This window comes from Rossellomorea sp. NS-SX7 (assembly GCF_052828565.1).
In genome coordinates, this window is sequence record NZ_CM128249.1 from 2,763,849 (window position 1) to 2,821,519 (window position 57,671).

Annotated in this window: 54 protein-coding genes, 2 tRNA genes, 1 pseudogene and 1 other annotated feature (2 of these 58 cut by a window edge); of the genes and pseudogenes, 4 read left to right on the forward strand and 53 right to left on the reverse strand. The window is 41.3% G+C overall.

Annotated features, from left to right (window positions below):
- The 11 genes from pilM to ACUXV2_RS13940 form a co-directional block, all read right to left on the reverse strand.
- Nucleotides 1–565: the 5' portion of a type IV pilus biogenesis protein PilM gene (gene pilM / locus ACUXV2_RS13890; protein ID WP_446243778.1), read on the reverse strand. Its footprint begins 407 nt before the window's first position; 565 of the gene's 972 nt are visible here — the first part of the coding sequence; it begins with the start codon at nucleotides 563–565; its stop codon lies beyond the left edge, outside the window.
- 26 nt (nucleotides 566–591) lie between these two features.
- Entirely contained in the window at nucleotides 592–1,335 is a 744-nt protein-coding gene (locus ACUXV2_RS13895; protein ID WP_446243779.1) for a prepilin peptidase, read from the reverse strand.
- Between the two features lie 2 nt (nucleotides 1,336–1,337).
- Nucleotides 1,338–1,745 (reverse strand): type II secretion system protein, encoded by a 408-nt coding sequence (locus ACUXV2_RS13900; RefSeq protein ID WP_446243780.1) that lies wholly within the window; start codon nucleotides 1,743–1,745, stop codon nucleotides 1,338–1,340.
- Between the two features lie 117 nt (nucleotides 1,746–1,862).
- Nucleotides 1,863–3,074 carry a type II secretion system F family protein gene (locus ACUXV2_RS13905; RefSeq protein WP_446243781.1) on the reverse strand — a complete coding sequence of 404 codons (1,212 nt, stop codon included), beginning with the start codon at nucleotides 3,072–3,074 and terminating at the stop codon, nucleotides 1,863–1,865.
- Nucleotides 3,071–4,114 carry a type IV pilus twitching motility protein PilT gene (locus tag ACUXV2_RS13910; RefSeq protein WP_446243782.1) on the reverse strand — a complete coding sequence of 348 codons (1,044 nt, stop codon included), beginning with the start codon at nucleotides 4,112–4,114 and terminating at the stop codon, nucleotides 3,071–3,073. The genes ACUXV2_RS13905 and ACUXV2_RS13910 overlap by 4 nt, the downstream gene beginning before the upstream one ends.
- A gap of 14 nt (nucleotides 4,115–4,128) precedes the next feature.
- Nucleotides 4,129–5,787, reverse strand: a complete 1,659-nt coding sequence (locus ACUXV2_RS13915; protein ID WP_446243783.1) for a GspE/PulE family protein — start codon at nucleotides 5,785–5,787, stop codon at nucleotides 4,129–4,131.
- Nucleotides 5,788–5,815: 28 nt separating this feature from the next.
- The gene (locus ACUXV2_RS13920) at nucleotides 5,816–7,168 is read right to left on the reverse strand and encodes a VanW family protein (protein WP_446243784.1); all 1,353 of its coding nucleotides are present in this window, start codon (nucleotides 7,166–7,168) and stop codon (nucleotides 5,816–5,818) included.
- Nucleotides 7,169–7,195: 27 nt separating this feature from the next.
- Nucleotides 7,196–7,813 carry a hypothetical protein gene (locus tag ACUXV2_RS13925; protein ID WP_446243785.1) on the reverse strand — a complete coding sequence of 206 codons (618 nt, stop codon included), beginning with the start codon at nucleotides 7,811–7,813 and terminating at the stop codon, nucleotides 7,196–7,198.
- A 230-nt stretch (nucleotides 7,814–8,043) separates the two neighbouring features.
- Nucleotides 8,044–9,756 (reverse strand): diguanylate cyclase, encoded by a 1,713-nt coding sequence (locus ACUXV2_RS13930; RefSeq protein ID WP_446243786.1) that lies wholly within the window; start codon nucleotides 9,754–9,756, stop codon nucleotides 8,044–8,046.
- 88 nt (nucleotides 9,757–9,844) lie between these two features.
- Nucleotides 9,845–11,161, reverse strand: a complete 1,317-nt coding sequence (locus ACUXV2_RS13935; RefSeq protein ID WP_446243787.1) for a bifunctional folylpolyglutamate synthase/dihydrofolate synthase — start codon at nucleotides 11,159–11,161, stop codon at nucleotides 9,845–9,847.
- 103 nt (nucleotides 11,162–11,264) lie between these two features.
- A complete protein-coding gene (locus tag ACUXV2_RS13940; RefSeq protein WP_446243788.1) occupies nucleotides 11,265–13,916 on the reverse strand; it encodes a valine--tRNA ligase in 2,652 nt (883 codons plus the stop codon).
- Between the two features lie 70 nt (nucleotides 13,917–13,986).
- Nucleotides 13,987–14,214, reverse strand: a binding site (T-box leader).
- A gap of 171 nt (nucleotides 14,215–14,385) precedes the next feature.
- Between ACUXV2_RS13940 and ACUXV2_RS13945 the strand changes: the two genes are divergently transcribed.
- Complete coding sequence (locus tag ACUXV2_RS13945) at nucleotides 14,386–14,574, forward strand: hypothetical protein (protein WP_446243789.1); 189 nt, start codon at nucleotides 14,386–14,388, stop codon at nucleotides 14,572–14,574.
- A 43-nt stretch (nucleotides 14,575–14,617) separates the two neighbouring features.
- Here the strand turns inward: ACUXV2_RS13945 and ysxE are convergent, their stop codons facing one another.
- The 8 genes from ysxE to hemA form a co-directional block, all read right to left on the reverse strand.
- On the reverse strand, nucleotides 14,618–15,643 hold the full coding sequence (ysxE, locus tag ACUXV2_RS13950; RefSeq protein ID WP_446243790.1) for a spore coat protein YsxE: 1,026 nt from the start codon (nucleotides 15,641–15,643) through the stop codon (nucleotides 14,618–14,620).
- A 142-nt stretch (nucleotides 15,644–15,785) separates the two neighbouring features.
- On the reverse strand, nucleotides 15,786–16,982 hold the full coding sequence (gene spoVID / locus ACUXV2_RS13955; protein WP_446243791.1) for a stage VI sporulation protein D: 1,197 nt from the start codon (nucleotides 16,980–16,982) through the stop codon (nucleotides 15,786–15,788).
- Between the two features lie 445 nt (nucleotides 16,983–17,427).
- On the reverse strand, nucleotides 17,428–18,720 hold the full coding sequence (gene hemL, locus ACUXV2_RS13960; RefSeq protein WP_446243792.1) for a glutamate-1-semialdehyde 2,1-aminomutase: 1,293 nt from the start codon (nucleotides 18,718–18,720) through the stop codon (nucleotides 17,428–17,430).
- A 47-nt stretch (nucleotides 18,721–18,767) separates the two neighbouring features.
- A complete protein-coding gene (gene hemB, locus ACUXV2_RS13965; protein WP_446243793.1) occupies nucleotides 18,768–19,742 on the reverse strand; it encodes a porphobilinogen synthase in 975 nt (324 codons plus the stop codon).
- A gap of 27 nt (nucleotides 19,743–19,769) precedes the next feature.
- Complete coding sequence (locus ACUXV2_RS13970) at nucleotides 19,770–20,564, reverse strand: uroporphyrinogen-III synthase (protein WP_446243794.1); 795 nt, start codon at nucleotides 20,562–20,564, stop codon at nucleotides 19,770–19,772.
- Nucleotides 20,564–21,496 (reverse strand): hydroxymethylbilane synthase, encoded by a 933-nt coding sequence (gene hemC / locus ACUXV2_RS13975; protein ID WP_446243795.1) that lies wholly within the window; start codon nucleotides 21,494–21,496, stop codon nucleotides 20,564–20,566. The genes ACUXV2_RS13970 and hemC overlap by 1 nt, the downstream gene beginning before the upstream one ends.
- Before the next feature lie 17 nt (nucleotides 21,497–21,513).
- Entirely contained in the window at nucleotides 21,514–22,347 is an 834-nt protein-coding gene (locus ACUXV2_RS13980; RefSeq protein ID WP_446243796.1) for a cytochrome c biogenesis protein, read from the reverse strand.
- A gap of 15 nt (nucleotides 22,348–22,362) precedes the next feature.
- Nucleotides 22,363–23,715: a glutamyl-tRNA reductase gene (gene hemA / locus ACUXV2_RS13985; protein ID WP_446247078.1), complete on the reverse strand. Its 1,353-nt coding sequence runs from the start codon at nucleotides 23,713–23,715 to the stop codon at nucleotides 22,363–22,365.
- Between the two features lie 393 nt (nucleotides 23,716–24,108).
- Between hemA and ACUXV2_RS13990 the strand changes: the two genes are divergently transcribed.
- Complete coding sequence (locus ACUXV2_RS13990; protein ID WP_446243797.1) at nucleotides 24,109–24,594, forward strand: LiaI-LiaF-like domain-containing protein; 486 nt, start codon at nucleotides 24,109–24,111, stop codon at nucleotides 24,592–24,594.
- Nucleotides 24,595–24,647: 53 nt separating this feature from the next.
- Here ACUXV2_RS13990 and ACUXV2_RS13995 read toward each other — a convergent pair whose 3' ends face one another.
- From ACUXV2_RS13995 to ACUXV2_RS14125, 27 genes and pseudogenes are all read right to left on the reverse strand, one after another.
- The gene (locus ACUXV2_RS13995) at nucleotides 24,648–25,382 is read right to left on the reverse strand and encodes an amino acid ABC transporter ATP-binding protein (RefSeq protein WP_446243798.1); all 735 of its coding nucleotides are present in this window, start codon (nucleotides 25,380–25,382) and stop codon (nucleotides 24,648–24,650) included.
- A gap of 22 nt (nucleotides 25,383–25,404) precedes the next feature.
- Nucleotides 25,405–26,052, reverse strand: a complete 648-nt coding sequence (locus ACUXV2_RS14000) for an amino acid ABC transporter permease (RefSeq protein WP_446243799.1) — start codon at nucleotides 26,050–26,052, stop codon at nucleotides 25,405–25,407.
- Nucleotides 26,053–26,155: 103 nt separating this feature from the next.
- Nucleotides 26,156–26,932, reverse strand: a complete 777-nt coding sequence (locus ACUXV2_RS14005) for a transporter substrate-binding domain-containing protein (RefSeq protein ID WP_446243800.1) — start codon at nucleotides 26,930–26,932, stop codon at nucleotides 26,156–26,158.
- 292 nt (nucleotides 26,933–27,224) lie between these two features.
- Nucleotides 27,225–27,809, reverse strand: coding sequence for a ribosome biogenesis GTP-binding protein YihA/YsxC (gene yihA, locus ACUXV2_RS14010; protein WP_446243801.1), 585 nt, complete (start codon nucleotides 27,807–27,809; stop codon nucleotides 27,225–27,227).
- Nucleotides 27,806–30,130, reverse strand: a complete 2,325-nt coding sequence (lon, locus tag ACUXV2_RS14015; RefSeq protein ID WP_446243802.1) for an endopeptidase La — start codon at nucleotides 30,128–30,130, stop codon at nucleotides 27,806–27,808. The genes yihA and lon overlap by 4 nt, the downstream gene beginning before the upstream one ends.
- A 144-nt stretch (nucleotides 30,131–30,274) precedes the next feature.
- Nucleotides 30,275–31,939, reverse strand: a complete 1,665-nt coding sequence (gene lonB / locus ACUXV2_RS14020) for an ATP-dependent protease LonB (protein WP_446243803.1) — start codon at nucleotides 31,937–31,939, stop codon at nucleotides 30,275–30,277.
- Nucleotides 31,940–32,423: 484 nt separating this feature from the next.
- Nucleotides 32,424–33,695 carry an ATP-dependent protease ATP-binding subunit ClpX gene (gene clpX, locus ACUXV2_RS14025; RefSeq protein ID WP_446243804.1) on the reverse strand — a complete coding sequence of 424 codons (1,272 nt, stop codon included), beginning with the start codon at nucleotides 33,693–33,695 and terminating at the stop codon, nucleotides 32,424–32,426.
- Nucleotides 33,696–34,139: 444 nt separating this feature from the next.
- Entirely contained in the window at nucleotides 34,140–35,423 is a 1,284-nt protein-coding gene (gene tig / locus ACUXV2_RS14030) for a trigger factor (RefSeq protein WP_446243805.1), read from the reverse strand.
- 160 nt (nucleotides 35,424–35,583) lie between these two features.
- Nucleotides 35,584–36,594 (reverse strand): tetratricopeptide repeat protein, encoded by a 1,011-nt coding sequence (locus ACUXV2_RS14035; RefSeq protein WP_446243806.1) that lies wholly within the window; start codon nucleotides 36,592–36,594, stop codon nucleotides 35,584–35,586.
- A 137-nt stretch (nucleotides 36,595–36,731) separates the two neighbouring features.
- Nucleotides 36,732–36,808 (reverse strand) — tRNA-Arg (locus ACUXV2_RS14040).
- A gap of 177 nt (nucleotides 36,809–36,985) precedes the next feature.
- Nucleotides 36,986–37,062: transfer RNA gene (locus ACUXV2_RS14045), tRNA-Arg, on the reverse strand.
- Between the two features lie 210 nt (nucleotides 37,063–37,272).
- Nucleotides 37,273–37,776, reverse strand: coding sequence for a metallophosphoesterase family protein (locus tag ACUXV2_RS14050; protein WP_446247079.1), 504 nt, complete (start codon nucleotides 37,774–37,776; stop codon nucleotides 37,273–37,275).
- Between the two features lie 15 nt (nucleotides 37,777–37,791).
- On the reverse strand, nucleotides 37,792–38,388 hold the full coding sequence (locus tag ACUXV2_RS14055) for an XTP/dITP diphosphatase (RefSeq protein WP_446243807.1): 597 nt from the start codon (nucleotides 38,386–38,388) through the stop codon (nucleotides 37,792–37,794).
- Between the two features lie 15 nt (nucleotides 38,389–38,403).
- On the reverse strand, nucleotides 38,404–39,141 hold the full coding sequence (rph, locus tag ACUXV2_RS14060) for a ribonuclease PH (RefSeq protein WP_446243808.1): 738 nt from the start codon (nucleotides 39,139–39,141) through the stop codon (nucleotides 38,404–38,406).
- A gap of 121 nt (nucleotides 39,142–39,262) precedes the next feature.
- Nucleotides 39,263–40,336, reverse strand: a complete 1,074-nt coding sequence (locus ACUXV2_RS14065; protein ID WP_446243809.1) for a GerMN domain-containing protein — start codon at nucleotides 40,334–40,336, stop codon at nucleotides 39,263–39,265.
- Between the two features lie 128 nt (nucleotides 40,337–40,464).
- Nucleotides 40,465–41,265: a glutamate racemase gene (gene racE, locus ACUXV2_RS14070; protein ID WP_446243810.1), complete on the reverse strand. Its 801-nt coding sequence runs from the start codon at nucleotides 41,263–41,265 to the stop codon at nucleotides 40,465–40,467.
- A gap of 9 nt (nucleotides 41,266–41,274) precedes the next feature.
- Nucleotides 41,275–41,733 carry a MarR family winged helix-turn-helix transcriptional regulator gene (locus ACUXV2_RS14075; protein WP_446243811.1) on the reverse strand — a complete coding sequence of 153 codons (459 nt, stop codon included), beginning with the start codon at nucleotides 41,731–41,733 and terminating at the stop codon, nucleotides 41,275–41,277.
- Nucleotides 41,734–41,989: 256 nt separating this feature from the next.
- A pseudogene (locus tag ACUXV2_RS14080) lies at nucleotides 41,990–42,088 on the reverse strand (LuxR C-terminal-related transcriptional regulator); the annotation flags it as partial.
- Between the two features lie 6 nt (nucleotides 42,089–42,094).
- On the reverse strand, nucleotides 42,095–43,669 hold the full coding sequence (locus ACUXV2_RS14085; protein WP_446243812.1) for a recombinase family protein: 1,575 nt from the start codon (nucleotides 43,667–43,669) through the stop codon (nucleotides 42,095–42,097).
- A gap of 81 nt (nucleotides 43,670–43,750) precedes the next feature.
- On the reverse strand, nucleotides 43,751–43,873 hold the full coding sequence (locus ACUXV2_RS14090; RefSeq protein ID WP_446243813.1) for a hypothetical protein: 123 nt from the start codon (nucleotides 43,871–43,873) through the stop codon (nucleotides 43,751–43,753).
- Nucleotides 43,874–43,975: 102 nt separating this feature from the next.
- The gene (locus ACUXV2_RS14095; RefSeq protein ID WP_446243814.1) at nucleotides 43,976–44,170 is read right to left on the reverse strand and encodes a hypothetical protein; all 195 of its coding nucleotides are present in this window, start codon (nucleotides 44,168–44,170) and stop codon (nucleotides 43,976–43,978) included.
- Between the two features lie 56 nt (nucleotides 44,171–44,226).
- Nucleotides 44,227–44,457, reverse strand: coding sequence for a hypothetical protein (locus ACUXV2_RS14100; RefSeq protein ID WP_446243815.1), 231 nt, complete (start codon nucleotides 44,455–44,457; stop codon nucleotides 44,227–44,229).
- Nucleotides 44,458–44,515: 58 nt separating this feature from the next.
- On the reverse strand, nucleotides 44,516–45,463 hold the full coding sequence (locus ACUXV2_RS14105; protein WP_446243816.1) for a hypothetical protein: 948 nt from the start codon (nucleotides 45,461–45,463) through the stop codon (nucleotides 44,516–44,518).
- A gap of 517 nt (nucleotides 45,464–45,980) precedes the next feature.
- Nucleotides 45,981–46,268, reverse strand: a complete 288-nt coding sequence (locus tag ACUXV2_RS14110) for a helix-turn-helix domain-containing protein (protein WP_446243817.1) — start codon at nucleotides 46,266–46,268, stop codon at nucleotides 45,981–45,983.
- Nucleotides 46,269–46,273: 5 nt separating this feature from the next.
- Nucleotides 46,274–48,526: a DNA-directed RNA polymerase subunit alpha C-terminal domain-containing protein gene (locus tag ACUXV2_RS14115; protein WP_446243818.1), complete on the reverse strand. Its 2,253-nt coding sequence runs from the start codon at nucleotides 48,524–48,526 to the stop codon at nucleotides 46,274–46,276.
- Nucleotides 48,527–48,783: 257 nt separating this feature from the next.
- Nucleotides 48,784–49,167 carry a hypothetical protein gene (locus ACUXV2_RS14120; RefSeq protein ID WP_446243819.1) on the reverse strand — a complete coding sequence of 128 codons (384 nt, stop codon included), beginning with the start codon at nucleotides 49,165–49,167 and terminating at the stop codon, nucleotides 48,784–48,786.
- Entirely contained in the window at nucleotides 49,164–49,421 is a 258-nt protein-coding gene (locus tag ACUXV2_RS14125) for a helix-turn-helix domain-containing protein (protein ID WP_446243820.1), read from the reverse strand. The genes ACUXV2_RS14120 and ACUXV2_RS14125 overlap by 4 nt, the downstream gene beginning before the upstream one ends.
- A gap of 307 nt (nucleotides 49,422–49,728) precedes the next feature.
- Here ACUXV2_RS14125 and ACUXV2_RS14130 point away from each other — a divergent pair, with 307 nt between their 5' ends.
- Both ACUXV2_RS14130 and ACUXV2_RS14135 read left to right on the forward strand, forming a co-directional pair.
- Entirely contained in the window at nucleotides 49,729–50,541 is an 813-nt protein-coding gene (locus ACUXV2_RS14130; protein WP_446243821.1) for a hypothetical protein, read from the forward strand.
- Nucleotides 50,542–50,551: 10 nt separating this feature from the next.
- Nucleotides 50,552–51,001, forward strand: coding sequence for a hypothetical protein (locus ACUXV2_RS14135; RefSeq protein WP_446243822.1), 450 nt, complete (start codon nucleotides 50,552–50,554; stop codon nucleotides 50,999–51,001).
- Nucleotides 51,002–51,977: 976 nt separating this feature from the next.
- On the opposite strand, the gene ACUXV2_RS14140 is transcribed toward ACUXV2_RS14135, so the two are convergent.
- The 7 genes from ACUXV2_RS14140 to sdhB all read right to left on the reverse strand — a co-directional run.
- Nucleotides 51,978–52,412: a hypothetical protein gene (locus ACUXV2_RS14140; protein WP_446243823.1), complete on the reverse strand. Its 435-nt coding sequence runs from the start codon at nucleotides 52,410–52,412 to the stop codon at nucleotides 51,978–51,980.
- Nucleotides 52,413–52,600: 188 nt separating this feature from the next.
- Entirely contained in the window at nucleotides 52,601–53,776 is a 1,176-nt protein-coding gene (locus ACUXV2_RS14145) for a DNA-processing protein DprA (protein WP_446243824.1), read from the reverse strand.
- A gap of 20 nt (nucleotides 53,777–53,796) precedes the next feature.
- Nucleotides 53,797–55,002, reverse strand: coding sequence for a ComF family protein (locus ACUXV2_RS14150; protein ID WP_446243825.1), 1,206 nt, complete (start codon nucleotides 55,000–55,002; stop codon nucleotides 53,797–53,799).
- A gap of 12 nt (nucleotides 55,003–55,014) precedes the next feature.
- Nucleotides 55,015–55,524 carry an HAD family hydrolase gene (locus ACUXV2_RS14155; protein ID WP_446243826.1) on the reverse strand — a complete coding sequence of 170 codons (510 nt, stop codon included), beginning with the start codon at nucleotides 55,522–55,524 and terminating at the stop codon, nucleotides 55,015–55,017.
- A gap of 191 nt (nucleotides 55,525–55,715) precedes the next feature.
- Nucleotides 55,716–55,871, reverse strand: a complete 156-nt coding sequence (locus ACUXV2_RS14160; RefSeq protein WP_446243827.1) for a helix-turn-helix domain-containing protein — start codon at nucleotides 55,869–55,871, stop codon at nucleotides 55,716–55,718.
- A gap of 147 nt (nucleotides 55,872–56,018) precedes the next feature.
- Entirely contained in the window at nucleotides 56,019–56,489 is a 471-nt protein-coding gene (locus ACUXV2_RS14165) for an acyl-CoA thioesterase (protein ID WP_446243828.1), read from the reverse strand.
- 479 nt (nucleotides 56,490–56,968) lie between these two features.
- Nucleotides 56,969–57,671, reverse strand: partial view of a succinate dehydrogenase iron-sulfur subunit gene (gene sdhB / locus ACUXV2_RS14170; RefSeq protein ID WP_446243829.1) — the 3' portion only. It continues 65 nt past the right edge of the window; 703 of the gene's 768 nt are visible here — the last part of the coding sequence; its start codon lies beyond the right edge, outside the window — the gene reads right to left on this strand; its stop codon occupies nucleotides 56,969–56,971.

Consider the following 57,671-nt stretch of genomic DNA (forward strand, 5'->3'; position numbering starts at 1 on the left):
TCGTGTGTTCGTGCGGCAGCGCCTTTCCTTCATGAAGGACGGTACGATATAAGGCAAGAGGGGCGATATCGGCAGCTACAGGCTTCAGCTTCACTTCTTCAAGCAAGCGTTTATAGCTGTCGACGATTTCTTCCTGGGATGCAACCAATAGAACCTCTTGCTTCTCTCCTGAAGCTCCCAGTATCGAATAATCAAATACCGGGTCTTCAAACGGTAAATGGATGCTTGATCCTATTTCGAGGAAGAGATAGCCTTCCATTTCATCTTCCCTGATGTCAGACGGTATCGAGACTTTTCTCAGGACAACGAACGGATCCGGTACCACGAACCGGACAGGTTTGCGCTTGATTTTCCATTCGTCGATGCATTCTTCCAATATATACAGAAGGGTTTCTTCATCGACGATCCTTCCTCCTTTGATGACGCCGTCAGGGAGCTTACGTTCGTCCATTGAAGCCACCAGTGGCGGGGAAGACTGTTTCAGCTCGAGAAATCGGATGCAATGGTCAGTGAATACTATATTTGCTGTTTTATGAGAACTTGAGAGAAACGATAGAAAACCCATGGACCGGATCCTTTCTTTGCAATACTTTAATAGAATAATGATAGATAAACAGAAATAATCTCATCTCCAAATAGATAAGCTAGAATCGTCCCGGCAGCGATGAAGGGGCCAAAGGGAATCGGCTTTCCTTTTTCGATGAGCTTGAATGCAAGGGCTGTCAGTCCGATGACCGCTCCCAGGAATGTGGCGATCATGAAGGAAAGGATGGTTACTTTCACCCCGACTGCAAGACCGATGACGCCGTAAAGCTTGATATCTCCTCCGCCCATGCCGCCTTTACTGATGATGGCGATAAGCAGAAGCAGCCCGAAGCCGAGCGCTCCGCCTGCGAAGCTGTCCCACCATGGCGAAAGAGGAATGAAGATGCGCTCGATGATGATCAGCACCAGGAAAAAGAGAAGGACTTTATCCGGGATGACCATATATTTAAGGTCGGAAACCGTTATGATGACGAGCATGGAAATCAGGGTCCAGGCAACAAGGATCTCCCACTGCATACCCAGTTGCAAGTAGGCTAGTACAAATAGCCCAGCGTTCAAAGCTTCCATAAATGGATATAAAGGAGAAATGCGCCCTTTACACTGGCGACATTTCCCCTTTTGGATGAGATATGAAATTACAGGTATGAGCTCCAGGGCCGTCAATTGATGACGGCAGTATGGACAGCTGGACCTTGGTTTTACAATTGATTTCTTCAGTGGCACTCTCAGGCCGACTACGTTGTAGAAGGAGCCTAGGAGGAGTGCGTAGAGGATTATGATGAAAATCATTATTATTTCGCTGCGTTTGAAAGTTCTTTTTCAGTTAAATAGCCTGCATTACCTTCATTAGTAATAACTGCTTGGGCTTCATGATTTGCAATTCTATATTCATTATTTGTAAATGAAACAACAAACGACTCGTCTCCTACTTTTGATAAATATGAATTTAAACTACCTGAAGTACTACCAGTAGCAGGGTTTAACTCCCATGAAGTTTTAGAAGAATCCTCAGCCTGCGCTAATTTTGCCGCATTAATAATTTGAAGAGCGTCAGCAATTTTAGCATCATCTTTACTATTATTAATAATCCCACCAATACTCGGCACCGCAATCGCCGCAATAATCCCCAAAATCACAATAACAGCAAGCAACTCGACAAGCGTTAATCCCTTATCATTTTTCAAAAACTTTTTCAACATCTTTCTTCCTCCCATTCTGGTTCTTATGTAGTACTTTAGTACTCTATTAATCTACTACCATTATACAACAGGACATTCAAAAAAATAGTAAGAATGTGTAAAATTTTATCATATTTACTAGAAATTTTGAACATTGTTAAACATTTCAAACATCGGTATCATGATGGCCGTGACTATTGTCCCTACTAGGCCGGCAAGTACCACGATCATTAAAGGCTCGATCAGGGATTTCAGCTGGTCTGTCGTGTTTTCGACTTCTTTTTCATAGAAGTCCGCGACTTTGGACAGCATCCCGTCAAGAGATCCCGTTTCTTCCCCGATGGAGATCATATGTGAAACGAGCGGCGGGATCGCCCAATGATCTTTCATCGGTTCTGTAAGCGAGCCTCCGCTCTCAAGGGAATCCCGGGATTCTTTGATCACTCTTGCGATCACTTCATTTTCCACGACTTTCTCCAATATCATCATGGACTGAAGAATGGGGACAGAACTTGAGAATAACGAACTGAATGTCCTTGTCATCCTGGCAAGAAGCGCTTTCTGGATGAGGCTCCCGAAGATTGGTATCCGTAAAATGGCATAATCCAGATAATATTTCGTTTCCTTTTTGCGCCTTATCAAGGTGATTCCGACGACAGCCAAAATGACGAGCATCAATAGAAGATACCAATAGCGCTGCACCATTTCACTGGCGCCAAGCACAGCCCTGGTGATCATCGGCAGCTCGCTTCCCATATCTGCGAACATATCAACAAAGGTAGGGACGACGGCAAGCAGCAGGAAGATGACGACGCCGATGGCGATGACACCGACCACTGCAGGATATGAGAGTGCCGCGATGACTTTTTGCCGGGTCATATGCTGCTTTTCATAGTGGTCACCGAGGCGCTCGAGCGTTTCATCGAGGCTTCCAGTCGCTTCACCGGCTTTCAGCATATTGATGAACAGGGGTTCAAAGACCTTTCGGTGCTTGGCGAAAGCATCTGACAGCGGATGTCCTTCTTTCAGTTCCATCTCCACTTCTCCGAGTACCTTGGATAATGCCTTACTGCTTGTTTGAGCAGAGAGAATCCTCGTTGCATCGACGACGGTCACGCCTGCTTTCAACAGAGTGGAAAACTGCCTCAGGAAAACGACCATTTGCTGAAGCTTCACTGGATTCCCAAGCGTAATCTCCTTTGTGAGAAGGGTTTCCGGCATTTCTTCTGCAGATATGACCCGGATCCCCTGATTCTTCAGCTTCAGCATGGCTTCTTTTTTAGAAGGAGCGGTAATCACTCCCCGCTTCCTCCCGCTCCTGTCCCTTCCTTCATATTTAAACCGCGTCATACAGAACCGTTCTCCTGCATGTAAGGCTGGGCAGCTTCACGTGAAACAAGCCCCTTGTCCACGTATCGTTTGACAGACGATTGAAGAAGTTCCATCCCCATAGCCTTTGATGTCTGCATGACGCTTGGGATTTGGTGTATCTTCTCGGAACGGATCAGGTTCGCGACTGCTGAATTATTCAGGAGCACTTCGGTTGCAGCCACCCTCCCCTGCCGGTCTGAAGTCGGCAACAAACGCTGCGCGATGATCCCCTGAAGGACGGAAGCGAGTTGCACCCTGATTTGAGACTGCTGGACGGATGGAAAAACATCGATGATCCGTTCAATCGTGGACACCGCACTCGATGTATGCAGTGTACCGAGCACAAGATGACCGGTTTCAGCCGCCGTTATTGCGGTATGGATCGTTTCGAGATCACGCATCTCCCCTACAAGTATGACGTCGGGATCCTGTCTCAGTGCGCTGCGCAGCCCATATGCGAATGACTTCGTATCAAATCCCACTTCGCGCTGATCGATAATCGACGATCCGTGCTTATGTAAATACTCGATCGGGTCTTCCAGTGTGATGATATGTTTTCTCATCGTTTGGTTCATGTATTGGATCATCGAAGCCAAAGTAGTCGATTTCCCGCTTCCCGTCGGTCCTGTCACGAGCACAAGGCCTTGAGGCTTTTCGGCAATCCTAGTCAGTACGTCCGGAAGATTCAATTCTTCGAGCGTAGGTATTTTCGTCGGTACGACACGCAGTGCGATGCTAATGCATGAACGCTGATGGTATGCATTCACCCTGAAACGCGAGACCCCGGGAATTGCATACGAAAGGTCAAGCTCTCCATGTTCTTTAAATTCATCCCAAAGCTCTTCAGGGATGACGGCTTTCGCCATTTGCTCTGTATCCACAGGCTTCAAGACATCCTGCCCGTACCGTTTCAAATCTCCGTGGATGCGAAACACGGGAGATGATCCGACGGTGAGATGGATGTCGGACGCTTTTAATTCGAATGCTGCTCTTAATAAATGATTGATGCGTTCTTTCATCGTGATCACCTTCTTTACTCGATTGCAACCCGGAGAATTTCTTCTGTCGTGGTAATCCCTTGCTTCACCTTCAACAAACCATCATCCAGCAGAAAGATCGTTTTCGATCTGTATGCCGCTTCCCGCAAAGCTGACAGCGGTTCATTGTTCATGATGATTTTTTTCATTTCTTCATTGATGACGAGGACTTCATGAATCGCCAGCCTGCCTTTATATCCGGTCATATTACAGGCAGCACAGCCTTTTCCACGAGTGATTTTCTCGACCGAGAGCCCTCTGCGCTTGAAAATATCGAGTTCCCTCCTGGTCGGAGTCTCTTCAACGGAACAGTCACGGCATACCTTCCGCACCAGACGCTGTGCGACGATCCCGCTCAGGGAGGTCGCCACCAGGAACGGTTCGACCCCCATGTCGATGAGCCGGGTGACGGTCGTCAGTGAGTCATTCGTATGGATCGTACTCAAGACCAGATGACCAGTCAGGGATGCACGGATGGCCACTTCTACCGTTTCTTTATCCCGGATCTCCCCGACCATGATGATATTCGGATCCTGCCGCAGGATCGATCGCAGTCCTTTTGCAAATGTAAGCCCGACATTTGCATTCACCTGGATCTGATTGATCCCTTCGAGCTGATACTCGACTGGATCCTCAACGGTGATGATATTGACTTCTTCACTATTCAGCTTATTTAAAGCTGCATATAGAGTGGATGATTTCCCTGACCCCGTCGGCCCGGTAATCAAGACAATGCCTGTCGGACGTTCGATCAGGGACTGGAACCTTTTCATATTAAGCGTATTGAACCCGAGCTGGGTCAGGTCGTTTAGCGAAGAGCTCAAGTCAAGGATACGGAGAACCATTTTTTCACCATAGATGGTCGGCAATGTCGATACCCGCAGATCGATCGGGCGGAAATCGATATTCGTCTTGATCCTGCCATCCTGGGGAACCCTGTGTTCCGTGATATCGAGCTGGGACATGATCTTAATCCTTGCGGTCAACATGCTCTGCATATGTTTCGGGATCGCTCTTTCCGTCCGGAGGATGCCGTCGACCCGATACCGTATCAGCACCCTCGTTTCCTGCGGATCGATATGGATATCACTTGCCTTTTGGGTCATCGCATTCGAGAGGATCTGATTTACCAGTCTGGCAATCGGCGAATCCTGATCCATGATCGTTTCATCCTGCTCGATCTGCGGTTCGTTCCCTACTCCTTTTAACTCTTCAAAGCTTTCATCCATATCATAGAATTTATTGATCGACCTCAGAATATCATCTTTGGTCGCTATCGCTGTCTCAATGAAAAAACCTGTAGAAAGACGGAGATCTTCTATCACATAAAAATCCATCGGATCCGCCATCGCGACAAACAGCTTGTCTCCCTCTTTTTTCAAAGGGATGATGGAGTTCCGTTTCGCCATGTCTTTCGGGATCAGGTGAAAGAGCTTTTGGTCAAACGGATATCGGAATAAGCTAACATGCGGGATGCCCAGTTGAAACTCGAGCACCTCGATCAATTGCTGCTCCGTGATGTACCCCTTCTGAAGGATGGCATCACCGAGTTTTTGATCCTTACTCTTCTCTTTCAGTGCCTGCTGAAGCTTTTCCTCCGTCAGCAATCCTGCTTCCACTAATAAGTCACCTAATCGTTTCCGTTCTTGCGCCATCTCTTGTCACCCTCTTCTTTCATGACTATTACTTCATATTTGGATCCGGAGTATCCCCGCTTGAGGAAGGCCGGGTATCAGCACTCTCCTCCTGCTGCGGTTCCGTTTGATCAGCATCGTCTCCTGCATCGCTGTCACCCTCATCATTAACGGTCTGATTGGATTCCACTGCCTCACCATCATTCGAAGCCGGGGAACTGTCCGCAGCTTCTCCTTCTGATCCACTTTCCGCATTGCTTGCGATGTAGTCCTGTAGGCTGACGAGCTCCTCCCTGTGAACAGGCGGATAATAATCGCGGGAAACTAATTCCTCTTTCAACACAGCACCGGTGGAATCCAGCATGGTCTTCCATACCTCAATCTGGACACCTTCTTTTCCTTCAGCCCTGACTTTTGTCCGTCCCTGTTCGACATATGGTGTGTATTGCTTAATCACCCTCGGTTCGATTGTTTGCTTGTTCTCTAGAGAAATTTCGACCTCGTATGGGAGTTGGGGCCCTTCTAAAACAAAGGAAAGAATATCCCCGGTCATCTGAAAACGAAGCTTGTATGGCTGACTGTTCGGATTTGCGAATCTGAAGTCCTGATGAAGCTCTCTATCCACTCTTGCTTCGAATCCAAGCTCTGCATATTCCGGCAGAGATCGGCCCTGATTACGCTGAACGATGTCAAGGTCGGAGTGCAGAAGAAGTTTATATAAACCCGTTGAGATTAAACTCAGCTCTTCATCCGTCAGGTAGCTGATATGCTGGTCTTCCACAAATTCCAGGAGGGAAAAAGTGGAGATGGGTTCGATATCGAATTCTGTAAAAGAGGAAAGAAATTCTTCTAGCCCCGGTGTCAATTCAACGTCCCCTATCTCATTTTCAGCAAGTACCTGCATTTCTTCCGGGCTGTTCAGATAATCTTCAAGCGCGAATTCCCGCTCTTCCTCTTGGAGCATTGAGGCGCTCTTCGTTACAGCATCTATAAGACTCTCTATATGTATGCGATCAACATCAATCCCAAGGGAGGTCAGCAACTCCCGGAACAATCCTTCATCCACTTGCAGGAGAAGCGGGGATTCTCCCCCTTCTGACGCATTCTCAATGGTGGCATCAATATCAAATTGGAATACTTCCGAAGGGATGCGTTCCTCCATGCCCAAATAGGTAACCTTTAGAAGGTGACTCTCTTTCCAAACCCGTATTTCTTCTTGCAGTTTCGTTTCGTCGGTTTTTTCATTTGACATTTTTATACCCGCAATCATCGTTTCATTGGCGGATACATGTTCAGATTGAAAAAAATGATCATATAAATAGGTCCCTGCATGCGCAGAACCGAATAGGTATACTGTGCATAACACGAAAAAAACGGGTATGGTGTATGTTGATTTTTTCAATGAGGGACCTCCTCCCCGACTGTGATTTTATCTGTCTCTACCGGAAAATAATCGATTATATTCTTCTTCCTCATCATCCCCATGAAAAGATGAGGGGTCATCGACGGGATCCGGCAACCTGTCGTCGATTAACGGCAGTTCTTCTACTTCTGCCATCACATTATGATCAAGTACGTCCGGTCCTTCACCTTCATGGGCACCTTCAGTCTGTGTGTCTTCCCACTCCATAACTTTTATGTAGTCCTGATGTTCTTCTTCAATGAAGACTTCTTCTGACGCAGTTTCTGACACTGCTTCTTCATCTGCATCATAGACATGATGTTCTTTAATAGTTTCATAGATTTTGGGTTCATGACGCTGGGTGGCGGGAGAAAGAGATTCTGGTTGAGGTTCAGGGTGCAGTACAGTTGTCCTGTTCTGAATTCTTGACTCTATCAAATAGGCACTCATACCTGTTAATAGAACCAATATGGCAAACACACTAATAAACGGAAGAAACTCACTTCCTATTAAAGCAAGGATGGTTATACAAAAGGAGATCGAAGAAATCATCACCTTCTGTTTAAACGGCAGCTGTATTGGAATGAATTTCAGGAACGGCAGCAAGAGGAGATAGGCACCGGCAGCAAATAGTAAAGCGTTCATGACAAACCTCCGTGTTCAGACTAAAATCGATAGTTTCGTACAATTTTCGACTATTACTATTTTATTACAAAATCATTAAAATTGAAACAATGTGATTGCACCCTAAGGCAGAAAAATAGAAGCCGGTCACTGATTATACAAAAAGATGCTTTTGCTGATGTTTCTGGTGTGTACCACAAGAAAAGATAAGTGCTCATAAAAAACACCTTCCCCTGCAAAGGAAGGTGTCCCTATTTCACATATTCCGCCACACGATTCCGCCCGGCCTGCTTTGCACCTGTATACAGCGCCCTGTCGGCGTGGCGTATCAAAGCCATGGTATCATCTGCATCCTGAGGCGCAGTCGCAACTCCGATACTCGCAGTGATCCTGACCATTAATTTTCTGTTTGATGCTTGAAGCGTATCATGAAGCACAAATGGGCGATGCGCGATGCTCTTCCTCACACGTTCCGCAAGCGAAAGTGCTTCACTTCTTTCCGTATCCGGCAGAAGAATGACAAATTCCTCGCCGCCATATCTTGCGACAGTCCCATGCTTCCCAATCAGCTTGCATAACCGGTCAGCGAGCTCTATCAATATTTCATTGCCGCTCTGATGCCCGTAGTTATCGTTGATGACCTTGAAGTGATCGAGATCGAGCATTATCAGGGAAAGGGATGTTCTCTCCCCTTTTTCCAGTTCATTGAACTCGAGTGACAGCATATCTTCGAAGTATCGGTAATTATAAAGATTCGTGAGCGCACATCTTTCACTGTTTTGCTTCGTTTTTTCATGATGTCTTGCGTTTTGAATGGCGACCCCGAAATAGGAGCACAGGATTTCTACAATCATCAATTGAAATTTTTCATATGACCGTTTTTTTGAAGACGCCAAGAGAAGGATTCCCTCCACCTTCTGGCTTCTCACAATCGGTACGCACAGAACGCTTTCCACCCCGGCGGGCATATATGCGTCTGCGAGTGCGACCCATTCAGACCTGGAGTCATAAATGACCGACTTTCCTGACTCCCACACCATACCGCTGATTCCCTGGCCTTTTCTCAAAGTTGGGAACTTATGGACATTTTTCTGCTTGCTTTCGACCCTTCTCAAAAGAACCAGTTCATCACCTTTGCAGTCCAATATGTACGCGTATTCCACTGGCAGGGTTTCAATGATCTTTTCAAGGAAGATATCGAGTACTTCATCCACTTTCAGGCTCTCTGTCAGCTGATGTCCTATTTCCCCGGCTTTTTGAAGGGATTCATTGATTTTTTCAGAGGAATTATACATCTTCAATATCATCGATAAACTAATGAATGGAATACCAATCAGCAGCGAGGCGAATGGACCTATTTGGAAAGTGAGGAAATACAGTGAAAGAGACATCGGGAACATGATCATATTTGCAATAAAATCCCATATGAAATCTTTGCTGTAAAAACGTATATCATTCACGACTACATAACGCTGATAGGCTAATAGAAGGAATTGATTGATCATGATGGATGCCACTTGGTAACTCAAGGCGGCAGGAAGCATTTCCCCTATGCTTGTCGCACCCGTTTCACCGCCAAGCAGAAAATAGATCAAACCGCTTGAAAAAGAAACAAGAAAAAACATGAGGGAATTTAATGGCGCCCTGTGCCAATCTGTTTTAGCCATTCGAAGTCTTATCAGCAAGGGGATAATTGAAAACTGCATCAGAACGATTTCTACAAATAAACCGTATTTCAAGAATCCCACAAGGGTTACCCATTGAATAAAGAAGATGGTGGAGCCATTGATGACGATCGGCATTAGCGGGATGGCTGTGGCAAATACTACCAGCGTGAGCAGTTCCCATCCGTTTCCTTCCACATTTTGAGGAGGATAGAATTGATATGTATAATACAATCCGGCAGGCACGATTGCCAGCCATGCAAACAGGATCCATAGTTTCTTTTTTAGTGAAAGCTGCATATCTCTCCTCCTTCATCTGCCATCTATATTGAAAAATAGTTAAATAGTCACAAGTTTAAGAATATTTTATCAGAGTAAAAGAATAAAGTCACTTACTTTTTCTAGAATTTTCTAACTTTTGGATGAGTACTGGTTTTACCTCTGATAAAAAATAAAGTGACCCCGTGATAAATAACACGTCATCATCATCCATCGAGTTCAATTTTTCGTCTACATAAACCTGCCAGTCACCTGCTTTTACTTTATTGGGGTGATCGGATAAAGCGAATAACTCATCTGCCTCCGCCACTCTCGGAAAAGAAAACGTTGTGAAGCTAATGGCTGAAGCCGCTTCTTCAAGCAGCCCAATCATGTGTTTCAATTCTTTATCTTTCAATGCAGAGAAAAGAATCGTCACGTTTTTAGCCGTAAACCGTTCCTTGATGGTTGCCACAAGGGCTTTTATCCCTTCCGGATTGTGAGCACCATCCAGAATGACCGCCGGATTCTCACTTACCAATTCCATCCTCCCCGGCCAATATGCTTTTTTTAACCCAGCCGAAAGATGCATATCAGTAAACGTGATTTCATTCTGAGATCGAAGTAATTCCACCGTCTTTAATGCCAGTGCTGCATTTTGAATTTGATGCGATCCCAGCATGGAAATTTCATAGGTGCCGCTTTGTGAAGGTGACTCGAATTGAAATCTTTCTCCGTTATCCAACACTGTATCCCGATGTGTGTGAAAATCCTTTTCTGATTGATAGACCAGACTGCCTTTTACCGCTGCCGCGTCAGAAATCACCTTTCTTGCTTCAGGCTGTGAGACACCTGTTACCACAGGAACACCTTGTTTGATGATACCAGCCTTTTCGAAAGAGATTTCCTCAATGGTATCTCCAAGAAAATTCATATGGTCCATTCCGATACTTGTAATAATCGAAACAAGGGGAGTGATTACATTCGTGGAATCCAGTCTTCCTCCAAGCCCTACTTCAAATAAAACAAGATCAGGCCTGGCAGTCTCTGCAAAATACACCATGCTCATCGCCGTGATGACTTCAAACTCGGATGGTTCCCCCCACTCGCTGTCTTTCATCCCCTCTGCAATCGGTTTTATGAGAGAAACAAGTGAAATAAGGTCTTCATCAGGAATGGGATTCCCATTAACAGAGATCCGCTCAGTGAACCGTTCGAAATAAGGGGAAGTAAATGTACCTACCGTATAGCCAGCCTCCTGGAGGATATTGCGTAAGTATGTGACCGTCGATCCTTTCCCGTTTGTTCCGCCGATATGGACGGACTTTAATTTCTCATGGGGATTCCCAAGCTCCTCTAATAAATGATTCATTCTTTGGAGTCCCGGCTTTATTCCGAGTCTCAGTCTGGCATGGATCCACCCTACAGCTTCTTCATATGTAAACATTTGTTTCACTCCCATCAAAAAAAGGCCGGAGGGGAGCCTAGCTGCTTTAGGGGTGGTTCCCTGTACAATTAGACTCCTGCTCCTAAGCCTTCTCTAGTTGTTCTTATACCGTTTTGAGTTCCTGTATTCTTACTTTTACTGCTGCCTGCTTTTCAAGATAATCTTTTTCTTTGGCTTTTTCTTCGTCAACGACTTTTTGAGGAGCTTTGCTTACAAATTTTTCGTTATTCAGCTTACCTTGAACGCGCGCTACCTCTTTCGTCCATTTTTCAAGTTCTTTTTCAAGACGGGCGATTTCTTCCTCGATGTTGATGAGTCCTTGTAATGGAAGGAATAATTCCACTCCTGTCGCGACCGCAGTCATCGCTTTTTCCGGAGGTGTGATATCCGTTCCCATATCCAATTGTTCAGGATTACAGAAACGCTCGATGTATCCTTTATTCTTATCCAGGATGTTCAGGATCTTCTCATCCTTGGCTTTCAGGATCAGCTTGATCTGCTTGCTCATCGGTGTATTCACTTCTGCACGTACATTACGTACGGCACGGATGATTTCTACAAGAAGCTTCATTTCTTCGGAAGCATCGGCGTAGTTCAGGTCCTCGTTTACTTCCGGCCAAGCTGCCACTGTGATTGATTCGCCTTTATGCGGCAGGTTCTGCCATATTTCCTCGGTAATAAACGGCATGAACGGGTGCAGAAGTCGCATTGTGTTGTCTAGTACATAAGCGAGGATCGAGCGGGTTGTTTTCTTTGCCGCTTCATCTTCCCCGTATAAAGGAAGCTTCGCCATTTCGATATACCAGTCACAGAAGTCATCCCAGATGAAGTTGTAAAGGATTCTTCCGACTTCACCGAATTCATAGCGGTCTGCAAGTCGTGTCACATTATCGATCGTTTCGTTCAGACGGGTAAGGATCCATTTGTCGGCAACGGATTTTTCACCACTCAAATCAATTTCATCGTAGGTCATGCCATCCATATTCATCAGGGCAAAACGGGATGCATTCCAGATTTTATTGGCAAAGTTCCAAACAGACTCCACTTTCTCGAATGAGAACCGTAGATCCTGACCAGGTGAACTGCCTGTCGATAGGAAATAACGAAGTGAATCGGCACCGTACTTTTCGATGACATCCATCGGATCGACACCATTTCCAAGCGACTTACTCATTTTGCGGCCATCTTCAGCACGAACCAGGCCGTGGATCAGAACATCTTTGAATGGGCGCTCCCCTGTAAACTCAAGTCCTTGGAAAATCATACGGGATACCCAGAAACCGATGATATCGTAGCCTGTTACAAGCGTATTCGTCGGATAGTATCTCTTGAGGTCTTCCGCATCAAGATCCGGCCAGCCCATTGTGGAGAATGGCCACAGCGCTGAACTGAACCATGTATCGAGAACGTCTTCTTCCTGCTTCCAATTTTCACTGTCGGCTGGTGCTTCTTTGCCTACATAAACTTCACCGGTTTGTTTGTGGTACCATGCCGGGATTCTATGTCCCCACCATAATTGACGGGAAATACACCAATCTCGTGTATTTTCCATCCAACGCATATATGAAGTTTCGAAACGGTCAGGAACAAAGGTTACTTTTTCGTCTTCTTTTTCCTGCAGCTTGACAGCTTCCTGTGCGAGCGGATCCATCTTAACGAACCATTGTGTGGACAGATACGGTTCTACTACCGCTCCGCTTCGTTCAGAATGTCCAACCGAATGCATATGTTCTTCGATTTTGAACAGTACACCAGCCTCCTGAAGGTCTTTGACAATTTGCTTGCGGCACTCAAAGCGGTCCATCCCTTTGTATTTGTCTGCATTTTCATTCATGCTGCCGTCTTCATTCATCACCAGGATGCGTTCAAGATTGTGGCGGTTCCCGATTTCAAAATCATTCGGGTCGTGAGCAGGAGTGATTTTCACGGCACCTGAACCGAATTCCATGTCTACGTAATCGTCACCGACGATCGAGATTTCGCGCCCAACGATCGGAAGGATGACCGTTTTGCCAATCAGGTGCTTGTATCGGTCGTCTTCAGGATGTACAGCAACTGCCGTATCACCAAGCATCGTTTCCGGACGTGTTGTCGCGATTTCGATATGTCCGCTTCCATCAGCCAGAGGATACTTCATGTGATAGAAGGCACCCTGGACATCCTGGTGGATAACTTCGATGTCGGATAGGGCTGTCTTCGTCGCTGGATCCCAGTTGATGATATACTCACCACGGTAAATCAAGCCTTTGTTATATAGGTCGATGAATACTTTTTGAACTGCTTCAGATAAGCCTTCATCCAGCGTAAAACGTTCACGGCTGTAATCAAGCCCCAGCCCGATTTTTGACCATTGCTTGCGGATATGCTCAGCGTACTCTTCTTTCCATCTCCATGTCTCTTCAACGAATTTCTCTCTTCCCATGTCATGGCGTGAAATCCCTTGGCTGCGCAGCTTTTCGTCCACTTTTGCCTGTGTAGCGATACCGGCGTGATCCATACCCGGAAGCCAAAGCACGTCATAGCCTTGCATACGCTTCATTCTTGTCAGGATGTCTTGTAGTGTCGTATCCCAGGCGTGGCCAAGGTGAAGTTTTCCAGTTACGTTTGGAGGAGGGATGACGATTGAGTATGGTTCCTTTTCCTTTTCACTTTTCGCTTCAAAAAACTTTCCATCCAGCCACCATTTGTATCTTCCCTGCTCAATGGCATTCGGATCATACTTGGTCGGCATCGATAATTGATCTTGGGTTTCCATTGTATATCCTCCCTTAATGGTTGTATGTTTTTTTAGGTGATTGATAAAACACAAAAAATCCTTCGCCCTGTAAAAGGACGAAGGATTCGTTTCGCGGTACCACCTTTTTTCTCAGAAGCCGCGGGGACTCCTGAACTCTCAATGAACAATAACGGCTTTTAACCGGCTTCCACTACTGATTTCATAGAAGCAGCTCTTCAGGCGACCTTCCATCGTCTTCGCTTGGAAAATCTCTCAGCAATCGATTTTCCTCTCTGAAAGCGGGGGGCAATGTACTCTTCCTGTTCAACGCTTTTAAAATTATTTATGTACTCATTATAGTATAGGATTCACTGATCTTTCGTCAATCATTATCGCCCATTTTACTCAAAAATATTCTTCTGTATCTCTCTATGGTTTACCCAAGAACCAATTTTCATTCTTTTCATAGGATATAGTAGTGAATCTACCCAGAAAGTGAGTGAAACGTATGCGAAGGTACAATCCATACACCCTGCCTCCATGGCTGCGTAATGTTCGCTTGATATGTAAGCAATTCATCATCCCTTTTTCTGTGTTTCAAGCCATCCGGACCATTCTGCTCCCCACCACATTTGATGTTCTTCTCTTAACCCTTTTCATTGGCATCGCCCTTGCCATCTATTTTGATTGGATATAAGGACTGACGAAACATGGACTTTCGTTTTTCGTCAGTCCTTTCTTTATGCCTCAGCCTCTGCGGCTTCTTTTTTCTTGCGCTCGATTTCGTCGAGGCGCATGACTACGTACTCTGTGTTTTTCAGCAGCCAGTAATGACGCTGTAGCTTTCTTAGCGATTTACGTTCATTCCTTTTGCCTTTGGCAGTATGAAAATATTTCTCCACAACGGCGATCACGGAGCTGGGATAGGCTAAATAACACATAAACAGCAGCCTCTCCTCGTTGCGGGCAGTAAAATGCTGAAAGTATGTTTCAAGCCACTCCACACATTCATCATAATACTTTGGATATGTTTTCAACGTTCTCGACAGGAACGGCAGCAGATCATGAAAAGGAGATGCCACCTTCGAGTTTTCGAAGTTATTGAAATACCCCAGCCCCCTGTCATCGAATAAGAAATGCTCTGTAGACAGCTTTCCGTGGATGATGACCGTTCTGACCTTCGCAAGGTCCTTAGTACTCTCATACCATTCATCGAGCATTTTCCGTGAAAATTTCAGAGCCTGGGAAACATCTTGATAATACATACAAAAGTGGTATTGAAACGGTGACATATATACAGTCTTTTCACATTCTTCCACATATTCATCCAGAAACTGCTGTTCCTTTTCCCATCGAGAAGTGAGCTGCTCATAGTGCGACTCTCTTTCTTCCTTGTTTATTTTCACATCCTGTGAGGAGATCGTATGGAGCCTGGCAAGTTCACGGAACAGCTTCTGGTGTTTTTCGAAACGGTCTTCCTTCTCCAGGTTGTTCAGCCAAGGCATCACATAGTAGAGTTCACCCTCATGCCAGACAGCATATCGTCCATCCATTGTCGGATAGATGGGCACGATCCGGTTATAGCCCCGTTGAAACAGAGTTTGGACGTTACGGACGAAATCGACTCCGGTCTGGGCGGATATATGCTTTACGGCCAGTGTCCCTTTGTTTGAGTATACTTTGCTTACTTTCCCCGTGTCTTCCACAAAAAATGGCTCTACCCCATATGGCTGGAGGACAGGTTTTAGGCTATCGATGGTTTGCACGTTTTTTTGCACCTCCTTTTTTTCGACTCCGCTCACCTTTATCAGCAAAGTCCAAGTAAAAAAAGAACGGACTGCCGCCAATATGTTGGTGTCAGTCCTGATTCATCGTCTTTATTCAATCATTTTCTGCTTCATTTTTATATTATGCCTTGAAAACAGGCTCCTCATTTGGAATATAGAGAACCTGACCATTGTATACATCCTGATTCGCTTCCAAATGGTTGACCCGTAACAGCTGGGCAATCGTCAAATCGTATTTTTCTGCAATGTTATCGAGTGTTTCCCCTTCTTGAACAATGCATACTCTTAACTTTGCCGCCCGTTCATCTTCTTTGCGTGCAAAGAAGTCCGTCAGGGAAATCGATTCGTATTTCTTCTTCCCTTTGATTTTTTTCTTTTTATCAGCCGCTTCTTCACTTTCAGCTTCCAATTCCACTTCCATAGAGGAAGACTCTTCTTCCTGTTCTTCCTGAACCGGGGCCGGCTTTTGCACTTGTTCACTTGCCGGCTGCGTGACTTCCTGTTCCTGCGACGATTCGCTTAATTCATGCTCAGGAAGTTCAAACACATTTTCCTTCCTGAAGTAATTCTCTTCTTGCGCAGAATGTGAATCATATTGGATATGGACAGGAATCTCATCTTCTTCCCCTGCAGGTGGCGTTCTCCCTTCCAGCGAGAACGGCTGATACTCATCATCCTCTGAATCATCTGTATCTTCATTTTGATCATATTCATCATTCTCTTGATGGATTGTTTCATTCTCGTCTTCATCATCATAATCATAGTAATGAGGTCTTGCCTCTTCCTCTTCTTCCACAGGAGCATCAGCAACTGCAGCAGAACGGTGAAGCGGGGCATAGAGTTCTTCCTCACTATACTCCACCTCAAGCGGAGTATGAGTCTGCTGTTCACCGTAAATGCCTGTGATGGTCAAATCTGCATTCAGTTTGAGACAAGCATTTTCAGGCACGACATAGTCAAAGGATTCAACATATACATCAATGTCCCCTAAGTTGGCAATCCGGTTTTTAGGGATCGTTACATCGACAGGGAATCGGTGGACAAACTCATTTTCCCCTTTTTCCCTTCTTTCAACAGTCTGAACGAATTTACCGCTCGCTTCATACTCGTCTACACCTTCATCATCCCTGAGAGTGCTCGGCAGGTATTCACCCGATAAATCAAGCGTCCCTCTGATGAGTACATACTGTTCCTGTTCTTGTATCGTTATATGTGGATCTAAGGAGATAGATAGCAATTCTTCAACTTCCTGTCCTTTTTTGAACCAAATTGATTCTTCCAAAGAAAATCGCAGGCACGATTGTTGATCTTGTGACAAAGAAATTCCTCCTTTCGAGTTCCAAACCTAAGAAATATATGACAATGTCATTATCACTTTATGATTTGGATGGGAGAAATATGATAGAGATGCTGAAGTTTTGAAGTATTGGGTCTGTTTCTTTAATTAAAAGCCATCAAAGCTTGGAAGAGTATAGCTGTTATGATGTTATGAGATTTGGCGCTGTGCACTTATAAAGCAGCGGCTGGCGTAAGGAGACTTAAACGGGACCAGAGTCATTTATCGTCCGTTTTTTTATTTTATCGTCCATTTTTTAAATATATCTGCCAAAAAATTTTTTTATCAGCCATTTTATTTTTTTATCTGCCAAAATTTCGATTTATCTGCCATTCTTCAAAATTCGACAATTATCGCGAAACAGAACATCCTTCCTATCCACAAAAAAAAGCCGACCTTCACATAAAAGGTCAGCTTTCAACTTTCATTATTTCGTACTAATCTTCTCAAACGCTTTCTCCGCTGCTTCGATTGTCTTCTTGATATCTTCATCGCTGTGGGCAGTGGATAAGAAGAGTCCTTCGAATTGGGAAGGCGGTAAAAATACTCCTTCGTTTGCCATTTCGCGGTAGTAATCTGCGAACATCTCAAGGTCTGAGGATTTTGCCCCTTCGTAATTCTTCACTTCTTCATTTGTGAAGAACAATCCGACCATCGAGCCTGCTCGATTGATCGTATGAGGGATGCCGTGTTTTTCAGCCGCTTTATTCAGGCCTTCTTCAAGAAGATCCGCTTTGCGTCCGAATTCTTCATAGCTTTCAGGCGTCAATTGACTGAGTGTCTCGTAACCGGCCGTCATCGCCAGTGGATTTCCTGACAGGGTTCCCGCTTGGTAGATCGGACCGCTCGGAGCGATTCTCTCCATGATTTCGGCTTTTCCGCCATAAGCTCCAACAGGCAGTCCGCCGCCGATCACTTTTCCAAGGCAAGTAAGGTCAGGCGTCACATTGTAATAGCCTTGAGCACATCCATACCCCACGCGGAATCCAGTCATGACTTCATCAAAGATCAACAGTGAACCGTGCTGTTCCGTGATTTCACGAAGTCCTTCAAGGAAACCTGGCTGAGGAGGGACGACTCCCATATTTCCGGCAACCGGTTCAACGATCACTCCGGCAATATCGTCACCGAATTGTTCGAAGGCATAACGGATGCTTTCAAGATCGTTATAAGGTACGGTGATCGTATTTTGCGCTACTCCTTCAGGTACACCAGGGCTGTCAGGCAATCCCAGTGTTGCAACACCGGATCCTGCTTTGATCAAGAGTGAGTCGCCGTGGCCGTGATAGCAGCCTTCAAATTTAATGATTTTATTTCGACCTGTATAACCGCGTGCAAGACGAAGTGCACTCATGGTCGCTTCCGTCCCTGAAGAAACCATACGAACGATCTCTATACTTGGAACACGGTCAATGACCAATTGTGCCAGTTTATTTTCGATTTCAGTGGGTGCACCGAAGCTTGTCCCGCTTTCTGCCACTTTCTTGATTGATTCCACCACACGGTCATTGCTGTGACCCAGGATGAGCGGACCCCATGAAAGTACATAATCGATGTATTCATTGCCATCGATATCATAGATCTTGGAGCCTTTTCCCCTTTCCATGAAAATGGGATCCATCTTGACTGATTTAAATGCTCGGACCGGGCTGTTTACACCGCCAGGCATTAACTTCTTTGCTTCTTTGAACGCTTCTTGTGATTTCTCAAATGAACGCAAGTCCGTTCTCCTCCTTTAAAGATATTCGGGAATGTTGAACTGGTCTTTTAAGAAAGCCAGCCTGCAACGTCTTTAGCAAAATACGTGATGATCAAGTCTGCCCCTGCACGTTTCATGCTTGTCAGTTTTTCCATCACGATTTCCTGTTCATTGATCCAGCCATTTTCTGCAGCAGCTTTGACCATGCTGTATTCTCCACTTACATTATAGGCAACAACAGGTGCGTTGAAACGGTCCTTCACTTCTCTCATGATATCCATATAGGAAAGAGCCGGTTTCACGATCAGGAAGTCTGCTCCTTCTTCGATATCGGATTGTGCTTCGCGCAATGCTTCCAAGCGGTTTGCCGGATCCATCTGATACGTTCTTCTATCACCGAATTGAGGTGTGGAATGAGCTGCATCACGGAAAGGACCGTAGAAACTTGAAGAGTACTTCACTGCATATGACATGATCGGTACTTCCGTAAATCCTGCTTCATCCAAGCCGTGGCGGATCGCAGCGACAAAGCCGTCCATCATGTTCGAAGGTGCGATGATATCCGCTCCCGCTTCCGCTTGGCTGACGGCTGTCTTTGCAAGCAGGTCAAGAGTCGGGTCGTTCAAGATCTTACCTTCCTTTACAATGCCACAGTGCCCATGGCTTGTGTATTGACATAGACAAGTGTCTGCGATGACAACCATTTCAGGGTAGAGTTCTTTCACAAAGCGGGTCGCTCTTTGGACGATTCCATGCTCATGGTAAGCCTGTTTCCCAAGTTCATCTTTCTCAGCAGGCACACCGAATAGGATGATTGATTTAATTCCTAATGAGACGATTTCATCCAGCTCAGCTTTCAGATTATCCATGGAAATGTGGAACACTCCAGGCATGGAGGATACTGCATTTCGGATATTTTCTCCTTCTACAACGAATAAAGGATAAATCAAATCTTCTTTTCTAAGATGTGTCTCCCTTACCAGGGAACGCATATTTTCTGATTGTCTTAAACGACGGTGGCGATTAAATGTTAGATCTTTCATTATAAAACCTCCAGTGGATCGGTATGATCATGATTTATCTTTGTCTTCAGCCGCATACTGTATGATTTCTGCGACCATTTCATCTACAGTATACGTGTTTGGACAGATTTTTACATGTAATCCGTATTCTTCTGCCGTCTTTTTCGTGAGAGGGCCAATGCACGCTGCCGGAAGGTTCCGGATCTCTGCATGAAGGGAATACTTCTCGACCACCCTCATGAAATGATGGACGGTAGAGGAACTGGTGAACGTCAGGATATCTATATGTCCCCCTGAGATTGCATCCTTAAGCTTTCCGATGCTTTCACGCGGTAAAATCGTTTCGTATACAATCCATTCATCACAGTGGACTCCTGACGCAATCAGTTCGTTTGCAATGACATCTCTTGCCAGGTTTCCTTTTGGAACCAGCACTTTTCCGGTCGGATGAATCTCGGAAATGAACTGCCATACAAAGTCATCCCCTGTAAAATCATCAGGTACAAACGAAACGGATAGACTGTGGCTTTCACAGTACTTTTCTGTTTTCGTGCCCACTGCTGCGAACTTGGCAGGCAGCGAAGATGCTGTTATTTTGTGCTTTTCCAAGTGATCCAGAAAAAATGCAACACCATTTTTACTGGTAAATACAATCCATTCATAGTTATGTAATGATGATAACAGCGACTGTTCACGTGGATCATCATATGATTTGAAGTCGAGGAGGGGGATCACTTCAGAAACCCCTCCATATCCTTCAATAAGGGAGCTCAAATCCTTGGCTCCCTCTTTCCCCCTGGTGATAAGTACCTTTAATTGATTTAAAGGCTTTTCACCGTTCATTATTGATCTAGCTCCTCTTTCACTTTGTCGATGAGCGCTTTGGCACCAAGATCAGTCAAGCTTTCCGCCACTTTTTCACCGACAGTTTGAGGATCTGTTCCTGTCATGTATTCTTTATAAATCGTGTGTCCGTCCGGAGATGCCACAAGTCCTGTCAGCGCCACTTCACCATTATCTTTAAGTTCTGCATATCCGGCTATCGGCACCTGGCAGCCGCCCTCCATTTTATGAAGAAACGCTCTCTCCGCAGTCACCGTTTTTGTTGTTTCTTCATCAGAGAATCGATTCAGTAAGTCAAGGAGCTCTTCATCTTTTTCACGGCACTCAATTGACAGTGCCCCCTGCCCGACAGCAGGCAGGCAAAGATCAGGATCAAGGAATTCAGTTACGACATCACTTGTCCAGCCCATGCGTGAAAGACCTGCAGCCGCCAGGATGATGGCGTCATAGTCTTCATTTTGAAGCTTGGAAAGACGTGTGTCGATATTACCGCGGATCCATTTGATTTCAAGGTCGGGACGAACGGATAGAATCTGTGCCCCTCTTCGAAGACTGCTTGTGCCGATTACTGCACCGGAAGGAAGGTCCTTCAGTGCAACATGATTTTTACTGATGAACGCATCACGATGATCTTCACGTTCTGGTATACATCCGATTGTTAAACCTTCAGGCAATACAGCCGGCATATCTTTCATGCTGTGCACAGCCATATCGATTTTTTCATCCATCATGGCTTGTTCGATTTCTTTAACAAACAGGCCTTTTCCTCCTACCTTGGAAAGTGTGACATCCAGGATCTGATCCCCTTTCGTCACGATTTCTTTTACTTCAAAGTCATAAGAGGAATCGATTGCCTTCAACTGATCGATCACCCAATTTGTTTGTGTAAGTGCTAATTTACTGCGTCTTGATCCTACAATGATTTTTCTCATAATTACCTCCTGAAAGCTTATGAATACCAGAAATGAAAGGATGAAAGGCGGCTCCCCAAAAAGAAATTGATCAAGATGATCAAGAAGGCCGCTACATTGAGCATTGCCAATGATTTTCCAAATACGTTCTTCTTAATTCTCAGATATAAGTACGTGCTGTATAAAATTAATAGAATGAATGATCCTATAATTTTCGGGTCATACAAAATAAAGTTTGGTAATTTAATAAACGCCCACTGCATGCCCAAAATCAAACTGAGAAGAAGCATGGCGACCCCGATAGAGTTCAAGATATACGATATCTTCTCAAGTTTGGACAAATCACTGATCCTCCATAATCTCTGTCCCCACTTTTTCTCTTTCAGCAGCTTGAACTGCAGCAGATAGAGAAGTGAGAAAACAAAGGACAATGAAAAAGCGCCGTACGACAGGATGGCCATCGTGATATGGATCAGAAGGAGTTCTGAAACCAGCTGTTCCGCCATCGCGCGTGATTCCACCTGAACCGGTGCGAACGTATGGATTGCCATGATGATGAATCCCAGTACATTGGTAAAGAAGACAGTGAAGTCAACCCGAAGCAGCCGGTTGATCACCAATGACAGCGTAATCAATACCCAGGCATAAAAATAAAGCCCCTCAAAGATCGTGAGGACTGGGAACCTGCCTGTATTGATCATATAAAGAAATAAAAAAATTGTTTGAAGGACCCAAACAATTGCAAGTAACCAGAAGGCAAAAAGGTTTGCCTTCCGGTTTTTGTTTAAGAAATCTATAAAATAAAACAGAATACTGACAGCATACAGAACAATCATCAGTTCGTGCAGCCTAGTCATCGTTTGTTCAAACATAGACAATAACCTCACTTACGCATGAAAAGAAGGTTGTGGAGTGAAGCTCCCTTTGCTCTCACTCTTTTCATTGGCTGCTTTCAGTTGTGTCTGTTCCTGCACTTGTTTCTCGATGTTGAAGATCGAAACGAATAAATCCAATTTGTCATCGGCATCAGGCAGGGCAGCAAGTTCTTTCGCTTGTGAAATCGGGTCTTTCAGCAATTGATTAATGATGCTCTTCGTATGTTTGCTGAGCACCTTCCGTTCCCTGTCGGTCAAGTTCGGCATTTTACGCTCGATGCTCTCCATCGTTTCCGCCTGAATGGATAATGCTTTTTGTCTCAGAGCAGAAATGACAGGCACGACACCAAGCATATTCAACCAGTCTTTAAACGCCACAATCTCAGCTTCGATCATCAATTCAATCTGTTCAGCTGCTTTTTTGCGTTCAGCCAGGTTGGCTTGAACAATGCCTTCCAAGTCATCGATGTCATAGAGGAAGACACTTTCCAGTTCCCCGATGGAAGGATCCAGATCACGGGGTACGGCAATATCCACCATGAACAGCGGGCGCCCTTTTCTCATGCGCTCCACGTAAGACATCGTCTCTTTTGAAATGACGAAGTCCTTCGCTCCGGTGGAACTGATCAAAATGTCCGCATCGACCAATGCACAATTCAGCTCCTGGAGAGTCTTTGCCTTGCCTTCAAAACGTCCGGCAAGCGTCTGTGCTTTTTCAAAGGTACGGTTGATTACGGTTACCTTTGTAGCACCACTGCCGTGTAAGTTCTTGATTGCAAGCTCTCCCATTTTACCTGCCCCAAGAATCAGTACATGTTTGTTTTCAAGACTGCCAAATACCTTTTTGGCAAGCTCGACAGCCGCATAACTGACTGATACGGCGTTTGAACCGATTTCCGTCTCTGAATGACCTTTTTTGGCCACGGTCACAGCCTGCTTGAACAAATGATTGAATACCGTTCCAGTTGTGCCGGCTTCCTGTGCAGTCAAAAAGCTTGTACGAATCTGGCCAAGGATCTGCGTTTCACCAAGGACCATTGAATTCAAACCGCAAGACACTTTAAAAAGATGTTCGACCGCTCCTTCTTGTTCATAAATGAACAAATACGGGGTGAACTCCTCTTTATCTATATCAAACCATTGTGATAAGAAATCTTTTATATAATAACGACCTGTGTGAAGCTGATCGACTACTGCATATACTTCCGTTCTATTACAAGTGGAAACGATCACATTCTCCAGAATGCTTTTCTTTTCCTTTAATGCTCTCATAGCAAATGGCAGATCAGTTTCATTAAATGATAAACGCTCACGAATCTCAACAGGGGCCGTTTTATAATTTAAACCAACGACAATCGTATACATGCTATGCACTACACCCCCAATAAAATCATTACCCTTATTATAACATGTCCGTTAAGTATCCTTTGCCCGTAAATGTGAACAGAAATTGAAACCTGACCATGTAATGTTGTACCATATAAAAATCAACAACGATTGTTGAATTTTCAAAGGCTCAACATTGAAAGCCGTTTCATTTCTCTTAAAATTCGACATTTCCTACTAATGTAGGTTAACAAAACAAGCTGAAAGAATCAAGTAATGGAAAGGATTCACACTATTTTCGGCGTATATAGTATGAAAAAGCTTCTCTATTCCATTTTTCCTCATTCGGGGGAAAATAAACCTTAATCCTCACTCGTAAGATGAGGGAATGTGATTTACTTAAATTATTGCAAATTACTACTGGAGGAGATCATGAAACAGCAACGAATATTTCCTGGATTCATACTGATTGGCTTTGGACTTTATTTTTATCTGCAACAGAAAAACATCGTCTTATTTCAGGAATTCTTCACCTGGCCCACTCTGTTGATGATTGTCGGCATTGCCTTTTTAGGACAGGGCTATGGCGCCCGTGATTATGAAGCGATTCTACCAGGCACGATCCTAGTAGGATTCGGACTTCATTTTCATGTGGTCAATAAGCTCGAGATATGGCCGGATCACATGGGGACTTTCATCCTGATCATTTCCCTGGGCTTTCTGCTGAGATATCAAAAAACAAGAAATGGATTATTTCAGGGAATCCTATTCCTGACACTGTCCGTCATTCTATTATTCTATGATAAAGTGGTGGGGTATCTCGGTCTGATTGAAGGACAAGTAGGATCTGCCTGGGAGTTCTGGCCGATTGTCATCATTGTCATCGGCGTATACCTTTTATTTATCAGGAAAAAATAAACAAAGGCAGGTCCCTCACTGCTTTAAAGTGAGGAACCTGCCTTTACATTTGTTTATAATACAGATTCCAAAAATTCTTTCGTTCTTTGCTGTTTAGGATTCGAAAACATTTCTTTCGGGTATCCTTCTTCCACTATTTTTCCATCATGCATATAAACCACGCGGTCTGCCACTTCCCGAGCAAACCCCATTTCGTGCGTGACGACGACCATCGTCATTCCCTCAAGGGCAAGTTCCTTCATTGTAGACAGGACCTCCCCTACCAGCTCGGGATCGAGGGCCGAGGTAGGTTCATCAAATAGCATGATATCGGGCTTCATCGCAAGTGCCCTTGCGATGGCTACACGCTGCTTCTGCCCTCCCGAAAGCTTTGAAGGGTAGACATTTTCTTTTTCGGCAAGCCCCACTTTTTTCAATAATTCCTGTGCATTCTTTTTGGCTTCCGCTTTTGAAACACGTTTCACATGAATGGGAGCTTCCATTACATTCTCCAAAACGGTCATATGAGGAAATAAGTAGAAGTGCTGAAATACCATCCCCACTTTTTGACGTATTTTGTTTAGGTCATGTGTATCCTGATTGACTTCTTCCCCTTCAAACACCACTTTCCCGTTATCCTTCAGTTCAAGGAAGTTCAAACAGCGAAGCAGTGTACTTTTGCCGGATCCACTGGCACCGATCAAGCAGACCACTTCACTTTCACTCACACTCATATCGATATCCTTCAGTACATGCAAGTCCCCGAAGGATTTGTTCAGCTTTTCAACCTTGATCATATCCTGACTCATATTCATCCCTCCGAGAATCTATTTAATCACTTACTGACATACGCTTTTCAATAATGTTCACAATCGTTGAGAATACCAGGACAAGAACCAGGTAGTAGATTGCAACAATCAGCAGGTACGTCATATAGTCGAAATTATTTGATCCCAAAGTAGTCGCGACACTGAAGAGCTCAAACATGCCGATAAAGGAAGCAAGAGATGAATCCTTCAGTGCGATGATAAACTGATTTCCAAGTGGCGGCAGGGCCCTTCTGAAGGCCTGCGGCAAGATGATCCTTCTCATTGTCAGTCCATTGGACATCCCAAGGGAACGGCCAGCTTCCATTTGACCGCGGTCAATGGATTGAATGGCACCCCTGAAGATTTCCGCAATATAGGCACCGTTATGGAAGGCAAGACCTAACACGACGGACCAGAATCCTGAAATGTGCAGGGCGGTCAGTCCAAAATAGAAAATAAAGATCTGTACGATCAGCGGCGTACCACGGACGACAAAGATATATAAATCTGCCAAAAGCTCCAGCGGCTTCACCTTGGAAATCTTTAAAAAGGCAAAAAATAGTCCGATTACGATGGCGATCAGTACGGATACGATCGTCAACTGGAATGTCAACAGCATCCCTTTTAAAAAGATGTCATATGTATCTGCAAAGGTTTCGAGAAAATGCATGAATGTCCCTCCATTCAACTATTTGCTTATGTCCTGACCAAGCGCTTTCTATAAAAAAAGCGAATGTGCACACGAAGCACATTCGCTTTCCATCATGCTGCGCTTACTCTTCCGGGTCTGTTGTGATGTCTGTATTAAAGTACTTTTCACTGATTTTCTTCAGTGTTCCATCTTCTCTCAGCTTCTCAAGTGCTTTGTTGATATCTTCAAGCAGTGCTTCATTATCCTTGCTTACAGCGATTGCCTGTTTACTGCTCCCGATCAATTCGCGTGCTTCAAGCTTCAAGCCTGAAGAGATCGCTTCTTTACCTGTGGCAAAGTCAGTGATAACAGCGTCATGCTTTCCTTTATTCAATGCTTCAAGGGCAACGACATCACTGTCATATTGCTGGATGTTGTCTGTCACTTCCTTGGCAGTGTCTGCATAAGTAGATCCCTTGGAAACCGCGATTTCCATTCCTTCCAGATCAGAAAGCGTCTGTACAGAACTGTCTGGACGGACAAAGATCTGCGGTCCTGAATAGTAGTATGGAGTTGAAAAATTCACTTCTTTAAGTCGGTCTTCCGTGATTGTATGACTTGCTACCGCTGCATCAAAGCGTCCGGATTTGACACCTTCCACGATACCTGCAAACTTGAATTTCTTCTGTTCAGGCTCCAGTCCCAATTCCTTGGCAACTGCTTCAGCCACCTCAATATCAAACCCTGACATCGTCCCGTCGTCCTCGGTTACACTGAATGGCTTAAATTCTCCTGAAGCTGCATACACCAGCTTCCCTTCTTCAACAAGCTTTGCCCCGCTTTCGGTTGTCGCTTTCCCTCCACATGCAGAAAGGATAAGTACGAATGCCAATACTAATAAACCTGTCAATTTCTTCACTCTTTGAAGTCCCCCTTAAGTATGTATTGTGTATATCTTTCACAATTGTATCAACAAAAGAGAAAATTCTCAAAATTCAAATACCCTTATAATTATTTATAATGACGCATAATTAAAGGTGACATGAACTGAGCTTGGCTATAAACAAGTATGCGTCATATTCCTTTTATATCCTTGATAATACTCAAAGAGGATAGGCACTTATTCCCTGATAAGGGCGGGTATAAATAAAAGAACTGCTCCAATAGTTTGTTTTTCACTATTGAAGCAGTTCTTTTTTATTAGTTCATTCTTATTTATAAAATGATTTTATTGCATCCCAGGCTTTGTCTTTACCGAGTCCCGTTTCGGAGGAGAACATGATCAGTTCGTCACCTTGTTCCAGGTCGAAGGTTTCTTTTGTGACTTTGAGATGCTTTTGCCATTTGCTCTTCGGTATCTTGTCGGCTTTCGTTGCAATGATGATGCATGGGATGCCGTAGTGCTTAAGAAAGTCATACATCATTACGTCATCACTTGTGGGTGGATGGCGGAGGTCGACGATCAGGATGACGGCTCTCAGCTGATCACGGGAAGTGATGTATGTTTCAATCATTTTCCCCCATGCCTCACGTTCTTTCTTGGATACTTTCGCATATCCGTATCCAGGAACATCCACATAATAAAGCGTTTCTTCAATTTTATAAAAGTTAAGCGTCTGGGTTTTACCCGGCTTGGATGAAATCCTTGCCATGCTGTTCCGGCTGATCATTTTATTGATAAAGGATGATTTCCCCACATTCGAACGTCCCGCCAGTGCAAACTCAGGCAGGTCCCCTTCCGGATATTGCTCCGGACGGACCGCACTGATTACTAATTCAACTTGATTTACTTTCACTTCTTCTCACCTACTAATGCTTTCTCTAAGACTTCATCTATATGGGATACAAGAATGAAAGTTAAATCTTCCCTTACACTTGCAGGAATATCATCAATGTCCTTCTCGTTATCCTTCGGCAGGATAATCGTTTTGATTCCAGCTCGATGAGCGCTTAGTGATTTTTCTTTAAGACCTCCGATCGGAAGGACCCTTCCGCGGAGGGTAATTTCACCGGTCATCCCGACTTCTCTGTTTACATATTTACCTGTAAGTGCAGAAACAAGCGCAGTGGTGATCGTGATCCCTGCTGAAGGGCCGTCTTTAGGAACAGCTCCTTCAGGGACATGGATGTGAATATCCCATTTCTCGTGGAATTCTTCGTCAATTCCGAGATCCTTCGCTTTGGAACGCACATAACTGAAGGCTGTCTGGGCAGATTCCTTCATGACATCCCCAAGCTTACCTGTCAGGACAAGCTTACCTTTCCCTGGAGCAAGTGATACTTCTATTTGAAGAGTATCCCCTCCAACGGATGTGTAAGCAAGGCCGGTCGAAACCCCGACCTGATTTTCGACTTCCGCCTGTCCGTAGCGGAATTTTTTCTTACCTAAATATTCTTCGATATTGCTGCTTGTAATCACGACACGCTTTTTCTCGCCGGATACGATGATTTTTGCCGTTTTTCTGCATAGAGAGGCAAGCTGCCGCTCGAGACTGCGGACACCCGCTTCGCGCGTATAGTAACGTACGATATCGACTATCGCTTCATCCCTTACCTGCATTTGATTTTTGGTCAGTCCGTGTTCTTTGATCTGCTTGGTCAATAAATGATGCTTTGCAATATTCATTTTCTCAAGCTCGGTATAGCCGGCAATCGTGATGATTTCCATACGATCCCTCAGTGGCCCCGGGATCGTGGACAGATCATTCGCAGTCGCAATGAACATGACCTTTGATAGATCATAGGTTTCTTCAATGTAGTGGTCACTGAAATTGGAGTTCTGCTCAGGGTCAAGGACTTCTAGCATCGCTGAAGAAGGGTCGCCCCTGAAATCACTGGACATTTTGTCGATTTCATCGAGCAGGAAGACAGGATTGACTGTGCCTGCCTTTTTCATCCCCTGGATGATCCTCCCCGGCATCGCACCTACGTATGTACGGCGGTGACCCCTGATTTCAGATTCATCCCGGACTCCACCGAGTGAAATACGGACGAAGTTTCTCCCCAGTGACTCGGCAACTGAACGTGCCAGGCTCGTTTTCCCGACCCCGGGAGGTCCGGCAAGACAGAGAATCGGTCCTTTTAACGATTTGGTAAGCTGCTGCACAGCAAGATATTCCAATACTCTCTCTTTTACTTTCTCAAGCCCGTAATGATCGCGGTTTAAGATGGCTTCTGAACGTTTGATATCAAGCTGATCTTTTGTCTCTGTCGACCATGGCAATGAAACTAGCCATTCGATATAGTTTCTGATAACAGAGCTTTCCGCTGAGCTTGAAGGCACCTTTTCATAACGCGCCAGCTCTTTAAGGGCAGTTTTCTCCACTTCTTCAGGCATATCTGCCTGTTCGATCTTAGAGGTAAGATCTTCAATTTCTCCGGTTTTCCCTTCCTTATCCCCAAGCTCTTTTTGTATTGCCTTCATCTGCTCACGGAGATAATATTCTTTCTGGGTCCGTTCCATTGAACGTTTTACCCTCTGGCCAATTTTCTTTTCTAGGCTTAATACTTCTTTTTCATTATTAATGGTTTCAATCACCATTTGAAGACGTTTTTTGATATCAAGCGTTTCCAATACAGATTGTTTTTCCTTCATTTTCAAAGGCAGATGTGAAGCGACGATATCAGCAAGTCTTCCTGGTTCATCTATATCAGAGACGGTTGAGTATGTTTCTGCCGATACTTTTTTGGATAGCTTTATGTATTGCTCGAAATAATTCAAGAGTGTCCTCATCAATGCATCCGTTTCGGACTCTTTCTCGACAGGGTCATGAAGCTCTTCCACTTCTACTTCATAATACTCTTCCTCTCCCGTAAAAGAGACAATCGAGGCACGATTCAACCCTTCAACGAGGACCCGGATCGTTCCGTTAGGCAATTTAAGCATCTGCTTTACCTTGGTCAGTGTTCCCATTTCATAAAAATCTTCTTGTTCAGGCTCATCTATATTCATATCTTTTTGGGTGGTTAAGAAAATTAAATGGTTATCCATCATGGCTTTTTCCAAAGCCTGTACGGAGCGCTCACGCCCTACATCTAAATGCAAGACCATTGTCGGATATACGAGTAAGCCTCTTAATGGAAGGAGGGGAACCGTTATTTTATTTTGCTTTGCCAAATCTAACACCTCCAAAATTAGGCTCTTAGCCTTTGTACAATTCTAACTTATTTACTAGGTAGTGTCTATTAAATAGGTACGGCACAAGGCATTTCAGTATGCCCAAAGACAAACCGATTCGGATAGACCCGAATCGGCCATAGTCTATACGCTTTTCTTATTAGATTCATTTAACATTGCTGTCTCACTTGTGCTTAATTGATCTTTGATTAAAGCAAGATCCAGTACTTCCTTCAGATGTTTAACCGGAATGACTTCAATTCCTTCAATTTCATTCATCATGGACTGCTGATTTTCATGTGGAATGATCGCGACTTCGGCGCCTGCGAGTTTTGCCGCTTTCACTTTCGGATAAACCCCTCCGACTGGCTTAACAAATCCATGAATGCTGATCTCTCCGGTCAAAGCGAGATTATGTTTGACCGGTATACGATAAATGGCTGAGTAAATGCCGAGTGCCATCGCGATTCCAGCTGAAGGTCCATCCACAGGGATTCCCCCAGGAAAGTTGACGTGAATGTCATATTGATCGGCCGGTACTCCCATCGAACGGAGGACAGTGATGACATTTTCAATCGATCCCTTTGCCATACTTTTACGGCGGATCGATTTACTTCGATCGCCGATACTTTCTTCCTCAACGATACCCGTTACATTGATTTGACCTTTGTCCTGTGCAGGAATCACGGTCACTTCGATTTCAAGCAGCGATCCTGTATTCGGACCCGTTACAGCCAGTCCGTTCACAACCCCGATTGTCGCTTCTTCATTGATTTTCTTTTCATAGCGAGGTGTTAACTGACTCGACTGGATGATCCATTCAAGCTCATGATCAAACATTTCGTTTCGATTTTCGTTGATCGCAACACCGGCTGCTATTTGAACCATATTGACTGCTTCACGTCCGTTACGGGAATACGATGCAAGAGTATCGAGGCCTTTATCACTGATTTTCATGTTGATCTTATCCACTGCCCGTGCTGCTACCTTCTTTACTTCATCCTGTTCAAGCTCCCTGAAAAACACTTCCATGCACCGTGATCGTATCGCAGGGGGAATTTCATTTGGCGTACGTGTAGTGGCTCCGATCAATCGGAAATCCGCCGGAAGGCCGTTCTTGAAAATATCATGTATGTGTGTAGGTATCTGATGATTCTCTTCATTATAATAAGCACTTTCGAGGAAAACTTTTCGATCTTCCAATACTTTTAACAGTTTATTCATTTGAATAGGGTGTAATTCTCCTATTTCATCAATAAACAATACACCGCCATGTGCATTTGTTACCGCTCCTTGCTTAGGCTGCGGTATCCCAGCCTGTCCCATGGCCCCTGCACCTTGATAAATGGGATCATGGACAGAACCGATTAACGGATCGGCAATCCCCCTTTCATCAAATCGAGCAGTTGTCGCATCCAATTCAACAAAGACAGCACTGGATTTGAATGGCGATTTGAGGTTCTTTTTGGCTTCTTCCAACACGAGTCGGGCAGCTGCCGTCTTTCCCACTCCCGGAGGTCCATAGATAATTACATGCTGTGGATTTGGGCTGCAAAGGGCTGCCTTTAATGCTTTTATTCCATCTTCCTGACCGATGATATCATCAAAACTTGATGGTCTTACCTTTTCTGCCAGAGGCTCAGTCAAGGAGATGGACCTCATTTTTCTCAATTCTTCCATTTCCTTTTTCGATTCACGGTCAATAGTCACTTTTTGATTACGCTGATTTTTAAGAAGGTTCCAGAAATACAATCCAATAATGATCCCGAAGAACAATTGGATAAATAAAGCGATGCTAGTAAAGCTCATTCGTCTCCCTCCAAGTAGATACAAGTTGTTACGGGTTAGTATCTCCTTGAGGTTGTGGGAATAAACAAAAAAATTAATCGCACGTCCCCTAATCAGGGGCCGTGGATTTCCGCTGCAGGTGCTCGCTTTCCGCGGGGTTAGCGGTGAGCCTCCTCGGCTGCGCCTGCGGGTAAGAAATGTGGAGGGGCTTTGCTCAGAGGCGGGTGGCATAAGGCGAATTGACTAAGAAGGCGGTTCTTTGCCTTCTTGGTCAATTTGACTTATGACATGTGCCTCTAAGCCCCGGAGATGGACAGGTCTCACCTGTCCCGCACATCCCGCAGGAGTCGAGCACCTTCCGCTTCAATCAACTCCGTACTGCTATTCATACATCCACCATAACTCACTAATTTTTTCTTTGTTATTCCTTATTTATTTAATAGGAAATTATAAATACACAAAACAAAGCCCGGAATGATTAATCATTCCGGGCTTTTAGAAGCTATTAAGCAGATGTTTTTTCTTCGTTTGGATCAATGATGGTGCCGTCTTCAAGAACCAGCTGTGGTGCTGCATCTTCAAGAATCGTTTCTTTCGTGATGATACATTTTTTAATATCGTCACGTGAAGGAAGATCGAACATCACATCAAGCATCATCGTTTCGATGATGGAACGAAGACCGCGGGCACCGGTTTTACGCTCGATTGCTTTCTTGGAAATTTCAAGAAGGGCATCATCTGTGAATTCCAACTCAACATCATCGAGTTCAAGCATTTTTTGATACTGTTTGACCAATGCATTTTTCGGTTTCGTCAGGATCTCAACCAACGCTTCTTCGTCAAGCGGCTCAAGACTTGAAATCACTGGAAGACGCCCGATGAATTCAGGGATCAGACCGAATTTCAATAAGTCTTCAGGTACCACTTTTGATAGAAGAGATTTATCTTCTTTTACTTCAGCACTCTTAGGATCGGAACCGAATCCAATGACCTTTTGGCCGAGGCGGCGTTTGATGATTTGTTCGATTCCATCAAATGCACCACCGCAAATGAACAGGACATTCGACGTATCGATTTGAATGAATTCTTGATGAGGATGCTTACGTCCGCCTTGCGGTGGAACGCTTGCCACCGTACCTTCAAGAATTTTCAACAGCGCCTGCTGTACACCTTCCCCGGATACATCTCTTGTGATGGAAGGATTTTCTGATTTTCTTGCCACTTTATCGATTTCATCGATATAGATGATGCCTTTTTCAGCTTTTTCCACATCATAATCGGCAGCCTGAATCAGCTTTAACAGGATATTCTCAACGTCTTCACCCACATAACCTGCTTCTGTCAAAGATGTCGCATCCGCGATGGCAAATGGCACATTAAGAATACGAGCAAGAGTTTGAGCAAGTAATGTTTTACCGCTTCCTGTAGGTCCGATCATAGCAATGTTACTTTTAGACAGTTCTACATCATCTACCTTGCTGCTTGAGTTGATTCGTTTGTAATGATTGTACACAGCAACGGCAAGTGACTTTTTAGCCTGATCCTGTCCGATGACGTATTCGTCGAGAATTTCACGGATTTCCTTCGGTTTTGGAACATCCTTGAACTCAACTTCTTCTTCTGTACCCAGCTCTTCCTCTACGATTTCCGTACAAAGCTCTATGCACTCATCACATATATAAACACCAGGTCCAGCTACTAATTTACGTACTTGATCTTGCGTTTTTCCGCAAAAAGAACATTTTAGTTGTCCTTTTTCATCATTAAATTTAAACAATGCATTTCACCCCTTCATTAATACTGCTTCAATCAATCATAAATTGATCATGGACGACCGAGTACTTGCTATCTTCTCACCACTAAGTTATGTATTGCATTTTAGCACAGTATATGTTTGTAAAAAAATTATACGATTCTTAAGAATCATCTTATTATGTATCGGACATTTTAGCAAATATTTTACTTGAATGTTTTTATGTATGTCATGATGAAAGAAGAGTTGCAAGTATGTTTCAGAAAATTTGTCCCTGCTATTAAGGTTTATCCATATTTGCAGGTTATTATTCTTTTGGTATGGTTGAAAAAATAATTTTGTCCTTTAACACCGCTTTTGATTTCCGTGCAGGACTTCGCTTTCCGCGTGCGGTTGGTGAGCTTCCTTGTCGTACTTCTTTTAATTGTACAAAACAAGGCGCGAATCGCGCCTTGTTCCTATTTTTTATTATGCTTCTTTGCTGTTATCAACAAGAAATTCTACTGCTTTACGAACTTTAAGGTCCGCTTTAAGTGTATCAAGTCCGCCAAGGGCTTGTTTGATGTTGTCAGCAGACATGTTGTACTGCTCAGCCATTTTATTTACTTCTTCTTCTGCTTCTGCATCAGTCACTTCAAGATTTTCAGCTGCAGCGATTGCTTCTAACGTAAGGTTAGTGCGAACACGCTTGCCTGCATCTTCTGTCATTTGACCGCGAAGATCTTCTTCTGTTTGACCAGAGAATTGGAAGTATAGGTCAAGGTTCATACCTTGCATTTGAAGACGTTGACCGAATTCTTGCATCATGCGGTCTACTTCAGCAGTAACCATAACTTCTGGGATTTCAACTTCAGCATTGTCAGAAGCTTTATTTACAAGAGTTTCGCGAACAGCTGTTTCAGCTTCGTTCTTTTTAGACTCTTGAAGGCGTTTTTCGATTTTTTCTTTTAGTTCAGCAAGCGTTTCAACTTCTTCGTCAGCGTCTTTTGCGAACTCATCGTCAAGAGCAGGAAGTTCTTTTGCTTTGATTTCGTGAACCTTCACTTTGAATGTAGCAGGCTTACCAGCAAGCTCAGCTGCATGGTATTCTTCAGGGAAGTTAACTTCTACTTCTTTCTCTTCTCCAGATGCAACCCCGATTAATTGCTCTTCGAAACCTGGGATGAATTGACCTGAACCTAATTCAAGTGAATAGTTCTCAGCTTGGCCGCCTTCGAATGCTTCACCGTCAACGAATCCTTCGAAATCCATTGTCACTGTGTCGCCTTCTTCAGCTTTTCCATCTTCTTTAACAGCAAGCTCAGCTTGTTTTTCTTGAAGTGAAGTAAGTTCCGCTTGAACATCTTCAGCTGTTACTTCAGTTTCCATTTTTTCTACTTCAAGACCTTTGTATTCGCCTAATTTCACTTCCGGTTTCACTTGTACCTTCGCAGTGAAGATTAAGTCTTTGCCTTTTTCCATTTGCTCAACATCGATTTCTGGACGATCGATTGGATCGATTCCAGTTTCTTCGATTGCTTTCGCATACGCTTCAGGTAAGATGAAATCTAATGCATCTTGGTAAAGTGATTCTACACCAAAACGTTTTTCGAACATACCGCGTGGCATTTTCCCTTTACGGAATCCTGGTACGTTTACTTGCTTTACAACTTTTTTGAATGCTGCGTCTAAACCTTCGTTTACTTTCGCAGCTTCTACTTCAATTGTAAGTACTCCTTGGTTACCTTCTTGCTTTTCCCATTTTGCAGACATACTGTTCCCTCCAACAATCTATATTTGATTCTAATTTTTACGCATAGTAGTAGATAGTCCCGTGTATGAATCTAGCACTATCATCGTAAATATATAAAAATCTATTCTATTGCAACCATTACATTATAACATACAGCCTCATTCTTTCAACAGAGAGCATTTAAATTATCGGTGAAGAAATTTCCTCTAGCTCATTCAGCTGCTCAAGCAGGCTCCGGCATTCCTCACACTCTTCGATCTTCTCCTTCAATTCTTCCTCTAAAATGGCATCGGCAAACATTCCGGCTGCATAGTATCCATAAACGATGGAGGTTTTCTGAGGACTCCCCTGCAGTTCAAATGGATACAGAAGGAAAGAATGCCTTTTAATCAATTCCAATGCATGCTGATATAATGTAGGATTACGCTGTGATAACAGGTCTTCAAGCTCTTCTGACACTCTCGTGAAAAAGTCCGTTTCAAATGCATCCTGAAGTGAAGATGGAGTGACTTGCCCTTCTCTATTCAGCTTATTGATTAAAACTTCCTTATCAAATCCATGTTCACGCAAAACATTCAATATCATGGACTGGAGAAAAGGATGTGATTCCCCTGACCCTAAATATGAAAGGAGCTCAGGCAGATAAGGCCGGATATTCTGATGAACCAACTGGGCCGCAATCAAGGTCTGTTCCTCCAGGCTCTTATCTTTCAGGATGGAGGTCTCCGGAACTTCAGTATTTTCTTTCGTCTCCATCTCAGGCTCTTTTCCATCCCTTACTTTCTCACTGAAGTGCAGGAGCTTCTTGAAATGCTCTTCTTTTTCAAACGGCACTTCTTTCTCCTCAAAAAGGGCGTGTATCGTATCAATAACCTCTTGATGCTGATGAAGCTGAATGAGGATCATCAGGTACATATCCACCACTTCGAAATAGTCCCCGATCCCCTCAAGAAGCATTTCTTTACAGATCACTTTCGCTTCATCATATTGTTTATTTTCATAAAGGGCCAATACCAATGCTGTATTGATATCGGGATTCTTCGGATCCATTTCATATGCCTGGGTCAAAAGGTCGGCCGATTGCTGAATATCACCATTCTCGAGGGCTTGAACCCCCTTTTCGAGTAGCCTCTCCTTCAAGCCGGGAAATTGCAGGACCTTTCCTTTTTCCTCGTTGTTCTTCTTTGTCATGTTTTGTACCCGCCTATACGTATAAAAGATGGTAATAGTGTAGCATGAGAGGTTGGAGAAAACAAAGATAAGGGGGAAGTCAATCTTAAACAGAAAAAAAGCCTGCCCATCGGCAGACTTAATGTATGTAGGTTGTATGGCGTCCCAGGAGAGATTCGAACTCCCGACCTACAGTTTAGGAAACTGTTGCTCTATCCTACTGAGCTACTGGGACATTATTTGGTTTACCGGTTTTGTTGTGTTCCTTTAAATAAAAAAAGGATTACAGAAATAAAATATTGCGAGGGTAGTCATGGGATAAAAAAGAGATACTCACACATCAATTTTATCTGTGTCAGTATCCCTTATCTGTTCAAACCCCTGTGAAAACAAGGAATTTATGTAATGTTAGTGGCGTCCCAGGAGAGATTCGAACTCCCGACCGACGGCTTAGAAGGCCGTTGCTCTATCCTGCTGAGCTACTGGGACTCATCTGTTTGTTACATCCGTTTTTCAAGGACAATATTTATTATATTCACATAGCATAAAGAAGTCAATACATTTTCGAAAAAAGTTTTCTAAAATACTTTTTCATTCAAAGTTAACTTCATTTACCAATTTATTATATCCTTTCTCTACATATTTGAAAAGTAAAAAGAACCCTCTGGTTAGAAGGTTCTTTCATACACAAACTTGTTTCTAAAGACTGAACTCCTGCTCTTCAACCACTTCATGATCATGCGTCAAAAACTGCACCTTGACCATTTCTTCCGAAGCTTCCACAATCGCATATGTCCGTTCCTGTCTCCCACGGGGCAGCAGGATGCTTCCAGGATTCAAAAACAGCGTTCCTCCTGCCATTTCCGCTCCCAGCGTATGAGAATGTCCGAAGAAGACAAATTTAGCACCGGCTTCTTCTGCCCTATAGCGAAGCTTCATCAAAGACATTTTGATGCCGTATAAATGTCCGTGAGTAATGAGGATGGTATCCCCATTTACATCTTCTAACAAATCATCCGGAAGCCGGGCATCCATGTCACAGTTCCCACGGACAGCTAAATAGTTTGATAATGCATCATCATCGGCACTCAGTTCTGAATCACCGCAGTGAACCATCGCATTTACTTCACCGTCATATTTCTCAGCCAGCTCTTTGATTTCCTTTTTCGAACCGTGGCTGTCGCTGACAACTAAAAGCTTCATCATTTTCTCACCCTTTTAAATTAAGTCTGTAATCAGTGCTCCTAATTTTTTCAGAGCGCTGCCTCGGTGACTGATGCTGCTCTTTTCATCCGGTGAGAGTTCCGCCATCGTTTTCCCCAGGGATGGCACGTAAAAGATCGGATCATAGCCGAATCCATTTGCCCCCCGTCGTTCCTGAAGGATCTGTCCTTCACAGGTCCCGTTTACTGTTCGTGTTTCCATGTTTGGACCTGCAATGGCCAGTACGCAGTGAAACCTTGCATTCCGGTCGCCATTAGGGACATCTTTCAGTTCCCCGAGCACCTTGTCCATATTGGCCTCATCGCTTTTTTCTTCCCCTGCATAACGCGCGGAATAGACTCCTGGTCTGCCATCCAAGGCATCAATCGCCAGACCGGAATCGTCAGCAATCACCAGTACACCCAATTCTTTTGCTACTGTTTCAGCTTTCAGTATGGCATTTTCCTCAAATGTCGTTCCTGTTTCCTCAACATCTTCGATATGAGGCAAGTCTAGTAATGTTTGTACCTCATATCCATAAGGAGCAAACATATTTTTAAATTCATTTGCTTTTCCTTTATTTTTTGTAGCGATTATTACACGTTTTGTCATAACTGTGTCATCCCTTTATTGAATTCTTTGCGCCAATTCGCCCAGCGCACTTTTTTGCATCTCGAATAGTTCCTGGATTCCGACTTGACCCAGCTCCAGCATTTCATGCAGCTGGTTCATCGTGAACGTAGCTTCTTCTCCTGTTCCCTGGAGCTCTACAAATTCCCCTTCACCGGTCATGATGATATTCATATCGACAAGGGCTTTGCTGTCTTCAATATAATTTAGGTCGAGCACGGATCCGTGTTCCTCAATGATTCCTACGCTGGTTGCAGCCAAATAACTTTTAAGAGGAAAACCGGAAATCTTTTTATTATCCTGCAATTTACCAAGTGCCAGGGCCATTGCCACAAAGGCTCCAGTGATGGACGCCGTTCTGGTACCTCCGTCCGCCTGAATGACATCACAATCGATCCAGATCGTACGCTCGCCAATCGCGTCCAAATCCACAACCGCTCTTAAAGCGCGTCCGATTAAACGTTGGATTTCCATCGTTCTTCCGGAAATCTTCCCTTTTGATGATTCACGGATATTCCTTGTTTCCGTTGCCCTCGGCAGCATGGAATACTCTGCCGTGATCCACCCTTTACCGCTGTTTCTCATAAAAGGAGGTACGCGTTCTTCGATACTTGCGTTACAAATCACTTTTGTATTCCCTACCGTGATCAGAACAGACCCTTCCGGATGCATCACATATCCTGTTTCGATCTTCACTTCTCGCAGTTGATTTTTTTCTCTTCCATCAGCTCTCATATTTTATCCTCCTGTAGTCCTCGTTTTCATTCATATGTATAGTCCATTTCAAAAAGAGAAGAGGCGGCATCAGCCAACCTCTTTTTCATGATTCTATAATAGTATATCAAAAAATGATCATTTAAAAACTAATTGCATTCACATTTTCAGGACGAGTGACTGGTTCTGTGACCGGTTCTCCATCTTTGCTTACTGCGGTCGCTTCACCATTGACGAGCACAGATACTCCTTTGATCCCTTTTTGTTCCGTCAAAGATAGAACAAGGGAGTTCAGCATATGTTCAGATACCATTTTCTCTTCCAGGCTTCCATACACCGCTTCATTAAAATTAAGAGTTACCGTTCCGTCTTTCAGGGATGGATCATCCAGGAGTTCTGCACCTGTAAAATCACTCGCCAGTGCCGAACCGTATCCAGGTCCTTCAATGAGTTCCTGCACGACCGCTTTCACTTCATCCGCTTCGTTCGAGCTTACCCGTTTGGTTACAGGTACATAGTACGTCCCGGAATCCGTCTGAGATACATAGTAGACCGTTACCGGTTTTGTACTGGTAGGGTCGGCTATTCCGCTTGCATCAAGATTTATCCCCATTTTTCTGGATAGTCCAGATTCGTCGATCGGTGTACCGTTAACAGGCATTTCCGTTAAAGGATAGCCGTTCACACGCAGCTCCACTTTTTCAACCGATTCAAATTGAGTCAGCGTCCAGGTGACGGATTGAAGGATTTTCTGTTCATCTTCAGGCTGATAGTTATTGAATTCAGGGGAGAAGTCAGCGATTGCTTTACCATCTTTGATGTTGACTGTGACCTGGGTATCTGCAGGCAGCACCGCTCTGAATCCATTTGGAAGGACATTCTGCACAGGGCCGTTAACCACCAGATACTCAAGAGCCTGTTTAGCGACACTTTCATTATTCGGAAGAGGCAGTGATTGGGAAACCACATAGCCATTTTTATCAATTAAGTATAGCTCTGTCATCACTGTTTTTTCCACAGCTTCATCGTTGCTTGCCGTCTCTTTACCTTCTTCTTTCTTTGCCGTATCTACTTTTTCACCTTCTTTTAAGTATGATACATCCTGCGGCGGATCGATCTTTTCTTTATCCCCAAAACTTAACAGTCCGCAACCTGAAAGATATACTGAAGATGCTAACACCGTTACAGCAATTGACACTTTCGCTTTTTTTGACATCGCGAAACCTCCTAAAAGACAGTTTGTACTACATGTATACGAGCCTTCGTATTGAAATAGACCGAAACTTTATAGAAAAGCAGACAAACTTTTTTAGGAGAAAATAAAAAACCATCCAGCCAAGACGTTCAGTCTTGAAGCCGGATGGTTTCTGCATGGATTCTCCCTATATTCAGCCAATCAGAGGCGATTTGTGAAAATAGGAATGAAGAACCTGTAGTGAAGAACCGATGCTCTGGCACTCTGATTCCGCGGTACAGGAGGTTGTAATAGTCTAAAATCGTGCTGATTTCCCTGGCGGTCTCATCGCCCGAGCTGATGACACTGACCTTATCCCCCATGAAAGCCTGTATTTTAGACTGCAGGAGCGGATAATGGGTGCAGCCAAGGATTAACGTATCAATGTCTGTTTCTTTCATGGAAGCCAGTGTTTCTTTCACGATCGAATCAGCCGTTGGACTGTTATATTCCCCGCTTTCTACTAAAGGGACAAATTTAGGACAAGCCAAAGGACTTACCTCCAGGCTTCCATGCAGAGAATGAAGAGCTTCTTCGTATGCACCGCTGTTTATCGTTCCTATGGTCCCGAGCACTCCAATTTTTTTATTGTACGTATGCTTGATTGCGGCCCTGGCACCAGGATGGATTACACCTATGACCGGGATATCCAATTGAGTCTGGATTTCATCCAGTACGACTGCAGTCGCAGTATTGCATGCAATAATAAGCATTTTCATATCATATTGTAATAGATACTCTGTCATCTGCCATGTGAATTTCTTCACTTCCTGAGCCGACCGCGGCCCGTAAGGACATCTTGCAGTATCCCCCAGATAATAGATCGTTTCTTTCGGTAATTGGCGCATGACTTCTTTCGCCACCGTCAATCCGCCAACACCGGAATCAATGATGCCGATTGGTTGAATCACTTTATTCCCTCACTCTGGTTTCATTTCTTGATGAAGTTTAGCTAAATTCCTATTTAAGCCGAGTACTTCCTCTTCTGAAAAATCCTCGAGGACACTCTGTAAATAATGTTGCCTTTTTTCAATGACTTCTTCAATAATCCTTTCGCCCTCTTTTAACATATGAATTCGGACGACCCGTCTGTCATTTTCATCCTTGACCCGTTCCACCAATTCATTCTTTTCCATGCGGTCAACCAGATCCGTCGTCGTACTGCACGCAAGATACATTTTATTTGAAAGATCGCCGATCGTCATGTCCCCATATTCAAATAACCATTGAAGTGCAATGAATTGAGGGGGTGTGAGTGTATATTGACTTAAAATCTCGCGTCCCTTTTGTTTAATGATGGAAGATATGTATCTCAAGTCTTTCTCTATATCAGCTACCACTTGTAAATCGGCTTTTGGCTGGACTTCTTCTTTATTCATTAAAAAATTCTCCTTTGACTGACTAATACTTATTTAACACTTTTCATAAAATGATCGTTTTACTGTCACTCATTTTTTCATTAATCGAATATTGAGTTGACCTGCATACTAGCATTTTCTCTTTTTTTAAGGGAAATTTCAAGAAAAGTTCGTGATATTGTTCAATGAATCATTGAAACTAAAAGAGACTGACTCTTATTTGCACAATAACGGTTTGTAATAACCAGGTAATTGTCATAAGAATCAGTCCCTTACTTTAAAGCTTGAGTTCCCCCATGCGAAGAAGCTCTACAACAGCTTGTGAACGCCCCTTCACTCCAAGCTTTTGCATGGCGTTCGAAATGTGTTTTGAAACACATAATTATTCATTATCTAAAACTGTATATATTTCTATACGTTTATCAGAAAATACTACGAGCTTTTCAATTAGTTTCTTCAACGTAATATGTAGCTCTTCAAAGTTTTCAAACGAGAGGTTACTTAATTCTTCAAGTGCTAATCTTATTTCCTTGTGAAACTCTTCTTTGTTTTCTTGTTTTTCAATTTTCGTTTCCAATTCTTTTATACGTTGTTGGCTTGTATGAATTTCTTTTTCGTATTGTTCTTTCTCGAATTGATACTGCTCCTTATCAATGTTTCCATCTAACATCTTTTGTTTTCTTAATTCAAATAATAATTTTCGGTTGATATCAATATTTTTTTCATGCTTTGTTTTTTCTTTACTTATGCTTCCACTATTCTTAATAGGTTGTTGTTTACTCATATGTTCATTTATTTCTTTTTCAATATCTATCTGCTTTTTTAGTCGTTCTGAAACCTCATTAATAACTGCATCTCTAAAGTCGTAATAAGGTATATACTTTTTATTATCACAGCCATTTTCGCCTAATCGTCTTCTTCTGGAACAGACTAAATGTCGATACTCCCTCCCATCTTTCGTGTTCTTGCCATTCTTTGATTTCATGCTTACCATGCTACTTCCACAGTGCCCACAAAAAACGAACCCTCCAAAAACATTAACTCTCTGTCGGGGTCCACCTCTTTTACCTCCCCCCCTTATAAGCCTTAACCTTTGAGCTTCTTCATATATATCATCATCAATAATTGCTTCCCAATTTTTTTCATCGTTTCGATTCCACTCTTCTTTTTCTTTTTGAACCTGTCTCTTTTTCCGATCACTCATATTTTTTAAATCGTCGTACACTTTTTTCACTTCATATTTGTTATATACATTTCGTCCTGTATATGCCTCGTTTTGAAGAATGCGTTGTACAGAGGTGACACCCCATAATCCATTTCGTGGGGATGGGATCCCTTTTTTATTTAAATAGAGCCTTATTTTTTGTTCCCCCATATTTTCATTTATATATAAATGGAAAATTTTCTTCACAATCTCTGCATACTCATTAGGGATAAGTGTCTTCTTACCTTCAATAACTACTTTGTGGTATCCAAAGGGAGCAATAGATCCAGTGAAATTTCCTTTCCTAGCCGATTGACGTTTCCCTCGTCTCGAAGACAAGCTGATTTGCTCTGCCTGTTGCTGGGCCATGATAGCAAACAGTGTAAATTTTAATTCATCCTTATCAACTGCTGAATCATAATTTTCTTCAATAGAAATCAATCGTATCCCAAGTGCATCAACTAAGGTTCTCTTTAATGTAATAGCATCCAACTGGTCACGACTAAAACGAGAAATGGATGCAAACAACAAAGTATTAAACATTCCTTTTTTTGCATCTTCCAACATCTTTTTTATATCTTTTCTTCCGTTAATGCTTGTACCAGATGATCGGTCCTCATATGTATAGGTAATCTCAAAACCTTCTTTAATTGCCTTTTCTTCACACAACATCCTTTGGTGTTCAGGCGATTCTTTTTGAGAAACCTTTGTGGAGGATACCCTTACATAACTCGCTGTAATATGGTCCTTCATCTCTTCTCCTCCTATGATTTTAAAAGCCCTAGCTATCACGCTAAGGGCTAGGTTGCTACATACATTATAATAAAATCCATCTTACTTTGCTACGACTTTTCGAATCGTAGTCTGAATGAGTTCGTGGACAATTTCTTCTTTGGTTTTTGTTGAATTTTCTGGTGTCTTATAAATAAACGTGAACTGCTGATTAAAAGTACCCACATTAATCACTCTCCTACACAGTAAACCTATGCAGGAGAAGACTTGTCATATGCGGAGAACTCCAGTACCTTTAAAAAGAAAAAGCCATTGATAATATACATATCAACGGCGGCATTTGAATAACTCATTAATTTCTTTTATTAATTGATCTTCAGCTCTTTTGTATCCGTACTTTTCGAATACATTTGATACATACTCACGGTCGATAAAAGCTCTCTCGCCTGTATCAACAAAGCGAATATTCTGTTTCTGAGGTAATGTTCGTATCTTACGTTTTCTAAAGATAACAATGGACAAGATAATCCCTCCTTAATGGTTATCTTGTCCAAATGTATATGAAATCCTTATGATTTTTAGAAGTTGGTTTTTGAATATCGGGTCAATACATTGTTCATTCTTTTGACAAAAGGATCTTTTTGTCTAGAGTAACCGTGTTTCTTCATTTCTTCTTCGACCAATTGATGAATAACTGCTTTTATCTCTGGGGAAGTTTCATCAAGAATATTTCTTTTAGCTGCGACTTTAGGGGCCAATGGTACACCTTTTGCTCTCCTTCTACGCCTAACAGTTAAGGTTTCAGTCATACGAAACACCTCCTATCAATATTTTACCACACAGTATATTTTTTAAACAACTTGTCCATTAATTGGCTTCTTCAAATAGTATATTACCGTCCTCTGATTGATACCAATATAATGTTATTATTTTTTCAGCCACTTTTAATAATGTAGCAAGGTAATCAGAGTCAGTTTCAGTAAATATCAGGTCTTCAGAATAAAGACAAATCACATAATAAGAATCTGTTTGTGCAAAAGGATTAATTTCCATCGCTAGTGCACCCTTCCAAACAAAGGGTTTCTTTTTATTGATGACTTGAAGACATGCGTCTCTCATTTCTTTTGGTAGTTCTTCAACGTTTTTTTTGCTTATTGATTTCTTGCCTACCATAATTGTTTCAATATGGTGTTGGATACGAAAATTACTTTCACTTGCCTGATAAGATGTTTCTACAAGTTCAATAATACTAGAAACCATCTTATTAGGGTCAATTTCAAACCCCTTAGTCCCATTCTCTTCATATTCCTTTACACAGGACTTTAAAGTTTCATCAAAATATTTTTCAGAAGTAAGAATTCTAAGGATGTTTTCCCTTATAGATGTTAATTCGTTTGTAATTGCGTTTTTCTCAACCACCGCATTTACTTTATCTCGAAACTCAGCTGATATACCGAATCCAGAGAATTTAGATAATCCCTGAGAATTAAATGGTAGGGTCATTACAAGCCAAACCAAGACAATAATCCCAACAAGCGAAATGAACAATAAAAGTTGTAAATGAGCAGGGTTGGTTAGCAAATAGTTCATGAGAGGTTTTTTATCAATGGGTGGTGGGTCAAGCAATGATTTATAGTTACTTACTATTATAGCCATCGCAATAAGCATAACAACAGCTGGCGGGATATACTTAAGAGTTTCCTTATTTAATTTCCTTTTAAAATTTATATGTATGAGTCCTGAGAGGCAGAGAATAACACATAAAAAAAATGCAGAAAATATTCCCTCAATAAATGATGGATAATTTGATATCATAGCAGTGACCTCCCTCCTTTTACTCTTCCAATTTTAAACAAAATTCAATGTTGTTACAATACAAGATAGCGATATTTTTTTATAGGAGGTATTTTTCCCCTGCTTAATTGAATTCAATGATAGTATAGTTCAATGGATAATAAACAAAATTAAAAAGGACATACTAAAGTATATGTCGTTGCTTGGAGGGATTTAATTTGATCTATATTGAAGAAGTTCATCCATCAAAACATTATTTTTCCATGCTGGTAATTATAACTATCAAAAAATGCTTACCTAAAAATCACTATAAATTTGTAGATAAGTATAGATGGATAATTTATTTTCAAGGAGATTTCATTGGTCTACAAACTTGTTATACAGATAAATCAATAAAAGTTTTCTATAAAGGGAAGTGCCTTCAATATTTTACATCATTGAATTCTCTGGAAAATTGGATTATAAACGGTTGCACCAAACAAACACTTTTTATGATGAACCACACAAATAAACGTTGACATGCTCGGATGGAACCTTCCTAGATGACATTATTATATCTTTTTCTTATTTCTGGATAGAATTCTATAAAGAGATATCTTTTTAGTTCAATTCCTAAAATTTTATAAGGTCTCTTTCCTTCAATTTTCACTTTTCCTTCACGGCACCACCGACGGACGGTTTCTTCGCTTTTATGTACAATTTGTTTGGCGATTTCTTCTACAGTATAAGGAAAGTCATCTTCAATTTGTATAAAAAAGTTAGGGAGAGCCTCTTTAGGCTCTATCCCCATATCATTTGCTTTTTTGATAAAGTTATCGTAATTCATGACAATCAATCCTCCAATAACTGTTTAATTTGTTTATTTTTTTGATTGATATTAGCTTTAGTAATACGTGCTTCTTTTAAACGATCAATTTTTAGTCTTTTAGCGAAAGCAGGATCTTTTAATTTACTATAATACATCTCAAGATCCTTTAATTCAATTCGCAGAGAATCAATTTTGGCTTTTATCACTGGTGATAATTCAACCTCATTAAATTCTTCTTGCTCCACATCTTCTTCCTCAACGGTCTCGTACGCTTTAGGATTCCAGCTGAAATTCAGTGTTAAATCAATTATTTTAGCATATTCTTCTTCCTTTATTTCACGTAGATAACCTGTCGTCAAGGTATCACCATGTGACATTTCGGAATCATGTCTTGCATGTACCTGAGCACAACGGTGTTTCCATTCTTTTAGTTCCTTAATATCAATCGGAGTTCTTCTTATTAATTCCAAAACAGTATGCCTGGTATCATGATATCGTAACTCCTCAATTTCTTCATCAGATAAAATAGCATCGAATATCCCCTCTTCTTTTGCATCTTTTATCCAAGTTAGTAAATATGAAGATGTTTTATAAGGTCTTTCTAGAATCCAAACGGATTGCCTTGGCCTAAAAAAGTATAGATTTGGATTTGCTATAGCAGCAGGATATTTTTTGTACGTTTCCCTTAAGAACTTATTAATTAATTCAACAAGTCTCGGTACTAAATAGGTCCCCCATACAGGAGATGGACCATATCCACCTTTACTTTTCTCTTCAGGCAAGTGGAGTCTGCCGAAGCCATTGTTGTCTGATAAAAGAAATCCAGTTTTTTTGTCAAACCAAAAATCTTTGAGTTGAATTAATTTTAGTTCATCTGCTCTCAGACCAGCTAAAAACCCAATCATCAATTGAGTTACATACTTAAGAGGATCAGTTAATTTATTACCTTGATACTTGATGAGAGCATTGCTGATTTGAGCAATACTATACTGATCAGCATAGTACTTCGCCTTTTTTTTCTTAGGTTTAGGTTTTTTTCTTGGAACACGGTTAAGAGCATTTTCAAACGCACTTTTCATAAACATCATCTTGTTCCATTCATTAAAATTGTACTGCCCAACATTTCTTGCTTCTTCAGTAAGCTCTTCTTCTTTTTTCATTAAGACATAGTACAACAATGGTTTAAGGTAAATTATTGCATTAACCCAATAAGTTGTATCACCAATTCCATTCTTAACACCATTCATGTCCTCAGCAGTAAAACTTTGAATATCAAACGATTCATTCACTTCTTTGAATTTTAGATATTCTTCCTCGTTCAAGTAGCGAAGTCCATACCATTCTTTTGCTGTGTAATTATTAATTTCAGCACGATAACAAATGACTTTATAAAGAATGTGTGAAAGCATCTTTTTTACTTTCTCAGGTCTGTTTTCTTTTGCAAATCCTTTTTTCACTTTATCCTCACCATTAAATGTTATTGGAAAGCCACTCAATCGGTGAAGAAGATAATCATCGATTAACGTTTGCAAAGAGTTATTGAATTCGGAGAAATAATCTCGATACTTTTCGACTTTTTTTTCTTCCTCATATTCAAGATCTTTCTCGATAACACTTGGCAAAAGATCTCTAACTTTATCAGCAAACCAAAGCAAATCAGAAAACTTCGCATCATCCAGCCAACCCATATGAGCAAATTTCTTAAACTTCTGGTAAGGAATGTTTTGTTCTCTGGCTATATCTTTCAAATATTTAAGCTCCAATGTTTCAGCCAATCTCTCTACCCACTTTTTTGGGAAGTAATACCACATTTGTCCCCCGAAATTTTTCATTTTAGGCTCACTTACATCAAACCCAACTAAAAGATAATAATCACGAAGTTGACCATCGATAATAGCGTTTCTTAAGGTAAGTTTCTCAAGCCCTAGAATTTCAGAAGCAAATTCAACTTTCAAAAGAGGACCGTATTTTTCCTCTGCCTCTTCCCATGATACTATTCCATTTAATCTCGGATTTTTCCCATACTTTTTGTAAAGCGTTTTAGGATGCCCTGGGGGAAGAGTTACGACTCCAAGATCTGCTAACTTTCCGTAAATTTCTTTTGCTGATTTTGCACCTACCGCAGGAATTTTGTGTAAATCTGCTCTTTTCATATGAGCAATATCTCCAACTGTCTTATATCCTGCGTTAATAAGTCCTTTCTGGCTCCAAGTAGATAGTCCGATTTCATCTAGATTCAACTTGAGTACGTGTTCTGATACGGCCACTTGTTCCATAGTTTTTATCACCTCTATTTATATATATACACACATAACACACATTAGACCTCAAAAAAAAGCTTGCAATGACTTTGTTTAAGGTTCTAAATTATAGTTCTGTGAGTGTTATGTGCGTTTTGTGTGTTGGTAGTTAAAAAAAAAAAGGACACAGCCCCATTAATATTATTGCTTATAAAAAAGTCTACCTCATTCCTGGAAAATTACTACCAGTAATATTTGGCAAGAATTCAAAAACAAAAATGACAAGCTAATTATTAACTTGTCATTTTGTCCTCTGAATCGAAATATTCAATTAAATTTTCAACCTTATTCATAAAATACTCAAACCTCGACTTTAATTTTTCATCCTGAGTGGAAGATAGCAAGTTTTTGTACAGTATTCTAATATCTCTTTTCTCTTTTGTTGGATTGTAAACTTTCTTTGTACTCAATGATCCTGTATTTGAAAAATTAATAAGAACTTTTAATGTCCCACCCTCATCACATGCTTGACAGAACCAATTGGCACTTTCAATTTCAAGAAAAACAGTCTCATCACAAATTGGACAAGGAAAGTATATACGTTCCTCTTTCTTATTATAAAAGAAACTTATCTTCTGCTCCTTAAAAAAGGAGAGACAAACATATTTTAATTTCAATGGATAACCGCCTTTTCTGCATTTGTCAGTTTACGCGACTTTCTCATGAATTTCTTAAAATCATCTCCAATAATGATGTATTTCCCGCCAAAGTTATAAGAAGACAACTTCCCTGATCGACACCAGCGTCTAACAGATTCTGTACTCATGCCAAGCATTTTCGCAATTTCCTCAGGGTGCATAACTAAATCATCCTCAATGGTGGCAAACATTGGATGAAGTTCTATTTCGAATTCTCTTGCTAGGTTTGACATTTATTTTTTCCTCCTGTGGATATAACTATCAGTATTATGAGATGGTTTTGTGTGATTTATTCCAAAGATGCAAACTAATACCATTAATATTATTCTAATTTATTACCTCGTCATTTTCTTTGGCTTTATGATATACATATTCAAAATAGGATCTTATATATGCTGTTACAACATTCTTATGAGTAAGTTAAAAAGATAATTATTAAAAGATATAATGGAATCGTAACAACCTAAAGGTGTGCGGTTTATATTATTAATAAAATTCTATAATATAATGTTAAAATTCAAATAGATAGAAAAGGAAGGGGTGATTAATATCAAAGTATTGTTTTGGAATATAAAAAACAATCTAAAAATAGTTCCTACTATATCCCAATCATGTAGAGAGCATAAAATAAATATAGTTATTTTGAGTGAAGCAAATCGAATTGACCCAGAAATTATTGAGAAAAGTCTTAGAAAAGTTGACCTTAATTTTGCTGTTGAATTGCCCATGCCTAATAATAGGACGGTTTTATTCCATAACTTAGGGAAACGAATAAATAAATACCATGATGGGACATTTTATTCATTGTTTAAAATTAAATTCAAAAATTCACTTATTCTTTTAGTTACTTTACACCTGCCAAGTATGCTACATAACACAGAAAATGAAATTGGTGCACAAGCTGCTCAAATCAAAAGAGAAATTGAAAAATACGAGGAAGAATTAAAAACTAACAAAACTATTGTAGTTGGCGATTTTAATTTAAACCCTTTTTCGGAACTGATGGTATCTGCATATGGATTTAATGCAATTATGGATAAGGAAACAGCACTTAAAATTGATCGAACTATTTATGGTGTGAAGTACAATTATTTTTACAACCCCATGTGGACCTTGCATGGGAATATTAATAACAATGTATTAGGTACATATTTTTATCATTCCAAACCAACAAGTTACATCTGGAATATGTTTGATCAAGTTCTAATTCGTCCCCAACTCATTGAACAATTTAATTTCAATGAGTTGGAAATTATAAGTGAAATTGGAGACAAGCCCCTTCTTAAAGATAGCGGCAGACCTCATTCGACTTTATACTCAGATCATTTACCACTAAAATTTTCAATTTTATAGGAGGATTAGTATGAGAGATTTGTGGGGATTTAATAAGTTAAATAAAAATGATATTAAATCAATGCCCCAAGGTATTTTAAAAGAACAAGCGGACCTTTTTGAAAAGAAAACTGATGGGAAATTATTATTAAGAACTTCTACTCGAAATTTGACTATTAAGGCCGATGAAAGATATGGGCTTGCCACAAATTTTGAAATTGTTGCACCTTACCTAGATGGTTACTCCTATACATTATTTACAATGTATTCTATGCCCGAAACTGATTATCCCATTGCTATAACATTAAATTCAACGAAATTTGATGATGTGTTTATAGATTTTGACTATGAATGTAGTAATGAAGCCACATTTTTGAATGATTTGGGAAAAATACTTGGTTCCGAAGAAACAACTAAAGTCGTTAAAAATTTATACTCAAAGAGTTTTATAAATGATGATACTGATGATATTCCTTTTTAAGTTATTTAGGATGTGCTTAATGTACATCCTTTTTTATTCGTCATCTCATTTAAAATCAATAGCGACCGTTAATTCATTCCAAAAGCTAATGTTTATGAGACTTTTTAATTTAATGAAATGTACTCTAATTACTCGCATTTTCTGTCTCAAAATCAATTTCAAAAACAACATCTCATTAGAACCAAGGTTTTTTAAACAATAATTATCATATACACAATAGAGGAGGCTTATTGATGACGATTGGTAAGCCCTCATATGTCTCCCTGGATTGGCCAAAATCCGACCAAAACGTTTCACCGTCCTCATTGCTCTTCTCCCTTACTTCCAACACAAATGTATTTCCTTTTTCTGCTTGGTCAGTATTCCTCTAAACCATGGTTGTTCTAAACCATTGATGAGAACCGATATGATCCATACCGACACCATTTACAACCAAATTCAACATACATCATGTTGTACATACAAGCCTCAATTCATTAAAGATACTGGAACATATGAAGAAATCGTAAACAAGTATCCGTATTACAAAAAAATCCTTCATTATTTCTGCTAACCCCATCGCAGACCCAATTGTTGTAGTTGCCCTACAAAAATAAAACCACAAGAACGGCTGCGTTTAATGGATTCAGTATTGAAGTAGAACAAAAGGCAAATTTACAGTGCTATTCTCACAGAATCGACAATGAATTAGCTGGTACTATAACAGATAAATTAGCATACAAAAAGCTCAAAGCCATAAAAGCTCTGAGCTTTCTTATTAGTTGTGCTTTGGTGTTCTTAAGCATCCGTTTGTTGAATAGGAGAAAATACCTTTCCATATTGCGGAGAAAGGGAAATCAATTTTACATTTCCAGAAAAATGGGGAAATCCAATAAAAAATCTAGAATTAATCAGCACTATTTATTTATAAGGTTACCCTACTATCGGGAATTTCCTGAAATAACGAGATATAACTATCGTCTCTAGAGGTAATTGATTAGTATACATTCCTACGATATTCTTTGTTAGCGAAATCTTTTTCGTAATTTATATAATTAAAATTAGTTGAAACAACAATAGTTGAATGACTTACTTTAATATCTTCGATTTCCCTTTCCGCCTCTTGTTTACTTGAAAACGATTTAGATAATGTAGAATAATAAACCCAAATACTCCAAGCTGGAGAAGGATGCATCATTTTTTTATTGATATAGATACTAGGGTATTTTTCCTTAAATGTATCAATTACGTAATAATCAAGAGTTCGGGAAATTTCTTTTCCAGGTTGAAACCAGTCATTGTGGCAATGCCATCCCTTGGAGCTCATAAGTTCTCTAATTTTTTTCTGGTCCTCAGAACTATTATGGAACAGCATAATAAATGCTGTCTTCTCTTCTTCGTCAAACCATATTCCTGTTTCATCATTAAACATAAATTGTTACCCCATTTTCTTTTTTATGGCATTTGACTGTCGATATCCTAATATGTCCACGCTGTCTACTGTAAGTAGGGTAGGGAAATACTCCCTCTTTTTTGGTGATTAAATTTAAAGTTCTTTGAAATCATAAAAAGACAAAAAACCGCCCAAAACCGCCCTAATGCGACTTTTTGGAACAAAAGTTACTCCCTTAAATTTTTATAAATACGCTCATATCTATCTATAAAATCACTAGGAGTCAGTTTTAATTGATGACTTACATCAATTATTTGGTTTATTAAATCATCTAGTTTACTCTGTAGTTGTCTTTCTGTTTCTTTTTTAGCACTTGTATTGTCAAACAAACTTATTTGATAACCTTCTTCAGTCGTGATTTTGCTAGGATTAACCTTTGTTTCTTTTTCTTCATCCTTAATTTGTTTTAAGTTTAATTTCTCGCCTAACAATTGGTCATAAGTCTTATTTAATAATTTTATTATCTCCTCATAATCTCCCTCGTTGGAAATTTTCTCTGCTAAACCACTCTCTAATAATTGATAAATACCTTGGGTAGCTTCTACATCTTTTGTTTCTTGAGGTTCGGGGCAGAAAAGGAGCCTTCTTTGCTCCTGAGCAAATTTAATAGTATGTTGAGTTCCACTCTTAATTGGAGACTGAATAGGACATACCCCTAGTGACAACCCACTTTGAATTCGATCCCTTTTAACAAATGAATTCCTATATGTTTGTCCGCCTAAAGGTATTTCCGAAATCAATAGACCATTATTCTCCAGTATATTATGTGCTATGTCTGTATTTTCCTTTGGATAAATTTTATCCAAACTCCCAGCCATAACCGCAATAGTATGACCATTTGCTTTTAAAGCACCTAAATGACCAGCAGTGTCTATGCCTAAAGCTAACCCACTGACTATCACATAATTTCTCTTGGCGAATTGAAAAGCTATTTTTATTGCTGCTTTATAGCCTTTTTCTGTGGCTTTTCTAGTTCCGATAACAGCGATAGAGTTATGATTGTTTAATAAATTAATATTACCTTTACAATATAAAATCGGTGGCGGATCATCTATAAGTCTTAATAAGGCTGGGTAATCTTCTGAACCTATATGTATTACCTCGATACCATGTTCTTTATGTTTAATTATTGACCTTTCCGCATTTTTTATTTTCATTTTTAGATAATTTAAGTCAAGTACTCTTTCTACCACATTGGAGTTTCTCAGAATTGAACGCAACTTAATTTCATATTTATAAATATTACTTTCGGTTAAATCAGGTAATTGGACACATAATTTTTTTATAGTTTTAATTCCTAAACCTTCAACATTACTTATCGCCATCCAAAATGCTGTTGACATTAAAACACCTCTTCCAATAACTAGAAAGGTAGTTCTTCAATTTCAAAATCTTTGAAATTGAATTGACGGAGATACCTTTCTTTCCCAGCATTATAACCCAAGAATTCTCCTTCAGATGCAACCCAAAAGGGTTTTCCATTCGCATGCTTAAAATTCAATCTATATTCCTCATTGTTTTCATCACTAATTTTAGCATGAAATGGGCCGTTTGCATTTGATTGCATTATAGCAAGCGGTAAAATTGTTACCTTTGAAGCACCACTATTGTATAAAACTTTAGCACATTCCATAGTTGTTGAACCACTAGTTAATACATCATCTATTAATAGTACATGACCGTTTACTCTCTTTCTACATGCAAAGGCATCTAAAACATTCAATGCCCTATCATGAAATGAACCAGCTTGTTTCTGTTTTTCATAGGGCCTAACCGTGAATAATAAATTAGTATCAATGATATCCCTATCACTATTTAGCAGTTCGTGATCAATAATCAAATCTAATTGGTTAGGAGCATCAGGTTTTGGAGGAACAACAGTAACTAAATCAATGTCCTTAAAGTTTCTTCTTGCTATTTCGATATTCGTCTTTAGACAACGAGCCAAAGAATCAGCAGCGTAGGGTTTAAATTTTTTCAACCTATTAATCATATTCGATAAACAATGGGTATAATACCTGTAATCATTAAAGACAAAATACCTGCCTGCATATAGTAAATTTGCTTTAATATCCTCATCTAACTGGTGACTTATCTGCCCGATCGGTAATAAATAGCCCTGACCTCTAAGTTGTTCAACTGTAATCTCATTATAACTTCCTTTTATTTTATTATTAATCAAGACTTCTCTTAAGTGCTTTAAATTTAGTATAAGGTCTGGTAAATGTTTATTGTCAATAGTTGTATCAATACTTTCAATCAACAAAATTGTTGATAGATTTAAACCATGAGCATGTTCGATGCTAGTAAAGCACCCTGTTAATAAAACTGTATGGTATGGATTTAGTTCATATGAATTTAAGAAAGTTGATAAAGAAATAGGTTCGTTAACACGACACACATACAAAGATTGTCCATTAACCGAATTAGGACCCGCTGTTACACAATATACATTATATTTAAAATTCAACTCTCTAACTAAACTTTCAAAATCTTGCTTATTTAGAAATTGGGTTAATGAGTCCAAGTCGATAATAATATTTCTTAAATTAGTACATAATGAGAACATGATATTTCCCCCTCAAATTTCAGACAAAAGTGTAATCAATTCCTGTGGATCATTGACTAAAAAATCCGCCCCTGCTAACTTTAACTCCCTTTCTGTAGATTCTCCCCATAAAACACCAATAGCAGTCATTCCTGCATCTTTGGCTGCCATAATATCATTAGTGTGATCGCCTATAGAAATAACTTCTTCTGGCCTAACATCTAAATTAGTTGCACATTTTAACATTGGGTCAGGGAAAGGTTTTCTTTTATCACAATCGTGATAGCATATTAAGTCATTGAAATCAACCGTATGGTGTTCCAATACCCTACTGGCATAGGGCCGAGGTGAATTAGTTACAATACCAACAAGGTAGCCTTTTTCTGATATTAAGTTAGACAATAAATCATCGAAAATTGGAAATGTATTGGTAGCGATTCGAGGATAACAGTTAGTCCAAGGATGTTTTCTTAATGACTTTATCTCTGAAGTATTTATAAGAGTATCGTCTAAATCAAAAATAATAGCTCTATAGTTTGGCATAATTTTTAAAAACCCCCTCTATTTTCCTATTAGTATTTTACCATAATCCAATCTTAAAATTACACTGCATTAGATAATTTTTACCATTTTTCTTTTGTCTTTTGGATAATTGACTTTTACAATAAGTGTCTCCAATTTTTTATTGATAAAAAAACCCACCAATTGGTGGGTTTTAGATTTTGTGCTTCAAACTACATTTCGTTGGAAATATGATTTCGAACTGTTTTCTCGCTGATGAATAAATCACTTGCTATCTCTTTTGTTGTCTTATCTTGGACTAACAGTTCGAATACTTCTTTTTCTCTCTTTGTGAGCAACGGTTTGTGTGTAAAATCATTGTCCTTCAATTATGGTAACCCTCCTTGCCTTCGCCAGCTTTAAACCGCGGGGATGGGTATTGTCGGTCGTCAGAATATCATATGTGAAGGTGCGGTTTAGAGTGACTTAGAGAAGAAGTAAAATAAAAAATAGGCAGTGATTCATTCACACACGATTTAAGATGATGGGGACATGACTGAATGACAGTCAAATTTCTTTCTCATCTCTTCTGTCCAAGGAACACCTTTTCCCGTCTTACGTGAAATCTGTACCATTGTTCCTCTGCCAACGAAGCAGACCTCTTGCTTTTCATTTACGCCCATATAATGCAGATCGACTGAAGAATTGCCTACACTGGCTGCTTTGACAAAAACATTCAAACGTTCGCCAAAGTAAACTTGTTTCAAGAAGTCACATTGCAGATCTGCTACAACCGGAATCGTGTCATGATCGGCCTTTACCCAATCCTGCATGAATCCTTTGTATTTAAAAAAGTCGGTTCTCGCTTCCTCAAAATATGTAAATGGAATTGTGTTATTTAAATGTCCAAACATATCCGTCTCGGAAAAACGAACCTTTACCTCTATGGAGAAATGAAATTCTTTTTGCCATGTGTCTATATCCTTAATGTATGTAATATGTTTCAAATTGGCTCCTCCTTCTGTGCAGTTTATAAAATGAATGAATATTCATTCTTTTTTGTTTATTATAATTGTTTTTTCTTCATTTAGGAACCGTTAAGCTCCAAAAACTTCAATATGTGGAACTTCTTTATTCCGTTTTTTGATTTCCGCGCAAGTCTTTGCTTTCCGCGGGTGGCCGTTGAGCCTCCCGCCGCGGCCGTCTCATATTGATTGGAGGGAATCTTTCCATCTGGCACAGCAATCTTTTAGTTTTGGGCGATAATCTTTTAGTTTCAGCCGATTATCTTTTACAATTGTCAATTAATCTTTCGACTTTCCGCTATTATCTTTCTATTCCGCTAATAATTCCGCCACTTGGCAAAATAAGGGAAAAACCAAATAAATCTCCACAAATAGATACGAACAATTATCCACAAGTCCAAAGGCTTGATCATTTCCTTCACAATAAAAAAGCACTTCCCCGAAGGAAAGTGCTTTTGATATTAGTCTACCATATGATCGCTTCCGAAGAAGTTTTTGAACATTTGGAAGGATGTTTCGCGGTTCAGTGCTGCGATCGATGTTGTCAAAGGAATACCTTTTGGACAAGATTGCACGCAGTTTTGTGAGTTACCGCAGTTGGCAAGGCCACCGTCTCCCATGATCGACTCCAGGCGTTCGTCTTTGTTCATGGCTCCTGTTGGATGCGCATTGAAAAGACGGACTTGGGAAAGAGGCGCAGGTCCGATGAATTCGGATTTGCTGTTTACGTTCGGGCAAGCCTCCAAACATACTCCGCACGTCATGCATTTGGACAATTCGTATGCCCATTGACGTTTTTTCTCCGGCATACGCGGACCAGGTCCAAGATCGTATGTGCCGTCGATCGGGATCCATGCTTTTACTTTTTTCAGACTGTCAAACATCCGGCTGCGGTCGACCTGTAAGTCGCGCACGACTGGGAATGTTTTCATAGGCGCCAAGTGGATCGGCTGTTCAAGCTGATCGACAAGAGCTGTACAAGATTGTCTCGGCTTCCCGTTAATGACCATAGAACAAGCGCCGCAGACTTCCTCAAGACAGTTCATGTCCCAGTTGATCGGCGTAGTCTCTTCACCTTTTGCATTGACCGGGTTACGGCGGATTTCCATAAGAGCGGAAATCACGTTCATATTCGGACGATAAGCTAATTCGAACTCTTCTTGA

Bases quoted from the DNA above. Each gene is read 5' to 3' on its own strand.
- rph (WP_446243808.1), bottom strand. From the start codon at position 39,141: ATGAGAGCTGATGGAAGAGAAAAAAATCAACTGCGAGAAGTGAAGATC.
- ACUXV2_RS14085 (WP_446243812.1), bottom strand. From the start codon at position 43,669: ATGAAGGACCATATTACAGCGAGTTATGTAAGGGTATCCTCCACAAAG.
- ACUXV2_RS14100 (WP_446243815.1), bottom strand. From the start codon at position 44,457: ATGACTGAAACCTTAACTGTTAGGCGTAGAAGGAGAGCAAAAGGTGTA.
- ACUXV2_RS14125 (WP_446243820.1), bottom strand. From the start codon at position 49,421: ATGTCAAACCTAGCAAGAGAATTCGAAATAGAACTTCATCCAATGTTT.
- ACUXV2_RS13900 (WP_446243780.1), bottom strand. From the start codon at position 1,745: ATGTTGAAAAAGTTTTTGAAAAATGATAAGGGATTAACGCTTGTCGAG.
- hemA (WP_446247078.1), bottom strand. From the start codon at position 23,715: ATGTATACGATTGTCGTTGGTTTAAATTATAAAACGGCCCCTGTTGAG.
- ACUXV2_RS14000 (WP_446243799.1), bottom strand. From the start codon at position 26,052: ATGCATTTTCTCGAAACCTTTGCAGATACATATGACATCTTTTTAAAA.
- lonB (WP_446243803.1), bottom strand. From the start codon at position 31,939: ATGAGCTTTACTAGCATCGCTTTATTTATCCAATTGTTCTTCGGGATC.
- ACUXV2_RS13915 (WP_446243783.1), bottom strand. From the start codon at position 5,787: ATGGCGCAAGAACGGAAACGATTAGGTGACTTATTAGTGGAAGCAGGA.
- ACUXV2_RS14035 (WP_446243806.1), bottom strand. From the start codon at position 36,594: ATGACAAAGAAGAACAACGAGGAAAAAGGAAAGGTCCTGCAATTTCCC.
- ACUXV2_RS13930 (WP_446243786.1), bottom strand. From the start codon at position 9,756: ATGCAGCTTTCACTAAAAAAGAAACTATGGATCCTGTTTGCATGGCTG.
- ACUXV2_RS14115 (WP_446243818.1), bottom strand. From the start codon at position 48,526: ATGGAACAAGTGGCCGTATCAGAACACGTACTCAAGTTGAATCTAGAT.
- ACUXV2_RS13970 (WP_446243794.1), bottom strand. From the start codon at position 20,564: ATGAACGGTGAAAAGCCTTTAAATCAATTAAAGGTACTTATCACCAGG.
- tig (WP_446243805.1), bottom strand. From the start codon at position 35,423: ATGTCTGCAAAATGGGAAAAGCAAGAAGGTAACCAAGGAGTACTTACA.
- ACUXV2_RS13995 (WP_446243798.1), bottom strand. From the start codon at position 25,382: ATGAGTCAGGATATGATCAAGGTTGAAAAGCTGAACAAATCCTTCGGG.
- ACUXV2_RS14065 (WP_446243809.1), bottom strand. From the start codon at position 40,336: ATGTCAAAAAAAGCGAAAGTGTCAATTGCTGTAACGGTGTTAGCATCT.
- ACUXV2_RS14145 (WP_446243824.1), bottom strand. From the start codon at position 53,776: ATGTCAACAGCATTTTGGATGGCGATAAGTAATGTTGAAGGTTTAGGA.
- ACUXV2_RS14075 (WP_446243811.1), bottom strand. From the start codon at position 41,733: ATGAATAAAGAAGAAGTCCAGCCAAAAGCCGATTTACAAGTGGTAGCT.
- hemC (WP_446243795.1), bottom strand. From the start codon at position 21,496: ATGAGAAAAATCATTGTAGGATCAAGACGCAGTAAATTAGCACTTACA.
- ACUXV2_RS14135 (WP_446243822.1), top strand. From the start codon at position 50,552: ATGAGAGATTTGTGGGGATTTAATAAGTTAAATAAAAATGATATTAAA.
- ACUXV2_RS13895 (WP_446243779.1), bottom strand. From the start codon at position 1,335: ATGATTTTCATCATAATCCTCTACGCACTCCTCCTAGGCTCCTTCTAC.
- ACUXV2_RS13925 (WP_446243785.1), bottom strand. From the start codon at position 7,813: ATGAACGCTTTACTATTTGCTGCCGGTGCCTATCTCCTCTTGCTGCCG.
- ACUXV2_RS13990 (WP_446243797.1), top strand. From the start codon at position 24,109: ATGAAACAGCAACGAATATTTCCTGGATTCATACTGATTGGCTTTGGA.
- ACUXV2_RS14050 (WP_446247079.1), bottom strand. From the start codon at position 37,776: ATGAAGCTTTTAGTTGTCAGCGACAGCCACGGTTCGAAAAAGGAAATC.
- ACUXV2_RS14105 (WP_446243816.1), bottom strand. From the start codon at position 45,463: ATGATATCAAATTATCCATCATTTATTGAGGGAATATTTTCTGCATTT.
- ACUXV2_RS13910 (WP_446243782.1), bottom strand. From the start codon at position 4,114: ATGAAAGAACGCATCAATCATTTATTAAGAGCAGCATTCGAATTAAAA.
- ACUXV2_RS13935 (WP_446243787.1), bottom strand. From the start codon at position 11,161: ATGTTTACATATGAAGAAGCTGTAGGGTGGATCCATGCCAGACTGAGA.
- ACUXV2_RS13980 (WP_446243796.1), bottom strand. From the start codon at position 22,347: ATGTTTGAACAAACGATGACTAGGCTGCACGAACTGATGATTGTTCTG.
- ACUXV2_RS13905 (WP_446243781.1), bottom strand. From the start codon at position 3,074: ATGACGCGGTTTAAATATGAAGGAAGGGACAGGAGCGGGAGGAAGCGG.
- ACUXV2_RS13945 (WP_446243789.1), top strand. From the start codon at position 14,386: ATGCGAAGGTACAATCCATACACCCTGCCTCCATGGCTGCGTAATGTT.
- ACUXV2_RS14150 (WP_446243825.1), bottom strand. From the start codon at position 55,002: ATGTTCTCATTATGTACTAATTTAAGAAATATTATTATCGACTTGGAC.
- ACUXV2_RS14110 (WP_446243817.1), bottom strand. From the start codon at position 46,268: ATGAATTACGATAACTTTATCAAAAAAGCAAATGATATGGGGATAGAG.
- hemB (WP_446243793.1), bottom strand. From the start codon at position 19,742: ATGAAAGATCTAACATTTAATCGCCACCGTCGTTTAAGACAATCAGAA.
- ACUXV2_RS14055 (WP_446243807.1), bottom strand. From the start codon at position 38,388: ATGACAAAACGTGTAATAATCGCTACAAAAAATAAAGGAAAAGCAAAT.
- ACUXV2_RS14155 (WP_446243826.1), bottom strand. From the start codon at position 55,524: ATGCCAAACTATAGAGCTATTATTTTTGATTTAGACGATACTCTTATA.
- ACUXV2_RS13940 (WP_446243788.1), bottom strand. From the start codon at position 13,916: ATGGAAACCCAAGATCAATTATCGATGCCGACCAAGTATGATCCGAAT.
- ACUXV2_RS14140 (WP_446243823.1), bottom strand. From the start codon at position 52,412: ATGTTTAATGATGAAACAGGAATATGGTTTGACGAAGAAGAGAAGACA.